At 60.8% G+C, this 57,671-nt stretch carries 53 protein-coding genes (1 of these 53 running past the window's edge); 32 read left to right on the top strand and 21 right to left on the bottom strand.

All coding sequences use genetic code 11. From position 1 onward, the window contains the following. The 9 genes from AC1DKH_RS13570 to ubiE form a co-directional block, all read right to left on the bottom strand. Positions 1-673, bottom strand: partial view of a 16S rRNA (uracil(1498)-N(3))-methyltransferase gene (locus AC1DKH_RS13570; RefSeq protein WP_477752192.1) — the 5' portion only. The gene continues 35 nt to the left of window position 1, outside the view; only the first 673 of its 708 coding nucleotides appear in the window; it begins with the start codon at positions 671-673; the stop codon falls past the left edge of the window. Further along, positions 670-1,464, bottom strand: coding sequence for a twin-arginine translocase subunit TatC (gene tatC, locus AC1DKH_RS13565; protein ID WP_477759706.1), 795 nt, complete (start codon positions 1,462-1,464; stop codon positions 670-672). Before tatC ends, AC1DKH_RS13570 begins: the two co-directional genes overlap by 4 nt. Beyond that, entirely contained in the window at positions 1,461-1,913 is a 453-nt protein-coding gene (gene tatB, locus AC1DKH_RS13560; RefSeq protein WP_477798412.1) for a Sec-independent protein translocase protein TatB, read from the bottom strand. Before tatB ends, tatC begins: the two co-directional genes overlap by 4 nt. Positions 1,914-1,923: 10 nt before the next feature. Then, positions 1,924-2,196: a twin-arginine translocase TatA/TatE family subunit gene (locus AC1DKH_RS13555; RefSeq protein WP_108216223.1), complete on the bottom strand. Its 273-nt coding sequence runs from the start codon at positions 2,194-2,196 to the stop codon at positions 1,924-1,926. Positions 2,197-2,221: 25 nt separating this feature from the next. Next, positions 2,222-2,554 (bottom strand): phosphoribosyl-ATP diphosphatase, encoded by a 333-nt coding sequence (locus tag AC1DKH_RS13550; protein WP_007975564.1) that lies wholly within the window; start codon positions 2,552-2,554, stop codon positions 2,222-2,224. Further along, positions 2,547-2,948 (bottom strand): phosphoribosyl-AMP cyclohydrolase, encoded by a 402-nt coding sequence (gene hisI / locus AC1DKH_RS13545; protein ID WP_477798411.1) that lies wholly within the window; start codon positions 2,946-2,948, stop codon positions 2,547-2,549. The genes AC1DKH_RS13550 and hisI overlap by 8 nt, the downstream gene beginning before the upstream one ends. An 81-nt stretch (positions 2,949-3,029) precedes the next feature. Continuing rightward, positions 3,030-4,634, bottom strand: a complete 1,605-nt coding sequence (gene ubiB / locus AC1DKH_RS13540) for a ubiquinone biosynthesis regulatory protein kinase UbiB (RefSeq protein ID WP_477798410.1) — start codon at positions 4,632-4,634, stop codon at positions 3,030-3,032. Further along, positions 4,631-5,254, bottom strand: coding sequence for a ubiquinone biosynthesis accessory factor UbiJ (locus AC1DKH_RS13535; protein ID WP_477798409.1), 624 nt, complete (start codon positions 5,252-5,254; stop codon positions 4,631-4,633). Before AC1DKH_RS13535 ends, ubiB begins: the two co-directional genes overlap by 4 nt. After that, on the bottom strand, positions 5,254-6,024 hold the full coding sequence (gene ubiE / locus AC1DKH_RS13530; protein ID WP_007989286.1) for a bifunctional demethylmenaquinone methyltransferase/2-methoxy-6-polyprenyl-1,4-benzoquinol methylase UbiE: 771 nt from the start codon (positions 6,022-6,024) through the stop codon (positions 5,254-5,256). Before ubiE ends, AC1DKH_RS13535 begins: the two co-directional genes overlap by 1 nt. Before the next feature lie 155 nt (positions 6,025-6,179). On the opposite strand from ubiE, the gene AC1DKH_RS13525 reads away from it, so the two are divergent. The 3 genes from AC1DKH_RS13525 (at position 6,180) to AC1DKH_RS13515 (ending at position 7,916) form a co-directional block, all read left to right on the top strand. Continuing rightward, positions 6,180-6,455: a polyhydroxyalkanoic acid system family protein gene (locus AC1DKH_RS13525; protein ID WP_477798408.1), complete on the top strand. Its 276-nt coding sequence runs from the start codon at positions 6,180-6,182 to the stop codon at positions 6,453-6,455. 206 nt (positions 6,456-6,661) lie between these two features. Further along, positions 6,662-7,084 carry a phasin family protein gene (locus AC1DKH_RS13520; RefSeq protein WP_477798407.1) on the top strand — a complete coding sequence of 141 codons (423 nt, stop codon included), beginning with the start codon at positions 6,662-6,664 and terminating at the stop codon, positions 7,082-7,084. Positions 7,085-7,094: 10 nt separating this feature from the next. Continuing rightward, positions 7,095-7,916, top strand: a complete 822-nt coding sequence (locus AC1DKH_RS13515; protein ID WP_477798406.1) for a phasin family protein — start codon at positions 7,095-7,097, stop codon at positions 7,914-7,916. A gap of 142 nt (positions 7,917-8,058) precedes the next feature. Here the strand turns inward: AC1DKH_RS13515 and AC1DKH_RS13510 are convergent, their stop codons facing one another. From AC1DKH_RS13510 to AC1DKH_RS13465, 10 genes are all read right to left on the bottom strand, one after another. Beyond that, a complete protein-coding gene (locus AC1DKH_RS13510; RefSeq protein WP_477798405.1) occupies positions 8,059-8,676 on the bottom strand; it encodes a TetR/AcrR family transcriptional regulator in 618 nt (205 codons plus the stop codon). Between the two features lie 59 nt (positions 8,677-8,735). Then, positions 8,736-10,418, bottom strand: a complete 1,683-nt coding sequence (gene phaC / locus AC1DKH_RS13505) for a class II poly(R)-hydroxyalkanoic acid synthase (RefSeq protein WP_477752183.1) — start codon at positions 10,416-10,418, stop codon at positions 8,736-8,738. 115 nt (positions 10,419-10,533) lie between these two features. Further along, positions 10,534-11,388 (bottom strand): poly(3-hydroxyalkanoate) depolymerase, encoded by an 855-nt coding sequence (gene phaZ / locus AC1DKH_RS13500; RefSeq protein ID WP_347910147.1) that lies wholly within the window; start codon positions 11,386-11,388, stop codon positions 10,534-10,536. 162 nt (positions 11,389-11,550) lie between these two features. Next, a complete protein-coding gene (phaC, locus tag AC1DKH_RS13495; protein ID WP_477752182.1) occupies positions 11,551-13,230 on the bottom strand; it encodes a class II poly(R)-hydroxyalkanoic acid synthase in 1,680 nt (559 codons plus the stop codon). 259 nt (positions 13,231-13,489) lie between these two features. Then, the gene (locus AC1DKH_RS13490; protein WP_477752181.1) at positions 13,490-13,867 is read right to left on the bottom strand and encodes a gamma-butyrobetaine hydroxylase family protein; all 378 of its coding nucleotides are present in this window, start codon (positions 13,865-13,867) and stop codon (positions 13,490-13,492) included. Between the two features lie 143 nt (positions 13,868-14,010). After that, a complete protein-coding gene (gene hslU / locus AC1DKH_RS13485; RefSeq protein WP_477752180.1) occupies positions 14,011-15,348 on the bottom strand; it encodes an HslU--HslV peptidase ATPase subunit in 1,338 nt (445 codons plus the stop codon). Between the two features lie 55 nt (positions 15,349-15,403). Next, complete coding sequence (hslV, locus tag AC1DKH_RS13480; RefSeq protein ID WP_046031180.1) at positions 15,404-15,934, bottom strand: ATP-dependent protease subunit HslV; 531 nt, start codon at positions 15,932-15,934, stop codon at positions 15,404-15,406. 222 nt (positions 15,935-16,156) lie between these two features. Continuing rightward, positions 16,157-16,870, bottom strand: coding sequence for an SPOR domain-containing protein (locus AC1DKH_RS13475; protein WP_218429685.1), 714 nt, complete (start codon positions 16,868-16,870; stop codon positions 16,157-16,159). Position 16,871: 1 nt separating this feature from the next. Continuing rightward, positions 16,872-18,608: an arginine--tRNA ligase gene (argS, locus tag AC1DKH_RS13470; RefSeq protein WP_477798404.1), complete on the bottom strand. Its 1,737-nt coding sequence runs from the start codon at positions 18,606-18,608 to the stop codon at positions 16,872-16,874. Between the two features lie 211 nt (positions 18,609-18,819). Further along, positions 18,820-21,039 (bottom strand): primosomal protein N', encoded by a 2,220-nt coding sequence (locus AC1DKH_RS13465; RefSeq protein WP_477798403.1) that lies wholly within the window; start codon positions 21,037-21,039, stop codon positions 18,820-18,822. A 292-nt stretch (positions 21,040-21,331) separates the two neighbouring features. Between AC1DKH_RS13465 and rpmE the strand changes: the two genes are divergently transcribed. The 3 genes from rpmE (at position 21,332) to AC1DKH_RS13450 (ending at position 23,825) form a co-directional block, all read left to right on the top strand. Continuing rightward, complete coding sequence (rpmE, locus tag AC1DKH_RS13460; RefSeq protein WP_007975586.1) at positions 21,332-21,550, top strand: 50S ribosomal protein L31; 219 nt, start codon at positions 21,332-21,334, stop codon at positions 21,548-21,550. Positions 21,551-21,585: 35 nt separating this feature from the next. Beyond that, positions 21,586-22,374 (top strand): thermonuclease family protein, encoded by a 789-nt coding sequence (locus AC1DKH_RS13455; protein WP_477798402.1) that lies wholly within the window; start codon positions 21,586-21,588, stop codon positions 22,372-22,374. 182 nt (positions 22,375-22,556) lie between these two features. Beyond that, on the top strand, positions 22,557-23,825 hold the full coding sequence (locus AC1DKH_RS13450) for a malic enzyme-like NAD(P)-binding protein (protein WP_053153375.1): 1,269 nt from the start codon (positions 22,557-22,559) through the stop codon (positions 23,823-23,825). A 234-nt stretch (positions 23,826-24,059) separates the two neighbouring features. Here AC1DKH_RS13450 and AC1DKH_RS13445 read toward each other — a convergent pair whose 3' ends face one another. Then, on the bottom strand, positions 24,060-26,501 hold the full coding sequence (locus tag AC1DKH_RS13445; protein WP_477798455.1) for a penicillin-binding protein 1A: 2,442 nt from the start codon (positions 26,499-26,501) through the stop codon (positions 24,060-24,062). A 217-nt stretch (positions 26,502-26,718) separates the two neighbouring features. Between AC1DKH_RS13445 and AC1DKH_RS13440 the strand changes: the two genes are divergently transcribed. From AC1DKH_RS13440 to gspM, 23 genes are all read left to right on the top strand, one after another. Next, the gene (locus AC1DKH_RS13440; RefSeq protein WP_477752176.1) at positions 26,719-27,783 is read left to right on the top strand and encodes a pilus assembly protein PilM; all 1,065 of its coding nucleotides are present in this window, start codon (positions 26,719-26,721) and stop codon (positions 27,781-27,783) included. After that, a complete protein-coding gene (locus tag AC1DKH_RS13435) occupies positions 27,783-28,349 on the top strand; it encodes a PilN domain-containing protein (RefSeq protein WP_477752175.1) in 567 nt (188 codons plus the stop codon). Before AC1DKH_RS13440 ends, AC1DKH_RS13435 begins: the two co-directional genes overlap by 1 nt. Then, positions 28,346-28,969: a type IV pilus inner membrane component PilO gene (locus AC1DKH_RS13430; RefSeq protein ID WP_477798401.1), complete on the top strand. Its 624-nt coding sequence runs from the start codon at positions 28,346-28,348 to the stop codon at positions 28,967-28,969. Before AC1DKH_RS13435 ends, AC1DKH_RS13430 begins: the two co-directional genes overlap by 4 nt. Next, positions 28,966-29,493, top strand: coding sequence for a pilus assembly protein PilP (locus AC1DKH_RS13425; protein ID WP_477798400.1), 528 nt, complete (start codon positions 28,966-28,968; stop codon positions 29,491-29,493). Before AC1DKH_RS13430 ends, AC1DKH_RS13425 begins: the two co-directional genes overlap by 4 nt. A gap of 13 nt (positions 29,494-29,506) precedes the next feature. Then, on the top strand, positions 29,507-31,579 hold the full coding sequence (locus AC1DKH_RS13420) for a type IV pilus secretin PilQ (RefSeq protein ID WP_477798399.1): 2,073 nt from the start codon (positions 29,507-29,509) through the stop codon (positions 31,577-31,579). A 4-nt stretch (positions 31,580-31,583) separates the two neighbouring features. Beyond that, the gene (aroK, locus tag AC1DKH_RS13415) at positions 31,584-32,102 is read left to right on the top strand and encodes a shikimate kinase AroK (RefSeq protein ID WP_015093141.1); all 519 of its coding nucleotides are present in this window, start codon (positions 31,584-31,586) and stop codon (positions 32,100-32,102) included. 150 nt (positions 32,103-32,252) lie between these two features. After that, a complete protein-coding gene (aroB, locus tag AC1DKH_RS13410; protein WP_218429696.1) occupies positions 32,253-33,353 on the top strand; it encodes a 3-dehydroquinate synthase in 1,101 nt (366 codons plus the stop codon). Between the two features lie 10 nt (positions 33,354-33,363). Then, a complete protein-coding gene (locus AC1DKH_RS13405; RefSeq protein WP_477752171.1) occupies positions 33,364-34,956 on the top strand; it encodes an ExeA family protein in 1,593 nt (530 codons plus the stop codon). Positions 34,957-35,306: 350 nt separating this feature from the next. Further along, positions 35,307-39,752: a glutamate synthase large subunit gene (gene gltB, locus AC1DKH_RS13400; protein ID WP_477798398.1), complete on the top strand. Its 4,446-nt coding sequence runs from the start codon at positions 35,307-35,309 to the stop codon at positions 39,750-39,752. Positions 39,753-39,784: 32 nt separating this feature from the next. After that, positions 39,785-41,203: an FAD-dependent oxidoreductase gene (locus AC1DKH_RS13395; protein ID WP_477752169.1), complete on the top strand. Its 1,419-nt coding sequence runs from the start codon at positions 39,785-39,787 to the stop codon at positions 41,201-41,203. 253 nt (positions 41,204-41,456) lie between these two features. Next, positions 41,457-42,524 carry a uroporphyrinogen decarboxylase gene (gene hemE, locus AC1DKH_RS13390; RefSeq protein ID WP_477798397.1) on the top strand — a complete coding sequence of 356 codons (1,068 nt, stop codon included), beginning with the start codon at positions 41,457-41,459 and terminating at the stop codon, positions 42,522-42,524. Positions 42,525-42,814: 290 nt separating this feature from the next. Beyond that, on the top strand, positions 42,815-44,281 hold the full coding sequence (gbpA, locus tag AC1DKH_RS13385) for an N-acetylglucosamine-binding protein GbpA (RefSeq protein WP_477798396.1): 1,467 nt from the start codon (positions 42,815-42,817) through the stop codon (positions 44,279-44,281). 75 nt (positions 44,282-44,356) lie between these two features. Further along, positions 44,357-44,908 carry a type II secretion system protein N gene (locus AC1DKH_RS13380; protein WP_477798395.1) on the top strand — a complete coding sequence of 184 codons (552 nt, stop codon included), beginning with the start codon at positions 44,357-44,359 and terminating at the stop codon, positions 44,906-44,908. An 8-nt stretch (positions 44,909-44,916) separates the two neighbouring features. Continuing rightward, positions 44,917-46,833: a type II secretion system secretin GspD gene (gene gspD, locus AC1DKH_RS13375; protein ID WP_477798394.1), complete on the top strand. Its 1,917-nt coding sequence runs from the start codon at positions 44,917-44,919 to the stop codon at positions 46,831-46,833. 3 nt (positions 46,834-46,836) lie between these two features. Beyond that, the gene (gspE, locus tag AC1DKH_RS13370; RefSeq protein ID WP_477798393.1) at positions 46,837-48,309 is read left to right on the top strand and encodes a type II secretion system ATPase GspE; all 1,473 of its coding nucleotides are present in this window, start codon (positions 46,837-46,839) and stop codon (positions 48,307-48,309) included. A 3-nt stretch (positions 48,310-48,312) separates the two neighbouring features. Continuing rightward, positions 48,313-49,521 carry a type II secretion system inner membrane protein GspF gene (gspF, locus tag AC1DKH_RS13365; RefSeq protein WP_477798392.1) on the top strand — a complete coding sequence of 403 codons (1,209 nt, stop codon included), beginning with the start codon at positions 48,313-48,315 and terminating at the stop codon, positions 49,519-49,521. 3 nt (positions 49,522-49,524) lie between these two features. Beyond that, entirely contained in the window at positions 49,525-49,980 is a 456-nt protein-coding gene (gene gspG / locus AC1DKH_RS13360; protein WP_477798391.1) for a type II secretion system major pseudopilin GspG, read from the top strand. A 3-nt stretch (positions 49,981-49,983) separates the two neighbouring features. Beyond that, positions 49,984-50,451 (top strand): type II secretion system minor pseudopilin GspH, encoded by a 468-nt coding sequence (gene gspH, locus AC1DKH_RS13355; RefSeq protein WP_477798390.1) that lies wholly within the window; start codon positions 49,984-49,986, stop codon positions 50,449-50,451. Beyond that, positions 50,444-50,827 (top strand): type II secretion system minor pseudopilin GspI, encoded by a 384-nt coding sequence (gene gspI / locus AC1DKH_RS13350; protein ID WP_477798389.1) that lies wholly within the window; start codon positions 50,444-50,446, stop codon positions 50,825-50,827. The genes gspH and gspI overlap by 8 nt, the downstream gene beginning before the upstream one ends. Further along, on the top strand, positions 50,820-51,362 hold the full coding sequence (locus AC1DKH_RS13345) for a type II secretion system protein GspJ (protein ID WP_477798388.1): 543 nt from the start codon (positions 50,820-50,822) through the stop codon (positions 51,360-51,362). The genes gspI and AC1DKH_RS13345 overlap by 8 nt, the downstream gene beginning before the upstream one ends. Continuing rightward, entirely contained in the window at positions 51,359-52,210 is an 852-nt protein-coding gene (locus tag AC1DKH_RS13340; protein WP_477798387.1) for a type II secretion system protein GspK, read from the top strand. The genes AC1DKH_RS13345 and AC1DKH_RS13340 overlap by 4 nt, the downstream gene beginning before the upstream one ends. Beyond that, positions 52,207-53,313, top strand: coding sequence for a type II secretion system protein GspL (gspL, locus tag AC1DKH_RS13335; protein WP_477798386.1), 1,107 nt, complete (start codon positions 52,207-52,209; stop codon positions 53,311-53,313). Before AC1DKH_RS13340 ends, gspL begins: the two co-directional genes overlap by 4 nt. Continuing rightward, positions 53,310-53,741: a type II secretion system protein GspM gene (gene gspM / locus AC1DKH_RS13330; RefSeq protein ID WP_477798385.1), complete on the top strand. Its 432-nt coding sequence runs from the start codon at positions 53,310-53,312 to the stop codon at positions 53,739-53,741. Before gspL ends, gspM begins: the two co-directional genes overlap by 4 nt. Here gspM and AC1DKH_RS13325 read toward each other — a convergent pair. Next, positions 53,734-55,014, bottom strand: coding sequence for an MFS transporter (locus tag AC1DKH_RS13325; protein WP_477798384.1), 1,281 nt, complete (start codon positions 55,012-55,014; stop codon positions 53,734-53,736). The genes gspM and AC1DKH_RS13325 overlap by 8 nt on opposite strands. Positions 55,015-55,132: 118 nt before the next feature. Between AC1DKH_RS13325 and AC1DKH_RS13320 the strand changes: the two genes are divergently transcribed. From AC1DKH_RS13320 to AC1DKH_RS13310, 3 genes are all read left to right on the top strand, one after another. Continuing rightward, positions 55,133-56,035: a LysR family transcriptional regulator gene (locus AC1DKH_RS13320; protein WP_477798383.1), complete on the top strand. Its 903-nt coding sequence runs from the start codon at positions 55,133-55,135 to the stop codon at positions 56,033-56,035. A gap of 544 nt (positions 56,036-56,579) precedes the next feature. Beyond that, complete coding sequence (locus AC1DKH_RS13315; RefSeq protein WP_108216253.1) at positions 56,580-56,843, top strand: DUF6124 family protein; 264 nt, start codon at positions 56,580-56,582, stop codon at positions 56,841-56,843. Between the two features lie 98 nt (positions 56,844-56,941). Further along, positions 56,942-57,325, top strand: a complete 384-nt coding sequence (locus tag AC1DKH_RS13310; protein ID WP_218429703.1) for a type II toxin-antitoxin system PemK/MazF family toxin — start codon at positions 56,942-56,944, stop codon at positions 57,323-57,325. Positions 57,326-57,671 lie beyond the last annotated feature (346 nt).

The following is a 57,671-nucleotide window of genomic DNA, read 5'->3' as shown; positions in this document are numbered from 1 at the left end:
TTTCGACGCGCAGGATGCGCTCGCCAAGTTGCACTGGTTGCAGGCCGGACTTGCCCAACAGGTCGATCTCGTAGGGAATCCAGCCACCCTCGGGGCCGATGGCCAGGGTCACCGGTTCGCTGAGTGCGCGAGGGCAGGGCGGGTAATTGCCCGGATGCCCCACCAGGCCGAGGGTGCCCTCGGTAATCGCCGGCAAACGGTCTTCGACGAACGGCTTGAAGCGCTTCTCGATGACGACTTGCGGCAGCACGCTGTCCCGGGCCTGTTCGAGGCCGAGGATCAACTGCTCGCGAATCGCCTCGGGCTCCAGGAACGGGGTCTGCCAGAAGCTCTTCTCGACGCGATAGCTGTTGACCAGCACGATCCGCGGCACACCCATGGCCGCCACGGTCTGGAACACCCTGCGCAGCATCTTGGGGCGTGGCAGGGCCAATACCAGGGTCAATGGCAGCTTGGCTGGTGGTGGCTGGTCGAGGGTGACGCGCAATTCCGCTTCGCCGGTGTCCAGGCGCAGCACTTCGGCCGAGCCCATCAGCCCGCCGATCCGCCCGACACGCATGCTGTCGCCCACTTCGCAGCGGTGGACTTCCTGCATGTGGGTCAACCGGCGATCACGCAGGATCACCCGGTCGGCCGCAATGAAATCGGCTTCTTCGAGCAGCAGCAGGTTCACGGTTGAGTCGCTGGCGGCTGGTCGTTGTTGTCGTCAGCCGGCTGGTCGTCCGGGTGCTCGCCACGCTTGCTGATCAGGCTGCCAAACAGGATGCCGATTTCGAACAGCAACCACATCGGCACGGCTAGCAGGGTCTGCGAGAAGATGTCTGGCGGCGTCAGGATCATGCCGACCACGAAGCAGCCGATGACCACGTACGGGCGGATTTTCTTCAGGTATTTGACGTCGACTACGCCGATCCACACCAGCAGCACCACGGCCACCGGGATTTCGAACGCCACGCCAAAAGCGAAGAACAGCGTCATGACGAAATCGAGGTAGCTGGTGATGTCGGTCATCATTTCCACGCCGGCCGGGGTGGCAGCGGCGAAGAACTTGAAGATCAGCGGGAACACCAGGTAGTAGGCGAACGCCATGCCGGCATAGAACAACACGATGCTGGACATCAGCAACGGCACAGCAATGCGTTTTTCATGCTTGTACAGGCCCGGGGCGATGAAACCCCAGATCTGGTGCAGGATCACCGGGATGGCCAGGAACAGCGAGACCATCATGGTCAGCTTCAGTGGCGTCAGGAACGGCGACGACACGTCGGTGGCAATCATCGTCGCGCCGGCGGGCAGGTACGCGCGCAGCGGAGTGGAGACGAAGGTGTAGATCTGCTGGGTGAAGGCGAACAGCCCGGCAAAGATGATGAAGATCGCCGCTACGCAGCGCAGCAGACGGGTACGCAACTCGGTGAGGTGCGAAACCAGCGGCATGTGCTGGTCGTTTTCAGGGAGATCGCTCATGGGGCTCGCGGCGGCAAAGTGGTGTCGTTAGGCGCCGTCGTTGTCGGCGCAGCGGCTGGAGCAACGGGTTCAACCGGAGTCGCTGCCACAACGGGCGCGGGTTGCGCGGCCGAAACAGCAGGTGCAGGTGTTGTCGCGGCGGCAGCGGCAGGCGCATGAATCGTCTGCTCTCCCACATGCTCCACCGGCGTCGGCTCCTGCTGGGTCGGGGTGAAGATTTTCCGCGCCTCCTGCTCAAGCGACAGGATGTGCTCGTTGTGCAGTTGCCGACGAATCTCGTCGGCACCGATTTCACGTTCAACTTCCTGTTTGATCGCGTTGAAGCTGCGCTTCAGACGCCCGACCCACAGGCCAGCGGTGCGCGCAGCGCCCGGCAAACGCTCGGGACCCAGCACCAGCAGGGCGACGAGGCCGACGAGCAGCAGTTCAGAGAAGCTGATACCAAACATTAGTCAGTGCTCACACGTCTTTGCGGATCGGCTCTTCGACTTTCTGTGCCTGCACGTCGATGGTGTGCGGCTGGTTCACCGAGGCCTGTGGCTGTACCGGTGGCACCGGTTGGGCCGGGTTCGCATTCGGGTCAGCCGGTTTTTCGTCGTCGTTCATGGCTTTCTTGAAGCCCTTGATCGATTCGCCGACGTCAGTGCCGAGGTTTTTCAGTTTCTTGGTGCCGAACACCAGTACCACGACAACCAGGATGACGATCCAGTGTTTCCAGTCAAAAATGCCCATGCTGCTGCTCCTCTCTAATAGTTATTCAGGCGGACGGGCGCGAGGCTTTCTCGGCGTGTCCGGAGAGACCGAAGCGACGGTCCAGTTCATCGAGTACAGCCTGTGGATGCTGCCCCAATTGGGCGAGCATGACCATGCTGTGGAACCACAAATCGGCGGTTTCGTAGATCACATCGCTGCAGTCGCCGCTGACGGCGGCATCCTTGGCGGCAATGATGGTTTCGACCGACTCTTCGCCGACTTTTTCCAGAATCTTGTTCAAACCCTTGTGATACAGGCTGGCGACATACGAGCTGTCGGCGGCGGCGCCTTTGCGCTCTTCCAGTACTTCGGCCAGACGGGTCAGTGTGTCACTCATGTGTGTGCCCTGCGCAGTAGATAGCGTGCGGATCTTTGAGCACCGGGTCGACCGTTGTCCAGTCGCCGTTTTCAAAGACGCGGTAGAAGCAGCTCTGGCGGCCGGTATGGCAGGCGATGTCGCCGACCTGCTCGACCATCAGGATGATGACGTCGGCGTCGCAGTCCAGACGCATCTCGTGCAGGGTTTGCACATGGCCAGACTCTTCGCCCTTGCGCCACAGCTTGCCACGGGAGCGCGACCAGTAGATTGCGCGGTTCTCGGCAGCGGTCAGTTCCAGTGCTTCGCGGTTCATCCAGGCCATCATCAGGACGCGCCCGGTCTTGTGATCCTGGGCAATCGCCGGCACCAGGCCGTTGGCGTCCCACTTGATCTCGTCCAGCCAGTTTTTCATCTTCGACTCCGACAGCGGGCTCGACACTTCAATAGTCGAGCTCAGGCGTTGAAACAGTGTGCCAGTCGTTCAGCCAACTGGCTATCGGCGCACGACCAGATACAAGCCGACCGCCATCATGATGCCGGCCGGCCAGTAAGCCAACTGGTTCAGCGGGCCGCCAGCGGCAAGGATGGCGCCCCCGGCCAGGTGCGCCGTGCCGAGCAGGCGCAGGAACCAGTCATCGCGGCGTCGGTGCCACGCTGGCGGCGAGTCGTAGGCGTGGGGTTGGGACATGCGTTCGAGCAGGTCGCGGGCCATGTTGGCCAGGTGCGGGATCTGTTCGAACTGGCTGTGCACGTTGCCGAGCAGGGCTTTGGGGCTGACGCGCTCGCGCATCCAGCGTTCGAGGAACGGCTGTGCGGTGTTCCACAGGTCGAGGTCCGGGTACAGCTGGCGGCCCAGGCCTTCGATGTTCAGCAGGGTTTTTTGCAGCAGGACCAACTGCGGCTGCACTTCCATGTTGAAGCGGCGCGCAGTCTGGAACAGGCGCATCAGCACCTGGCCGAAGGAGATATCCTTCAGCGGTTTTTCGAAGATCGGCTCGCACACGGTACGGATCGCTGCTTCGAATTCGTTGAGTTTGGTTTCCGCCGGCACCCAGCCCGAATCGATGTGCAACTGCGCCACGCGACGGTAATCGCGCTTGAAGAAGGCGAACAGGTTGCGCGCCAGGTAATCCTGGTCCTCCGGGGTCAGGCTGCCGACGATGCCGCAGTCGATCGCAATGTACTGCGGGCTCCACGGATTCACGGTGCTGACGAAAATGTTGCCTGGGTGCATGTCGGCGTGGAAGAAGCTGTCACGGAACACCTGGGTGAAGAAAATCTCCACACCACGCTCGGCGAGCATTTTCATGTCCGTGCGCTGGTCGGCCAGGGTCGCCAGATCGGTAACCTGAATACCATAGATGCGCTCCATCACCAGCACTTTCGGCCGGCACCAGTCCCAATAGACTTGCGGCACGTACAGCAGCGGCGAACCGTCGAAGTTGCGCTTCAACTGGCTGGCGTTGGCCGCCTCGCGCAGCAGGTCGAGTTCGTCGTAGATGGTTTTTTCGTAATCGCTGACCACGTCCACCGGGTGCAGCAGGCGCGCATCGGCCGAGAGTTTTTCGGCGGCGCGAGCGAGGATGAACAGCCACGCCAGGTCTTGGGCGATCACCGGTTTAAGGCCAGGGCGGATCACCTTGACCACCACTTCTTCACCGGTTTTCAGTTGCGCGGCATGCACCTGCGCCACTGAGGCCGAGGCCAGCGGTTCGACGTCGAAACGGCTGAACACGTCGCTGATTTTCTTGCCGAGCTGTTCTTCGATCAGCTTGATCGACACTTGCGAGTCGAACGGCGGAACGCGGTCCTGCAGCTTCATCAGTTCGTCGGCGATGTCTTCGGGCAACAGATCGCGGCGGGTGGACAGGATCTGCCCGAACTTGATGAAAATCGGCCCCAGGTCCTGCAACGCCAGGCGCAAGCGCGCGCCACGGCTGAGGTCCAGGGTCTTGCGCGGGAACCAGCGCCACGGCAGGACATAACGCAGCGCCCGCAGGAACCAGGGCAGCGGCAGGGCGAACAGCAGGTCATCGAGGCGGTAGCGGATCACGACGCGCTGGATGCGCAACAAACGGCGGACGGCAAGCAGCTTCATGCGTTATCGCTTGGGTCGAGGGATCGGGAAAGGCGCTCGAAACGCGCCTCGAGACGTTCCAGATCGAGCTTGATCTGGTCCAGCTCACTGAATCGGGCTTCGGCTTCGCGCTGACCGACCAGGGTGCGCGATTCTTCTGCCAGGTATTCGCCCAGGTTCTGGCCCAGGCTGGCAAAGCCTTGCTGATACCAGCGGGCGCGGCTGCGCAGGTGACCGCCGAGCAGTTGCGTGGCCACCGGCCCCAGCCAGCGCGAGAGTTCGTACTCCCAGTCCAGCTCCAGGTCCTGGAGGATCGCCGCCAGTTCCAGCAGCACGCCGCTGTCGCCGTCGAGTTCGACTTCAGGAGCGTGCAGAACAGAAGTCTTGTCCTTGCTCATGGCCAGTTTCAACAGGCTCGAGGCCGGTGCACGCAAGGTGCAGTCGGCGTCGGTTTCCCACTGGGAAGCGAGCATCAGGCCTTCGTCGCTGGGCAGGATGAACAGTTGCAGCGCCGGGCTGCGACAGTCGACGGCAATCACTCTACCGCTCAAATGCGCCAGCCGCGGCAGCGCCGTGCTGTCGAGACGCAGCACCCGGTTCAGGCCGAGTTCAACGCTGGCGAGCAGGCCGGCGAGCAGCATCAGGGCTTGATGCCGCGGTGCAGGGCAACGATGCCTGCGGTCATGTTGTGATAGGTCACGCGGTCGAAACCGGCCTCGACCATCATCGACTTCAGGGTTTCCTGGTTCGGGTGCATGCGGATCGATTCGGCCAGGTAGCGATAGCTTTCCGAGTCGTTGGTGATCAGCTTGCCCATCAGCGGCATGAAGGCGAACGAGTAGGCGTCGTAGGCCTTGGACATCAGCGCGTTGGTCGGCTTGGAGAATTCCAGCACCAGCAAACGGCCGCCGGGCTTGAGCACGCGCAGCATCGAGCGCAGGGCATCTTCCTTGTGGGTCACGTTGCGCAGGCCGAAGGCGATGGTCACGCAGTCGAAATGGTTGTCCGGGAACGGCAGTTTTTCCGCATCGGCCTGGACGAATTCGACGTTGCCGGCCACACCGAGGTCCAGCAGGCGGTCACGACCGACCTTGAGCATGGATTCGTTGATATCGGCCAACACGACCTGGCCGGTCGGGCCTACCAGATGCGAGAACTTGCGGGTCAGGTCGCCAGTACCGCCAGCGATATCCAGCACGCGGTTGCCGGTGCGCACGCCCGACAGTTCGATCGCGAAACGCTTCCACAGACGGTGCATTCCGCCCGACAGAAGGTCGTTCATCAGGTCATATTTGGCGGCTACCGAGTGGAAAACCTCAGCGACTTTTTCCGCTTTCTGGCTTTCCGGAACGTTTTTGAAGCCGAAGTGAGTGGTGGGTTCGGCATCGCTGCCTTTGCGCTGATCAGTCATATCGCTGTCACCAAAAGAGAATGCGCGACATTCTAATCCCCAAGGCATGCTTTGTCTTGGCAAGGCTGAAGGTAAGATGGGTAACCATCGGGACGTTTTGACACAGCAGGGGTCAAGATGCCTCGGGAAAGCATCCATAAAGCAGGAGTTATTTGATGGCCCGTATTAGTGTTGAACGTGCCCATGGCCTGGGTAAGGAAGCGGCTCGCGAGAAGGCCGACAAGCTGGCGCAGAAACTTTCCGATCAGTATGGCCTGGAGCCGCAGTGGTCCGGCGATACCCTGAACCTCACGCGCTCGGGTGTGAAGGGCGCGGTGCATGTCGCCGAGGATTCGATTCGCGTCGAAGTGGAACTGGGCCTGATGATGTCGGCCATGAGCGGCATGATCAAAGCGGAAATCGAAAAGGCGCTGGATAAGGTCCTGGTCTGACTCTTAAAAGATCGCAGCCTTCGGCAGCTCCTGCATTGGATTGCGTTCATCCTGTAGGAGCTGCCGAAGGCTGCGATCTTTTCCGAACGGCACCACCGATTCATGTCAGTTGTTAGGGTGCCGTTTCTAATTTTTCTCCCTACTTTGTGCCAGAGCCCGACACTTATCCGGGCAGTTCCTCAAACCTTCTGCGCGTGAGGTGCACCATGGCCAAAGTTATTTTGAAGAAAAAAACCGACCCGTCGACCGGCACGCTGAGCGACGTCAAATCCTATGCCCGCAAGATCTGGCTGGCAGGCCTGGGCGCCTACGCCAAGGTCGGTCAAGAGGGCAGCGAATACTTTCAAGAGTTGATCAAGGCTGGTCAGGTTGTTGAAAAGAAAGGCAAAAAAGTAGTCGCCGAGAAACTGGAAGCGGCCAATGCCGAAATCGATGAAGCCAAGAGTGAAGTCAGCACTTTCAAAGGCCGCGTCGAAGTTCAACTCGACAAGGTCGAGAAGGCGTTCGACACGCGTGTCGCAAGTGCCTTGAATCGTATCGGCATTCCGTCTAAACATGACGTTGAGACACTCTCTGCTAAGCTCGATGGGCTGACGGCATTGCTCGAACGTGTCGCGCGTAAATCTTAAGGAGAACGGGATGGCTGTTAAAAAGAAAACCGAAAAAGAAGGCAGCTCGTGGATCGGGAAAGTTGAAGAATATTCCCGAAAAATCTGGCTGGCTGGTTTAGGCGTGTACTCGAAGATCGACACTGACGGCAGCAAGCTCTTCGATACATTGGTTAAGGACGGCGAGAAAGCCGAGAAGCTCACCAAGAGCGCTGTTGGCAAGACAGTCGACGCCGCCAAGGACTCTGCTTCCTCGGCCAAGTCGCGCATCAGCGGCGTGAAAGATCGCGCACTGGGCAAGTGGGATGAGCTGGAAGGCGCCTTTGACAAGCGTCTGAACAGCGCCATTTCGCGTCTGGGCGTACCGAGCCGCAACGAAGTCAAGGCACTGCACAGCAAGGTCGAAACACTGACCAAGCAAATCGAAAAACTGACCGGTGCCAAGGTTGCGCCTGTTGCGGCGAAAACCGCGGCGGCCAAACCTGCTGCCAAGCCGGCCGCCAAAACCGCAGCCAAGCCACTGGCAAAAGCAGCGGCTAAACCTGCTGCCAAGCCTGCGGCTAAAACTGCAGCCGCCAAACCGGCCGCCGCAAAAGCCGCTGCCAAACCAGCGGCTAAACCGGCCGCCAAGCCTGCAGCGAAAACTGCAGCGGCCAAACCCGCTGCGGCAAAAAAACCAGCGGTGAAAAAGCCGGCAGCTCCAAAAGCCGCCGCGCCAAAACCAGCAGTGGCAGCTGCCAAACCGGCAACGCCGGCAGCTCTGGTCAGCGCATCGAACTCCGCTGCCGCGCCAACCCCTGCTGTCACCCCGACTACCGCGCCAGCTCCATCGACGCCAACCAGTCAGTCCTGATTCTCAGGGCTCTAGAAAACGCCCGGCCTGTGAAGGTCGGGCGTTTTTGTTTGTGTATAGAAAAAAGATCGCAGCCTGCGGCAGCTCCTACATGGGATCGCGGTTACCTGTAGGAGCTGCCGCAGGCTGCGATCTTTTGATCTTAATGCTCTTCCAGGTACTCCATCGCCATCTGCTCAGTCGCGACCTTGATCGGTGGCAGCAAGTGTGGCGCCACCAGCATCATGATCTGGTAAACCACCAGCCGCACCTCGCCTTCGCGATCGAGAATCCGCTGGTAATCCAGTGAGAACAGCAGCGTCAGGGTGATCTGCTCCACCAATTGCCCCAGTGCCTGGGTATCGCTGACCAGCAGTCCTTGTGCCTTCAGTCGCGCCAGCAACGACGCCAGTGTGCGCTTGAGTGCATTGAGCAGGTTGCGAATGCCCTTGGCCAGTTTCGGCAGGCGTCCGGCGAGGTTCGACAGGTCCTGGAAGAGAAACCGGTAGTGGGACAGGCGTTCGACGATCAGGTGCAGGAACAGCCAGTAGTCTTCCGGTGCCAGTTCGACATCGGCCGGTGGGTCGAGCAAGGGGGTCAATTCGCCCTGAAAGCGCTCGAACAGCCCGAGAATCAACGGTTCCTTGCCGTGGAAGTGGTAGTAGAGGTTGCCCGGGCTGATGCCCATTTCATTGGCAACTTCCATGGTGGAGACATTCGGTTCGCCCTTTTGATTGAACAACTGCAGGGCACATTCGAGGATCCGGTCGCGGGTTTTCATCCAGTCTTCTTAATGATCGGGTCTTGCCACGGCCGGCAGAGGCCGTGGCGCGTTGAACGTCAGCGCACGCGCACATAAGTACCGGGTGCTGCCTCCATCGGTGGATAGTTCTGGTTGCCGAGCGCCATGTGGGTTTCCTTCTGCGCGCCGGAACGTTCCTGAATCCAGCTCAGCCATTGGGTCCACCAACTGCCGTCGACATGCTTGGCGTCGTAGTACCAGGCGCGGGGATCGCTGCTCAGTTTGCCGTTCTCGACGTAGTTGGCTTTCGGGTTGCTCGGCGGGTTGAGGATGCTCTGCACATGTCCGCTGTTGGACAGCACGAAGCGCCGCTCGCCACCCAGCAACAGCGTTGAGCGATACACCGCATCCCACGGTGTGATGTGATCGTTGATGCCAGCGACGCTGAAGCTGTCGACGGTGACCTTCTGCAAATCGATCGGCGTGCCACACACTTCCAGCCCGCCCGGGTGGGTCAGCGGGTTGTGCTTGAAGAAGTCCAGCAGGTCGCCATGCAGGGCGGCCGGCAAACGCGTGTTGTCGTTGTTCCAGTAGAGGATGTCGAACGCCGGTGGCTCCTTGCCCAGCAGGTAGTTGTTGACGAAGTAGCTCCAGATCAAATCATTGGGGCGCATCCAGGCGAAGACCTTGGCCATGTCGCGGCCGTCCAGCACACCTTTCTGATAGGAGCGGCGCTTGGCTGCCTCCAGAGTCTGTTCGTCGGCGAACAGCGAAACGGGGCTGTCCAGCTGGCTGTCGAGCAGGCTCACCAGATAGGTCGCGCTGGACACCCTGCGCAGCTGCCGCTTGGCCTGCAAGTGACCTTGCAACGCGGCAATGGTCAGCCCGCCGGCGCAGGCGCCCATCAGGTTGACCTCGCGTGCGCCGGTGATCGCCCGGCAGACATTCAAGGCCTCTTCCACGGCTTCCACGTAGGTCGAGAGCCCCCATTCGCGGTGACGCACATCCGGATTGCGCCAACTGATCATGAAGGTTTGCAGGCCGTTTTTGAGGGCGTACTGGACGAAGCTGTTGTGCGGGCTCAGGTCGAAAATGTAGTACTTGTTGATTTGCGGCGGTACTACCAGCAGGGGCTTGGAATACTGCTTTTCGCTCATCGGCTTGTACTGGATCAACTCCAGCAGCTCGTTGCGAAACACCACTGCACCGGTGGTGGTGGCGACCGTCTTGCCAACCTCGAACGCTTGCTTGGTGACTTGCCGTGGCAGGCCATCGTTGTGCAGCAGATCGTCCACCAAATGACTGATGCCACGCACCAGGCTGTTACCGCCGGAATTGAAGAGCTCCTTGACCGCCAGTGGATTGAGCAGGGTGTTGGAGGGCGATACGGCGTCGTTGAGCAGGGCGAAAGCGAAGTGGGCGCGGGCGCGGTCGTCCGGGCTCATGTTGCTCTCGTCGATCCAGCTCTTGACCTGTTTCTGCCAGCTCAAATAGGCCTGCAGGCTGCGGCGATAAAATGGGTTGAGGCTCCACGCCGGGTCGGCGAAGCGAGCGTCCTGCGGGTTGGTCGGGTGCAGGGTTTCACCCAGCAGCACACGGCCAAGCTGACCACCGAGCTTGAGGGCATGTCGGGCGCTGTGCACCGGATTGCGCAAGCCATGGGCGGCCACCCTGCGCAGGGTCGACAACAGATCCCGGCCGCGCAGGCCGGTAATCGCACTCTGTGCATTGATGAACGCGGCGGGAGTCGGTAGGGAATCCCTCGCTGGTTTCTCGCGCATGAGTCAACACTCCTTCGTCTTCAGGCCAAAAACAAATACACCGAACCAGAACACCATAGACGCTGTAACGGGTTGTTGCGCGGTGTGGCGTCCTGCCGACCGCTGAGGCAGTGGTTTAGCCGCCCAATGGCGCCGGACGCGGATGCATCACCGCGCGCTGGCGCTCCTCTTCCAGGAATTTCATGATGATCGGGGCCACCGCTTCGGCCCGGGTAATCAGGAACAAATGCCCGTCATCGATGATGTGCAGCTGGGCGTTGGGAATCCGCCAGGCCAGCAAGCGCATGTTGACCAACGGGATCAGTGGGTCATCGTCGCCGGCCAGTACCAGGGTCGGTTGGCGGATCTTGTGCAACCAGTGAATGCTGGTCCAGCCGAGGCCGGCGAACAGCTGCCAGTAGTAACCGAGCTTGCCCGCCGAACGCACCTTGGCCGCATGGCTCGCGGCCAACGTCGGGTCGCGACGGAACGCGCCGCCGTAGATCATCGGCGCAATGCGGATCACGTGGGATGGCTGGATGTAACGTCGAGGGCTGGCCATCATCCACAGCACTTTCGGCTTGCCCGGCACCATCACCGCACCCGCCGCCGTCGCCGCCAGTACGAGTTTCTTGCAGCGCTCCGGATAGTCGTAGGCGAATTGTTGGGCCAGGGCGCCACCCCAGGACACGCCGATGACGTTGACCTGCCCGTAGTCGAGATAGTCGAGCATCCGCGCCGTGAGTTTCGCCAGCCCCGGAAAACGATACGGCCGGTTCGGCGTCGACGAACCACCGACACCGGGTACGTCGAAGGCGATGACTTCCAGGTCCGGATCCAGCGCCGCGATGAACGGGAACACCAGCTCCAGGTTGGCGCCGATACCGTTGAAAATCAGCAGGGGCGTCAAGTGAGGCTTGCCGGGGCGTACCGCCGTGCGGAGCGTCTGGCCATCCAGATCGACGGTACGGAATATGAAGGGTTGCGGCATGCTTCTGGCCCTGTGGGTCGCTTTCTTGAATTCTTCCCTGATCCCCTGTAGGAGCGAGCTTGCTCGCGAAAAACGTGAGGGCAACGCGTTATCCAAGCAGCACGCGTTATCGTTAACGTCCATCGCGAGCAAGCTCGCTCCTACAGGGGCGGGGTGTATCAGTTACCGCTCATGCACATAGGTGCCTGGCGCCGCTTCACCCGCTGGATAGGCCTTGTTGCCCAGTTTCAGCGGAGCCTTTTTCAGGTTGCCCGAACGCTGCGCCTGCCATGCCTGCCAGTGCAGCCACCAGGAGTCGGCATGCTTGGTCGACTCTTCCTGCCAGTCATCGGCATTGGTGGGCATTTCGGTGCTGGTCATGTAGCGCGATTTCGGATTGCCCGGCGGGTTCAGAATGCTCTGGATGTGCCCGCTGCTGGACAGCACGAATTCAACGTTGCCGCCGAACAGTTGCGCCGATTTGTAGCAGGAACGCCACGGGGTGATGTGGTCGTTGGTGCCAGCCAGCGAGAAGATGTCGGCGGTGACTTTCTTCAGGTCGATCGGCGTGCCGCACACTTCCAGTGCATCGGCACGGGTCAACGGGTTACTTTTGAACATCTCGATCAGGTCGCCGTGGAACGCGGCGGGTAATCGGGTGGTGTCGTTGTTCCAGAACAGAATGTCGAACACCGGCGGTTCATTGCCCAACAGGTAGTTGTTGACCCAGTAGTTCCAGATCAGGTCGTTGGGGCGCATCCAGGCGAAGATTTTCGCCATGTCGCGGCCTTCGAGGACGCCGGCCTGGTAGGAGTGGCGCTTGGCAGCTTCGAGGGTTTTCTCGTCGACGAACAGGGCCACGTCGCTGTCCAGGGTGGTGTCGAGCACGCTGACCAGCAGGGTCAGGGCATTGACCTTGTTCTCGCCGATTGCCGCGTAGTGGCCCAGCAGTGCGGTGCAGGTGATGCCACCAGAGCAGGCGCCGAGCATGTTCACGTCTTTGCTGCCGGTAATGGCGGTGACCACATCGACCGCTTCCTTGAGCGCTTCGATATAGGTCGACAGGCCCCACTCACGCTGCTCCTTGGTCGGGTTGCGCCAGCTGACGATGAAGGTCTGCACGTTGTTGCGCAGGCAGAACCGCGCCAGGCTCTTGTCCGGGCTCAGGTCGAACACGTAGAACTTGTTGATCTGCGGCGGTACCACCAGCAGTGGGCGTTCATGCACCTGCTCGGTGATCGGCTTGTACTGGATCAGCTCCAGCACGTCGTTGCGAAAGACCACCGCACCCTCGGTCACGCCAAGGGTCTTGCCGACCTCGAAGGCGCCCATGTTGACCTGGCTCGGCATGCCGCCGTTGTGCACCAGGTCCTTGGCCAGGTGCGAGAGACCATCGAGCAGGCTTTTACCGCCGGTTTCGAAGAAACGCTTGACCGCCGCGGGGTTGGCCGCCGTGTTGGTCGGCGCGAAAGCTTCGGTCATGAGGTTGATCACGAAGTGCCCGCGACTGACATCCTTGGCTGGCAGGTTACTGTCGTCGATCCAGTCGTGGAGTTCCTTGCGCCACGCCAGGTAGGTTTGCAGATAACGTTTGTAGAGCGGGTTCTGGCTCCAGGCCGGATCCGCGAAGCGACGGTCATCGCTGGTCGGTTGCAGCTCGGATTTGCCGAACAGTACGTTCTTGAGTTCAAGGCCGAAATGCGCAACATGCTTCGCGCTGTGCACTGGTTGCCTGATGGCCTGCCTGAGTACCATGCGAGCAGATGCCAGTAGATCCTTTCCACGCAGCCCAACGACAGGATTCAGCCCCAAGGTGTTTTCCGAGGCCTGATACTTCAAGTCATCGTTATTCTGTTTACTCATCTACGACGCTCCATTGTCCTGAGACGAGTACCGGGTCCTGCTGTGTAGTCACACAGCCAATGCCAGGTACTACTGCTCGGGGTGACCGTTAATACTGCATTGCTGCTTTTTTAATGCAGAGAGCACTGCAGGGAACTTGCCAGTTCCATTGGTTACCCGAGTTTAATTTTTTTCGCAAGCAGGCCAGTCGGTGGCCCTGAAGCGGAGCATTCAAACAGATGAAATTAGAAAATGCCCTCTAAAGAGCAAGAGGCTCGGATTAGAGCATCAGCTTGACGACGGATTCGTTCGGGTCGCGGGTTTTTCCGGCGGCTTTGAGCTCGGCCAGATAATCTTCCCAGAGTGCGTCATAACGTCGCCCCAGCTCGTAGAGGTATTCCCAGGTGAACAGGCCACTGTCGTGACCGTCATCGAAGGTCAGTTTCAGTGCGTACTGACCGGCCGGTTCTACCTTGGTCAGGCCGACGTTGATCTTGCCAAATTGCAGGATGGGTTTGCCGTGGCCCTGGACCTCGGCGGAAGGCGAGTGCACGCGCAGGAACTCGGCGGGCAGGGTGTATTCCTCGCCGGACGCGTATTTGAGCGTCAGGGTTTTCGAGGCTTTGTGCAGCTTGATGTCGGTGGGGAGTTGGGTCATGGCGGGTCGTCCGTCTATGTGGAACGTTCTGTAGGAGCTGCCGCAGGCTGCGATCTTTTGATCTGGTTTTTGAAGCAAGATCAAAAGATCGCAGCCTGCGGCAGCTCCTACAAGTGTTTCGTTCTCACAGGAGAGTAGGTGACCTACAGGATATAACGGGACAGGTCTTCGTTCTGCGCCAATTCGCCCAAGTGGCTGTTGACGTAGTCGGCGTCGATCTGGATCACCTTGCCGTCATGGACGCTGGCCAGGTCGCCGGCGCTGAACGACACCTCTTCGAGCAGGCGCTCGAGCAGGGTGTGCAGTCGACGGGCACCGATGTTTTCGGTTTTCTCGTTGACCTGCCAGGCGATCTCCGCGATGCGCTTGATGCCGCTCGGCTGGAACTCGATGTCCAGGCCTTCGGTTTTCAGCAGTGCGCAATATTGCTCGGTGAGCGAGGCGTGCGGTTCGCTGAGGATGCGCTCGAAATCTTCCGGGCTCAGGGCCTTGAGTTCAACACGAATCGGCAGACGACCTTGCAGTTCTGGCACCAGGTCGCTTGGCTTGCTCAGGTGGAACGCACCGGAAGCAATGAACAGGATGTGGTCGGTCTTGACCATGCCCAGCTTGGTGTTGACGGTGCAGCCTTCGATCAGCGGCAGCAAGTCACGCTGCACGCCTTCGCGGGACACATCGACGCCGCCGGAATTGCCACGCTTGGCGACCTTGTCGATTTCGTCGATGAACACGATGCCGTGCTGCTCGACCGCTTCCAGGGCCTTGGCCTTCAACTCTTCATCGTTGACCAGGCGGCTGGCTTCTTCGTCGCGAACCAGCTTGAGCGCTTCCTTGACCTTGAGCTTGCGGCTCTTGCGCTTGCCCTTGCCCATGTTGGCGAACAGGCTTTGCAGCTGGTTGGTCATTTCTTCCATGCCCGGTGGCGCGGAGATATCGACGCCGGCCATTTCGGCGACTTCGATTTCGATCTCCTTGTCGTCCAGCTGACCTTCGCGCAGGCGCTTGCGGAACAGCTGGCGGGTGTTGGAGTCGGCAGTCGGGGCGTCGTCGCTGCTGAAACCCATGCGTGCCGGTGGCAGCAGTGCGTCGAGGATGCGCTCTTCTGCAGCGTCTTCGGCGCGGTGGCGAACCTTGACGATTTCCTGCTCGCGCAGCAGCTTGATCGCGGCATCGGCCAGGTCACGAATGATCGATTCGACGTCGCGGCCGACATAGCCGACTTCGGTGAACTTGGTCGCTTCGACCTTGATGAACGGTGCGTTGGCCAGTTTCGCCAGCCGACGGGCGATCTCGGTTTTACCGACACCGGTCGGGCCGATCATCAGGATGTTCTTTGGCGTGACTTCAACGCGCAGCTCTTCTGGCAGCTGCATGCGGCGCCAGCGGTTGCGCAGGGCAATGGCGACGGCGCGCTTGGCATCGTCCTGGCCGATGATGTGGCGGTTGAGTTCGTGGACGATTTCACGGGGAGTCATGGACATAGTATTTAGCGGACCTCAAGCAAGAATGAGCCGTGGCGCGAAGGCCAACACGGGCTTACTCGGCGCAGTCCTGCTCCTCAATGGTCTGGGTGTGATTGGTGAATACGCAGATGTCGGCGGCGATGCCGAGGGCGGTTTCGACGATTTCCCGGGCCGACAGATCGGTTTTCTTCAGCAGCGCGCTGGCAGCGGCCTGGGCGTAACCGCCGCCGGAACCCATGGCGATCAGGCCTTCTTCGGGTTCAACCACATCGCCGTTGCCGGTGATGATCAGGGAGGCGTCTTTGTTGGCGACCGCGAGCATGGCTTCGAGGCGGCTCAGGGAGCGGTCGGTGCGCCATTCTTTGGCGAGTTCGACGGCGGCGCGCACCAGGTGACCCTGGTGTTTTTCAAGCTGGCCTTCGAAGCGTTCGAAGAGGGTAAAGGCGTCAGCGGTGGCACCGGCAAAACCGGCGATGACCTGGCCGTGGTACAGGCGGCGAACTTTTTTCGCGTTGCCTTTCATCACGGTATTACCAAGGGAAACCTGGCCGTCGCCGCCCATGACGACTTTGCCGTGGCGGCGAACTGAAACGATGGTGGTCAAGGGAAGAGTCTCCACGCTGCGGGGCGAAAATGCCTTATGCCCATTCATATGGGGGTGCTGGAGTGGATTTCAACTGTAGGAAGGGAGAGGGGACGAGCGGTGCGAGGCGCGTAGGAGCTGCCGAAGGCTGCGATCTTTTGATCTTCGGCGTCAGTTGAATCGCTAAAGATCAAAAGATCGCAGCCTTCGGCAGCTCCTACAGGGAGCTGCGATGGCAGGTGATCAGCGGCTCTGGCGTTGTTGTAACAAAAGATTGCTAAAGCCGGCACCGGCCAATTGTTTCTGCGCCGTGGTCAGTTGTTCCCGGTTGCTGAACGGACCGACCAGCACCCGATACCAGGTTTCATCCTTCACCGTGCCCGATTCAACCGCTACAGCCTGACCCAGCAGAATGATCTGCGCCCGCACCTTGTCCGCATCAGTCTCTTTGCGGAACGAGCCAGCCTGCAGGAAAAACTTCGTCACAGGCGCAGCCTTGACCGGTGGCGCAGGTGGCGGAGTAATCCCGGCCAAAGCTGCCTGGGCGCGGGCCGTATCGATCTTCGCCGCTTCGGCCGGGGTGACCGGCGTTGTCGGGATGACCGGCACTTGCGGCGTCGGCAGGGTTTTTTCCGGCACGGCATCCGGCGGCACGATGACTTCCGATTCCGGCAGCAAGGTGTAGAAGTCGTACTTCGGCTTCACCGGCTGCGTCGGGCTCGGCGGGGTCTTGTTGGCCTCGGCGATCTTGCTGGCTTTCTGCTGTTGCTGTTGCTCGACCTTTTCACGCTTGACCGTGTCGCTGCCCTTGCCCGGTTCCAGCTTCATCAGAAATACGATGAAGGCGCCGACCGTCAGGCCGATGGCCATCCACAACCAACCCGGGATCGGTTGCTTTGCAGGAGCCTGGTAACGGCTGGCACCACGCTTGGGTGCAGGTTTTTTCTTGGCAGCCAACTTACATACGCTCCAGAGTTTCCAGGCCCAAGAGTTCCAGGCCTTGCTTGAGGGTGCGTCCGGTCAGCGCGGCGAGGCGCAGGCGGCTCTGCATTTTTGCCGGGGTATCGGCGGCGAGGATCGGGCAGTTCTCGTAGAAGCTGGAGAACAGGCCGGCGACGTCGTACAGATAGGTGCAGAGGATGTGCGGGGTGCCTTTTTCGGACACGTTGTTCAGAATTTCACCGAATTGCGCGAGTTTCGCCGCCAGTTCGTGTTCGTGCGCCGCTTCCAGAACGATCTGGCCGTCGACTTCGCTGAAGTCCTTGCCGAGTTTGCGGAACACGCCGGCCACACGGGTGTAGGCGTACAGCAGGTACGGCGCGGTGTTGCCTTCGAAGTTGAGCATCAGGTCGAAGTTGAAGCTGTAGTCACTGGTGCGGTGCTTGGACAGGTCGGCGTATTTCACTGCGCCGATGCCCACGACCTTGGCGATGTTGCGCAACTCGGCTTCGGCAAGTGTAGGGTTCTTGTCCTTGACCAGGGTGTAGGCGCGTTCCTGGGCTTCGGTCAGCAGGTCGATCAGCTTCACGGTGCCGCCATCACGGGTCTTGAACGGACGGCCGTCAGCGCCGTTCATGGTGCCGAAGCCCATGTGTTCCATTTCCATCGGATGGGTCACGAAACCGGCCTTGTGCGCCACGGCGAACACTTGCTGGAAGTGCAGGGCCTGACGCTGGTCGACGAAGTACAGCGCACGATCGGCCTTGAGCTTGCCGCTGCGGTAGCGCACGGCCGCCAGGTCGGTGGTGGCGTAGAGGTAGCCGCCGTCAGCCTTGACGATGATCACCGGCAGCGGGTCGCCATCGGCGTTCTTGAACTCGTCGAGGAACACGCACTGGGCGCCGTTGCTCTCGACCAGCATGCCTGCCGCCTTCAAATCATTGACCACGTTGATCAGGTCGTCGTTGTAGGCGCTTTCGCCCATTACGTCGGCCATGGTCAGTTTGACGTTAAGCAGTTCGTAGATCTTCTGGCAGTGGGACAGCGAGATGTCCTTGAACTTGGTCCACAACGCCAGGCAGTCAGCATCGCCGGCCTGCAACTTGACCACCAGGCCACGGGCGCGGTCGGCGAACTCTGCGGATTCGTCGAAGCGTTGCTTGGCGGCGCGGTAGAAGTTTTCCAGGTCCGACAGTTCGTCGCTGGTGATCGGGTTTTCCTGCAGATACGCCATCAGCATGCCGAACTGGGTGCCCCAGTCGCCGACGTGGTTCTGACGGATCACGGTGTCGCCGAGGAATTCCAGCACGCGGGCCACGCCGTCGCCGATGATGGTCGAGCGCAGGTGGCCGACGTGCATCTCTTTGGCCAGGTTCGGTGCCGACAGGTCGACCACGGTGCGCTGCACCGGGCCGGCCTTGCGCACGCCGATGTGGGCGTCGGCCAGGGCAGCGTCCAGGCGGGTCGCCAGGGCGTCGGTGTTCTGGAAGAAGTTCAGGAAGCCTGGACCTGCGATTTCGGTCTTGGCGACATTTTCGTCAGCCGGCAGCGCGGCGATGATTTTCTCGGCCAGATCGCGGGGCTTCATACCGGCCGGCTTGGCCAGCATCATGGCGATGTTGCTGGCGAAGTCGCCGTTCTTCTTGTCGCGGGAGTTTTCCACCTGGATCGCCGGCGACAGGCCTTCAGGCAACACACCTTCGTTGACGAGTTGGGTGATGGCTTGTTGGATCAGCTGGCGAATGGTGTCTTTCATGGTCTTCTCTTTCGACCGCAGGCGCGGCGGCGCATCATGCGCTGGTGGAAAAACTGGGCATTATCCGTTGCGAAGACGGGCTTGCCAACCTTAGCAGGCAGGATGTGGATGTGTGGTGACAATTTGGCCGTCTTCGTTGGCAAGCCAGCTCCTACAAGGACCCGATGTGACTACTGTAGGAGCTGGCTTGCCAGCGAAAGCGATCTTCGGATCAATACAAGTCGACGGGATCAACATCAAGCGACCAGCGCACCGCTCGCCCGCTCGGCATCTGCTCCAGCACCAGCAACCAATTGGCCAGCAACCGATGCAACGGTGCCCGCGCCGTAGCCTGCAACAACAGTTGCGCACGATAACGCCCGGCCCGACGCTCCATCGGTGCCGGGACCGGTCCCAGTAACTCGATCCCCGTCAGATTCTGCTCGGCCAGCAAACGCTCCGCCTCGCTGCAAGCCTCATCAAGAAAACCCTCGGCCTGACCCGGTTTATGCGCCTCGGCCCGCAGCAGCGCCAAGTGCGCAAACGGCGGCAATCCGGCCGCACGGCGTTCGCTCAAGGCCTGTTCGGCAAAGGCGAAATAGCCTTGCTCGGTCAATTGCACCAGCAGCGGATGGTCGGCCAGGTGCGTCTGGATAATCACTTTGCCCGGCTCTTCGGCGCGACCTGCGCGGCCGGCGACCTGGACGATCAGCTGAGCCATGCGCTCGCTGGCGCGGAAGTCGCCGGAGAACAGGCCACCGTCGGCGTCAAGGATCGACACCAGTGTCACCCGTGGAAAGTGGTGGCCTTTGGCAAGCATTTGCGTGCCGATCAAAATGCACGGCTGACCTTTTTGAATGGTTGCGAACAACTGGTTCATCGCGTCCTTGCGCGATGTGCTGTCGCGGTCGACCCGCAGCACCGGATAGTCCGGGAACAGAATCGCCAGGCGCTCCTCGGCCCGTTCGGTGCCGGCGCCCACGGGGCGCAGATCGACCTTGTTGCACTTCGGGCACTGGCGCGGCACGCGTTCGACGTAGCCGCAATGGTGGCAGCGCAACTCGCCGTGACGCTGATGCACGGTCATCCGCGCATCGCAACGCTGGCATTCGGACATCCAGCCGCAGTCATGGCACAGCAGGGTCGGGGCGAAGCCGCGGCGGTTGAGGAACACCAGTACCTGCTGCCCGGCGGCCAGGGTCTGGCCGATGGCTTGTTGCATCGGCCCGGAAATACCGCTGTCCAGCGGGCGGCTTTTGACATCCAGACGCAGGAAGCGCGGCTGTTTGGCGCCGCCGGCTCGCTCGTTCAAGCGCAGCAGCCCGTAGCGGCCGGTGTAGGCATTGTGCAGGCTTTCCAGCGAAGGGGTGGCGGAGCCGAGGACAATCGGGATGTTTTCCTGGCGAGCCCGCACCAATGCCAGATCACGGGCGTGGTAGCGCAAGCCTTCCTGCTGTTTATAGGAACCGTCGTGTTCTTCGTCGATGATGATCAGGCCGGGGTTCTTCATCGGCGTGAACAGGGCCGAGCGGGTGCCGATAATAATGTCGGCCTCACCGTCCCGGGCGGCCAGCCAGGCCTCGAGGCGTTCACGGTCATTGACCGCCGAATGGATCAGCGCGATACGGGCATTGAAACGCTGTTCGAAGCGCGCCAGGGTCTGCGGGCCCAGGTTGATTTCCGGGATCAGCACCAGTGCTTGCTTGCCGGCCTCCAGGGTTTCGCGAATCAACTGTAAATAGACTTCGGTCTTGCCGCTGCCGGTGACGCCGGCCAGCAGGAACGCGTGATAACTGTCGAAGCCGGCGCGAATCGCCTCATAGGCGGCGCGTTGCTCCGGGTTCAGCGGCAGTTCCGGTTGCGCCAGCCAGTGTTCGTGGCGTACGCCCGGGGCGTGGCGGCGGATCTCGACCTGCACCAGCTCCTTGGCCAGCAGCAAATCCAGGCTGTCCTTGCTCAGCATCAGCTTGCTCAGCAACTGATGAGCGACGCCGTGGGGATGCTGGGCCAGCGTGGCCAGGGCTTCGCGCTGGCGCGGGGCGCGGGCGATGCGCGGATCATCGAGGCTGGCGCCCGGCGCGGCGGACCAGAAACGTTCCTGGCGCGTTTCGGCCAGCTCACCCTGGCGCAGCAACACCGGCAGCGCCCAGCTCAAGGTGTCGCCGAGGCTGTGCTGGTAATACTGGGAGGTCCACAAGCACAGCTTGAACAACGCGGGCGGTAGTGGTGGCGTAGCGTCGAGCAGTGCCAGGGCCGGCTTGAGTTTCTCGGCCGGCACTTCGCTGGTGTCGGTGACTTCCACCAGAATCCCGATCATCTCGCGCCGGCCGAACGGTACCCGCAGGCGCATGCCAGGGTGCAACTGGGCGCGCAGGACGCCGGCCGGAGCGCGGTAGTCGAACAGGCGGCGCAGCGGCGAAGGCAGGGCGAGGCGCAGAATGGCGTTGGGCACGCGGGGGGGTCTCGGTCGGCGGAAGATAAAAGCGGGGGGTTGCATGTCCCCCTGTAGGAGCGAGCTTGCTCGCGATAGCGCCGTGTCAGGCAACACATATGCTGACTGACACGCCCTCATCGCGAGCAAGCTCGCTCCTACAGGGATCGCGTATTGGGCCGGGAGCCTAGCAGACGGTCGGTCTCAGGGACAGCTTGCGTGATCAGGATTGTCTGGTAGAATCCGCGGCCTAATTACGTGCGGTATTCAACAATAGTGTTGGGTGGCGGCACGCTAGCCTGAGGAAGACACCATGAAAGCTGATATCCATCCAGAATACCCGGCAGTTGCTGTTACCTGCAGCTGCGGCAACAAGTTCGAAACCCGTTCGACCTTCGGCAAAGCCCTGGCGATCGACGTTTGCAACGAATGCCACCCGTTCTACACCGGTAAGCAGAAGACTCTGGACACCGGTGGTCGCGTACAGAAGTTCGCCGACCGTTTCGGTGCTTTCGGCGCGAAAAAGGCCTAAGGCCGATCAACTTGGGAAGCCGCTACGGTTTTTCCATGCTGATGAAGAAGGCGTCCCTGGCGGGCGCCTTTTTTATGTCCGCGATTTGGCTGTCTGGCGCCCAGGCCTTTTGCCCGGCGCCAAGCGGCCTGACGCCCGTCGCGGTGCAGCGGGTAGTGGACGGCGACACCCTGCGCCTGAGCGATGGCCGCAGCGTGCGCATGATCGGCTTGAACACGCCGGAGCTGGGCAAGAAAGGCCGTTCCGACGAACCGTTCGCCGTGGCCGCGCGCAAACGCCTCGAAGCCCTGGTGGCGGCGAGTGACGGGCGGGTTGGGTTGGTGCCTGGCAAAGAAAGCAAGGACCATTACGGCCGCACCCTGGCCCATGTCTACGGTGCCGATGGCGCCAACCTCGAAGCGCAGATGCTCGCCGAGGGCCTGGGTTTTCTGGTGGCCGTGGCACCGAATGTCGATCTGGTCGCCTGTCAGCAAGCCGCAGAGCGCAACGCTCGACAGGCCGGGCTCGGTGTGTGGCGCCAGTCGCCTGTACTGAAAGCGGAGCAGATCAGCGCTTCCGGTTTTGCCGTGCTCAGCGGTCGTGTGAGCAAGGTGCAGCGCAATCGCGGCGGGGTTTGGATCGAGTTACAGGATTCTGTTGTATTACGCGTTGCACCCAATCTGTTGGCGCGTTTCGATGTGATTTCGCTGGAAAGCCTCAAGGGCAAGCAGGTCGAGGCGCGCGGCTGGGTGCTGGATCGCTCGCGTAAAGGCGGTCTCAAGGATGGCCAGGCGCGCTGGATGTTGCCCTTGACCGATCCGGCGATGCTTCAAGCGGCACAGTGATAAAAAATTGTAGACATTTTTTCTGTCGATTGTGAACAGTCTATCCCTTGTGTTCCGTGGCTCTTGGTCCAAAGTCGTAGGGCCGGGCGCTTGACAGGGGTGACCGGTCAGTCTTGTGGGGACTTTGCGAGGCGCGTATCCTCGCTGACCAGTCTGTCCAACAGTAAAAGCGGAATGCCAAAATGTCTGATCTGAAAACTGCCGCTCTCGAATATCACGCCAATCCTCGTCCAGGGAAGCTGAGTGTCGAGCTCACCAAGGCCACTGCTACCGCTCGCGACCTGTCGCTGGCCTACAGCCCGGGCGTAGCCGAACCAGTCCGTGAGATCGCCCGCGATCCTGAACTGGCCTACAAGTACACCGGCAAAGGCAACCTGGTTGCAGTCATTTCCGATGGCACCGCGATTCTCGGCCTGGGTAACCTCGGCCCATTGGCTTCCAAGCCAGTGATGGAAGGTAAAGGCGTACTGTTCAAGCGCTTCGCCGGCATCGACGTTTTCGACATCGAAGTCGACTCCGAAAGCCCGCAAGCCTTCATCGACACCGTCAAGCGCATCTCCATCACCTTCGGTGGCATCAACCTGGAAGACATCAAGGCACCAGAGTGCTTTGAAATCGAACGCGCTCTGATCGAGCAGTGCGATATTCCGGTATTCCACGATGACCAGCACGGCACCGCTATCGTGACCGCCGCTGGCATGATCAACGCCCTGGAAATCGCTGGCAAAACCCTGGCTGATGCCAAGATCGTCTGCCTGGGCGCCGGCGCTGCCGCCATCTCCTGCATGAAATTGCTGGTGAGCATGGGCGCCAACATCGAAAACATCTACATGGTCGACCGTACCGGCGTGATCCACTCTGGCCGTGACGACCTGAACCAGTACAAGGCTGTGTTCGCTCACGCGACCGACAAGCGCACCCTGGCTGACGCCCTGCAAGGCGCTGACGTGTTTGTAGGCCTGTCCGGTCCGAACCTGCTGAGCGCTGAAGGCCTGCTGTCGATGGCGCCTAACCCGATCGTGTTCGCCTGCTCCAACCCTGATCCGGAAATCTCCCCGGAACTGGCGCACGCCACTCGTAACGACGTGATCATGGCTACCGGTCGTTCCGACTACCCGAACCAGGTCAACAACGTACTGGGCTTCCCGTTCATCTTCCGTGGTGCCCTGGACGTTCGCGCCAAGCGCATCAACGAAGAAATGAAAGTGGCTGCGGCCAACGCCCTGCGCGAACTGGCCAAGTTGCCGGTGCCTCAGGAAGTGTGCGACGCCTACGGCGGCATCAAGCTGGAATTCGGTCGTGAGTACATCATTCCGAAGCCAATGGATGCCCGCCTGATCACCCTGATCTCCGATGCCGTGGCCAAAGCCGCGATCGAGACCGGTGTGGCGACCCTGCCGTATCCGAAGAACTACCCGCTGAAAAGCGTGGATGACGTGTTCAACGGCTAAGCCGTTGTAGCGCTTCAACGAAAAGCCCCGGCTTGTGAGAGTCGGGGCTTTTTTGTGCCTGAGGGTTTTGGGTTGGCTTTCAGGTTGCTATCGCGAGCAGGCTCGCTCCTACCTTGGAATGCGTACTCCCTGTAGGAGCGAGCCTGCTCGCGATGGCGGTGTTACAAGAAACCCGGATATCAAAAAGCCCCGCCTTCCAAAGAAGAGCGGGGCTTTTTGCCTTGCGTCATCCAATCAGAACAAATCGATCGGCGCCGCTTCATCCGCTGGCAGCGGGCTGCCAGGTGCCAGGCCGTTGCCCAGTTCGTTCCCCGACGGTGGCGTATCTTCGACCTTGAACAGCTCGAAGTAGGCCCCCGGGGTGCCCGGGCTGGCCGCGCGGCCGCTGATCGGATCGACTCGCAGGCTGAGTATGCCTTCCGGCTCCGGCTGCGTATGTGGCGGTTTGCCTTTGAGCGCGGGGCCCATGTAGTTCATCCAGATCGGCAGCGCGACGGTGCCGCCGAACTCCTTGCGGCCCAGGCTTTCCGGTTGATCGAAACCGGTCCACACGGTCGTCACGTAATCGGCGTTGTAACCGGAGAACCAGGCGTCCTTGGATTCGTTGGTCGTGCCGGTCTTGCCGGCAATGTCCGGGCGGCCCAGGGCCAGTGCGCGGCGACCGGTGCCGAGCTTGATCACGTCCTCAAGCATGCTGTTGAGGATGTACGTGGTGCGCCCGTCAATGATGCGTTCAGCCACGGCGGGTGCTTGTGGCGTCGACGTAGTGCCTGGGGCTTCGCCCACCGTTGCGTTGACTGTGAAGGCTTGAGGGGCGGTTGGCGCGGCAATGCCATCGCTGGCAGCACCGCCCTGAGGCACGCTTGGTGGGTTGGCGACGAACAGTGTGTCGCCGTTGCGGCTTTCGATCTTGTCGATGATGTACGGGGTGATCTTGTAGCCGCCGTTGGCGAAGGCGCTCCAGCCGGTGGCGATTTCCATAGGCGTCAGGGTCGCGGTGCCCAGCGCCAGGGACAGGTTGGGTGGCAGGTCCTGTTTGTTGAAGCCGAAGCGAGTGATGTAGTCGATGGTCTTGCCTACGCCCATCGCTTGCAGCAAGCGGATCGACACCAGGTTGCGCGACTTGTACAGCGCTTCACGCAGGCGAATCGGGCCGAGGAAGGTATTGGTGTCGTTCTTCGGACGCCAGACCTTGTCCAGGTACTCGTCGACGAACACGATCGGTGCGTCGTTCACCAGGCTGGAGGCGGTGTAGCCGCTATCCAGTGCGGCGGCGTAGACGAACGGCTTGAAGCTCGAACCCGGCTGGCGCTTGGCCTGCAATGCGCGATTGTAGTTGCTCTGTTCGAAGGCGAAACCGCCGACCAGCGAACGAATGGCGCCGTTCTGCGGGTCCAGGGACACCAGCGCGCCCTGGGCCTGCGGGATCTGGCTGAATTTCAGCGAATTGTCCGGCTGACGCTGCACGCGAATCAGATCGCCCACTTGAGCCACGTCCGAAGGTTGCTTCGGATTGGCGCCCATGCTGTTGGTATTGAGGAACGGGCGGGCCCATTTCATGGTGTCCCAGCTCACGTGTTCCTGGCCGGTGCGGGTCAGCACTTGCAGGCCGTTCTTGTCGACCAGGGTCACGATGGCCGGTTCCAGGCCGCTGATGGTGCGTTGTTTGGTCAGCTCGGTGGCCCAGGCTTCGCGAGTCTTGCCCGGCAGCCGCGACTCTGGCCCGCGATAGCCGTGGCGCTGATCGTAGGTCATCAGGCCTTCATGGACCGCGGTGTTGGCCAGCTCCTGGAGGTCGCTCGGCACCGTGGTGGTGACGCGGAAGCCTTCGGTATACGCGTCGCTGCCATAACGCCCAACCATTTCGGCACGGGCCATTTCGGCGATGTACGGGGCATTCACTTCTGGAGTCGGCACGTGATAGCTGGCGTTCAGCGGCTCGTTGACCGCAGTGGTGTAGTCGGCCTCGCTGATTTTTCCGAGCTTGTACATGCGCCCCAGGATCCAGTCGCGACGCTCCTTGCTGCGCGCCGGGTTGGCCAGCGGGTTGAAGCGCGACGGCGCCTTGGGCAGACCGGCGATCATCGCCATCTGCGCCAGGCTGACATCGCGGATCGATTTGCCGTAATAGACCTGCGCCGCCGCCTCGATGCCATAGGCACGGTTACCCAGATAGATTTTGTTGACGTACAGCTCGAGGATCTCGTCCTTGGTCAGCTGCCGTTCGATCTGCAGGGCCAGCAGGATCTCGGTGGTCTTGCGCGAAAAGCTGCGTTCGCTGCTCAGGAAGAAGTTCTTCGCCACCTGCATGGTGATCGTGCTGCCGCCGGACTGGATGTGTCCGCTTTTGACCAACTGGGTCGCGGCACGCATCAGGCTGCTCGGATCGACGCCGTAGTGGTTGGCGAAATTGTCGTCTTCAGCACTTAGTAACGCATTGATGAAATTGGGGGGAATGTCGGCGAAACGGATCGGCGTGCGGCGCATTTCGCCAAATTCTGCGATCAACTTGTTATCGCTGCTGTAGACCCGCAAAGGGATCTGCAACTGGATGCTTCTCAGCGCCTCCACGGACGGCAGCCCGGGACTAAGGTAGAGGTACGCCCCGCTCAGACCCAGAAGGAGTCCGCAGAAAACCGCGACGATGGACCAACCGAAAAACTTCAGCAGACGAATCAAGGCTTTTGGATATCCAGGGCAAAAATGAATTGGGCAACAGGGTTCAGGCTAAATGAGAACGACCCGCGCTTGAGCAAATGCGGAAAAAAAACGCTGGGCATTATAAGCATTTTTCTGACCGGGAGCGTGGTTGGCGCTGCTGTCAAGACGGGCGGATTGAACGCAATGGATATTGCAGAGTCCGTAACTCACGGAAAGTCATAGGGAATTGGTAGTGCCAGGACTCTTCAACAAAAAATCCAATACGCTCTTGGGAATCGACATCAGCTCCACCGCGGTGAAACTTCTGGAGTTGAGCCGTCAGGGCGAGCGCTACCGGGTCGAAGCCTATGCGGTCGAGCCATTGCCGGTCGGCGCGGTGATCGAAAAGAACATCGCTGAACTCGAAAGCGTGGGGTTGGCCCTCACGCGCGTGCTGATCAGGGCCAGAACCGGCCTCAAGAACGTGGCCGTGGCCGTGGCAGGCTCGGCGGTGATCACCAAGACCATCGAGATGGATGCAGGTCTTTCCGAGGACGAGATGGAAAGCCAGCTGAAGATCGAGGCTGATCAGTACATTCCTTATCCGCTGGACGAAGTCGCGATCGACTTTGAAGTCCAGGGCACCTCCGTGCGCAATCCGGATCGCGTCAACGTGTTGCTAGCCGCTTGCCGCAAGGAAAACGTCGAAGTCCGCGAGGCAGCCCTGACCCTGGCGGGGCTGACCGCCCGCGTGGTCGAGGTCGAGGCCTACGCGCTGGAGCGTTCATTCGAATTGCTGGCCAGCCGTCTCGCGGTTTCCGGGGAGTCTTCGACGGTCGCAGTGGTGGACATCGGCGCCACCATGACCACCCTGAGCGTGCTGCGCAACGGGCGGATTATCTACACCCGCGAACAACTGTTCGGCGGTCGGCAACTGACCGAGGAAATCCAGCGTCGCTATGGCTTGACGCTGGAGCAGGCGGGGCTGGCGCAAAAGAAGGGCGGTCTGCCGGATGACTATGCCGGTGAGGTCTTGCAACCATTTCGAGAGGCGCTGGTGCAGCAGGTGTCGCGCTCGTTGCAATTCTTCTTCGCCTCAGGCCAGTACAGCGTCGTCGACCATGTCCTGTTGGTCGGCGGTACCGCGTCGATCCCGGGGCTGGACCGTTTGATCGAGCAGCAATTGGGCACGCCGACCCAGGTTGCGAATCCTTTTTGCGAAATGACTCTGGGCAGCAAGGTCAATGGTGCTGCTCTGGCGAGTGATGCCCCGGCGTTGATGATCGCCTGTGGTCTGGCCCTCAGGAGCTTCGACTGATGGCACGGATCAACCTTTTACCTTGGCGCGAGGAGCGGCGTGAAGCCCGCCGCAAGCGCTTCCTGCTGGTCCTGGTGGCCGTGATGGTGGGCACGATGGGCGCGGTACTGGTCGCGAACCAGGCCATCAGCGGTGCCATCGACCGGCAAGTCGCCCGTAACGACTACATCGGCAAGCAAGTCGCCGTGGTCGATGAGCGGATCAAACAGATCAATGATCTCAAGGCGCGCCGTCAGCAACTGGTCGAGCGCATGCGCATCATCCAGGACCTGCAGGGCAATCGCCAAATCAGCGGGCGAATATTTGACCAGTTGGCGCGAGCACTGCCTGACGGCGTGTATTTCACCGAAGTGAAAATGACCGCAAAGACCTTGTCCATCACCGGCGCTGCGCAATCCAACAACCGTGTTTCAGAATTGATGCGCAACCTTGAGGCATCAGACTGGTTCGATGCGCCGAGCCTGACCGAAGTCAAGGCCACAGCTGCCGGCCAGGTGGAGCCGGCCAACGTCTTCCAGTTGACCGTTCGCCAGACTCAACCCGCAGCACCGGAGGGGGGCAAATGAGTCCATCCGAATGGTTCGAAGGGCTGCGCAAGATCGACATCAATGAGCTGGATACCAGCAACATGGGTTCCTGGCCGCCGCCGATCAAGTTTCTGGTGGCTGGTTTGCTCGTGCTTCTGGTGCTGGCCTTTGGCTATAACTTTTCCACCCGCGACCTTGTGAGCCAGCTCGATCTCAAGCGCGAGGAAGAGTCGACACTCAAGGAGCAGTTCGCCGACAAAGCCCGCATGGCGGCGAATCTGGATCTCTACACCCGGCAGTTGAAGGAGATGGAGAACGCCTTCGGCGTGCTGTTGCGGCAACTGCCCGGCGACACCGAAGTGCCCGGCTTGCTGGAAGACATCACGCGTACGGGCCTCGGCAGTGGCCTGGAGTTCGAAGAGATCAAGCTGCTGCCGGAGGTCGCCCAGCCGTTCTACATCGAACTGCCGATCCAGATCACGGTCACCGGGGATTACCACGACCTGGCCACCTTCGTCAGTGGTGTGGCCGGATTGCCGCGAATCGTCACCTTGCACGATTTCGACCTTGCCCCCCTCAGCCCCCAGGGTGGTCCGAAACTGCGCTTGAGCATCCTCGCCAAGACCTACCGCTACAACGACAAGGGACAGCATCGATGAGACCGGCGCAGTGTTTTTCGGTAGTGGTGGTGCTGTCTGCCCTGTCCGGTTGTGGCGCAGGCGATGACTACAACGATCTGGACGCGTACATGAACGAAATGCGCCTGCGTGGGCCGGGCAGGATTGAGCCAGCGCCGGTATTCCGGTCTTACCCGACATTCACCTACAACGCGGCGAATCTGCGCAGCCCGTTTTCGCCGCAGATCAGCACTGATCTGGCGGCCCGGCGGCGGGGTTCACCTAACGTCAAACCCGACCCCGGTCGGGTCAAGCAATACCTCGAAGGTTTCAACATCGAGCAGTTTGAGATGGTCGGCACCCTTTCCAATGTAACGGGCTCTTATGCCTTGCTGCGAGGGGCGGGTGGGGTCCATCGGATGAAAGTCGGCGATTACCTGGGGCGTAACGACGGACGGATCGTTGCAATCAATGGCTCGCAAGTCGAAGTGGTTGAAATTGTCCCTGATGGTCAGGGCGCGTGGCTGGAGCGTCCCCGGACCATCCCTTTGAAAGAGCACTCATAGTGGAACTCGAATAATGAACCGGATTTTCTCAACCTTCGGCCTTTCGCTATGGATAGCGCTGTTGTCGCCGATGGTACAAGCGGCCAATCTCAAGACGCTGGATGTCGCTACGCTGCCGGGAGACCGTGTCGAGTTGAAGTTGACGTTCGATGAGCCGCCCCCGGTGCCCCGCGGCTACACAACGGAGTCGCCGGCCCGGATTGCCCTGGATTTGCCGGGTGTCGCCAGTCAGCTGGCCAGCAAGACTCGCGATCTCGGCAGTGGAAATGCCCGTAGTGCAACGGTAGTGGAAGCCCGTGACCGTACACGATTGATCATCAACCTGACCCAGCCGGCCCCGTACGACTCGCGAATTGAAGGCAACAATTTGCTGGTAGTTGTCGGGCAGGGTGTCAAGCCGTCGACATCCAGGCCGGCGGCTACAGCAGCAATGCCAGTTCCGGCACGAGCCGCTGCGCCGGCAGGCAAGGCCATCCGCGGTGTGGATTTCCAACGGGGAACCCAGGGTGAAGGCAACGTGGTGATCGACTTGTCGGATCCATCGATGGCGCCCGACATACAAGAGCGCGAGGGCAAGATCATCGTCGGATTTGCCAAAACCCGATTGCCCGAGCCGTTGCGCGTGCGTCTGGATGTGAAGGATTTCGCCACGCCAGTGCAGTTCGTCAATGCCAGCACCAGCGGCGATCGAGCCACCATCAGCATTGAGCCCGGTGGCAGGTTCGATTACTCGACCTATCAGACCGACAGCAAGCTCACGGTCAGCGTTCGCCCGGCGACGGTCGACGACCCGCAAAAGCGCAATGCCGGGCAACACGCCTACAGCGGCGAGAAGCTTTCGCTGAATTTCCAGGACATCGATGTACGTTCGGTGCTGCAACTGATCGCTGATTTCACCAACCTCAATCTGGTGGCCAGCGACACGGTGCAGGGTGGCATCACTTTGCGCTTGCAGAACGTGCCGTGGGACCAGGCGCTGGATCTGGTGCTGAAAACCAAGGGGCTGGATAAGCGCAAGGTCGGCAATGTCCTGCTTGTTGCGCCGGCCGATGAAATTGCTGCTCGTGAGCGCCAGGAGCTGGAATCACAGAAGCAGATTGCCGATCTGGCGCCATTGCGTCGGGAGCTGTTGCAGGTCAACTACGCCAAGGCGGCGGACATCGCCAAGCTCTTCCAGTCGGTGACCAGTGCCGAAGCGAAATCCGACGAACGGGGGTCTATCACCGTCGATGAGCGCACCAACAACATCATTGCCTATCAGACCCAGGACCGGCTTGATGAGTTGCGCAGGATTGTCACGCAACTGGATATCCCTGTGCGTCAAGTCATGATCGAGGCGCGCATTGTCGAAGCCAACGTTGACTATGACAAAAGTCTCGGGGTGCGCTGGGGCGGTTCGATACAGAACAAGGGCAACTGGAACACCTCCGGTGTCAGTAACGGGGTCAATGGGTCGTCGACCATTGGCACGCCCGGCAGTACCAGCACCAATTCACCGTTCGTCGACATGGGCGCGGTCAATAACACCTCGGGAATCGGCATCGCGTTCATCACCGATAACGTCCTGCTGGACCTGGAACTGACAGCCATGGAGAAAACCGGCAACGGGGAAATCGTCTCGCAACCCAAGGTGGTCACGTCAGACAAGGAAACCGCCAAAATCCTCAAAGGCACCGAGATTCCCTATCAGGAAGCCAGTTCCAGTGGCGCGACTTCGGTGTCGTTCAAGGAGGCTTCGCTGTCGCTGGAGGTGACGCCGCAGATCACGCCCGACAACCGGATCATCATGGAGGTCAAGGTGACCAAGGACGAGCCGGACTTCCTGAACAAGGTCCAGGATGTGCCGCCCATCAAGAAAAACGAAGTCAACGCCAAGGTCCTGGTCAACGATGGCGAGACCATCGTCATTGGCGGCGTTTTCTCAAATACTCAGAGCAAGGTCGTAGATAAGGTGCCATTTCTTGGCGATGTGCCGTATCTTGGCCGCCTTTTCCGGCGTGATGTGGTTTCGGAGAAAAAATCCGAGCTGTTGGTATTCCTCACTCCGCGTATCATGAATAACCAGGCGATTGCTGTGAGTCATTGATTCTGTGCGAAATTTGATTCTTGTTGGACCGATGGGTGCTGGAAAAAGCACCATCGGCCGGTTGCTGGCCAAAGAGCTGCGCCTGCCATTCAAAGATTCCGATAAGGAAATTGAATTGCGCACGGGCGCCAATATCCCTTGGATCTTCGATAAAGAAGGCGAACCGGGCTTTCGCGATCGCGAGCAGGCAATGATTGCCGAGCTGTGCGATTACGACGGTGTGGTGCTGGCGACAGGCGGGGGCGCGGTCATGCGGGAAGCCAATCGCCGGGCACTGCATGCCGGTGGGCGGGTGGTTTATCTGCATGCGTCTGTCGAACAGCAGGTCGGCCGCACGGCCCGCGACCGCAATCGGCCATTATTGCGTACTGCCGATCCGGCCAAGACCCTTCGGGATCTGTTGGCGATCCGCGATCCGCTTTATCGGGAAATTGCCGACCTGGTGGTCGAAACCGATGAGCGACCGCCACGAATGGTCGTACTCGACATTCTAGAGCGCTTGCAGCAGTTGCCACCCCGTTAAAGCGCCGCGCGAAATGCGCTATCCTCGACGTCGCGCCATGACCGCTCAAGGTTGTGGCGGATGGCTACCGAGCGGCGTCACACCAGCAGAGGCCGTGGATATTCGTAAACTCAGGGCAGGATGCCTGATTCATCTTCACTGTGGGGACACATGCAGACACTCAAGGTCGATCTAGGCGAGCGCAGCTACCCGATTCATATTGGCGAAGGTTTGTTGGATCAGCCTGAGCTGCTGGCCCCGCACATTCGCGGACGGCAAGTAGCGATCATCACCAACGAGACTGTTGCGCCGCTCTATCTCGAGCGTCTGACCCGCAGCCTGGCGCAGTTCTCGGTGATTTCCGTGGTGCTGCCCGACGGCGAGGCCTTCAAGACCTGGGAAACCCTGCAACTGATTTTCGACGGCCTGCTGACCGCCCGGCATGACCGCCGCACCACAGTGATCGCCCTCGGTGGCGGTGTGATCGGTGACATGGCCGGCTTTGCCGCCGCCTGCTACCAGCGCGGCGTCGATTTCATTCAGGTTCCGACCACACTGTTGTCGCAAGTCGACTCTTCGGTGGGCGGCAAGACCGGGATCAACCATCCGCTGGGCAAGAACATGGTCGGCGCCTTCTATCAGCCGAACGTGGTGCTGATCGATACCGCCAGCCTCAATACCCTGCCGGCGCGCGAGCTGTCCGCCGGGTTGGCCGAAGTCATCAAGTACGGGCTGATCTGCGATGAGCCGTTCCTGACCTGGCTCGAAGACAACGTCGACCGTCTGCGCAATCTGGATCAACAAGCCCTGACTTATGCCATCGAGCGCTCCTGCGCGGCCAAGGCAGCGGTGGTCGGTGCCGATGAGAAGGAGACGGGCGTTCGTGCCACGTTGAACCTGGGCCACACTTTTGGCCACGCCATCGAAACCCACATGGGCTATGGTGTATGGCTTCATGGTGAAGCAGTGGCTGCTGGCACCGTAATGGCGCTGGAAATGTCCGCGCGACTGGGCTGGATCAGCGAGCAAGAGCGCGATCGCGGCATTCGCCTTTTCCAGCGTGCGGGGCTGCCGGTCATACCGCCAGAAGAGATGACAGAAGCCGATTTCCTCGAACACATGTCCATTGATAAAAAAGTGATCGACGGTCGTTTGCGCCTGGTGCTACTGCGCCACATGGGTGAAGCGGTGGTGACCGACGATTATCCGAAAGAGGTTCTACAGGCCACGCTGGGGGCAGACTACCGCGCCCTGGCCCAGCTTAAAGGTTAATAAGAACACAATGACTAGTTTGCATGCCGACGAGGCTTTCCTCGGCCATTACCAGTTGAGTCATGACCCTTTTGCTCCGCGGGTGCCTGGCTTCAAGTTTTTCCCGGCCCAGCGCAAACCCGTGCTGGGACAACTGCATCACCTGGCGCGTTACAGCCAGTTACTGCTGGTGGTCACCGGTCCTGAGGGCAGTGGCAAGACCCTGTTGCGCCAGGCCCTGGTCGCCAGTACCAACAAGCAATCGGTACAAAGTCTGGTGGTGTCCGCCCGTGGCGCCGGCGATGCGGCCGGAGTGTTGCGTCAGGTGGCCCAGGCGCTGAACGTTGCCCAGGCTGATGCCGACGCTATTCTGGCCCAGGTGGTGCAGCTTGCACTGACCGGGCAGGAAGTCTATCTGCTGGTCGATGACGCCGAACAACTGGACGAGTCCGCCCTTGAGGCGCTGATGATCCTCGCTGCCGGCGCGCCTGAAGGCCGCCCGCATGTGTTCCTGTTCGGTGAAACCTCGCTGATTGCTCAGCTTGAGGCTTTGCATCTCGAGGAAGAGCGTTTCCACGTCATCGAACTACAGCCCTACACCGAAGAAGAAACTCGCGAATATCTGGAGCAGCGGCTTGAAGGCGCTGGTCGCGGTATCGAACTTTTCACCGCAGATCAGATCTCTGATATTCACGAAAGCTCCGAAGGTTGGCCTGGCAGCATCAATCAGGTCGCCCGCGATGCAATGATCGAAGCCATGATCGCCAGCCGCTCAGCGGTCAAGCGTCCAAAAATGGGGTTCAATATGCCGAAGAAACACGTATTGGCGATTTCCGCCGTGGTCGTGGTCGCGGTAGCTGCCGCCTGGTTGATGCCGGGTCGCAACAAGGCACCGACCACGGGTACACCGGCCAACGAACAGGCGCAACTGCCGCTTGGTCAGGGCCAGCCAACAGCGAATAGTGGCGGTGCTCCAGCCGTCGAATTCGCCGGCAACACGCAGCCGATGCCATTGCCGTTGGTCGGCAATTCGCAGCCGGTCATGCGAGGTCCGCTGGCTGAAGCCGCAGGCGGCATCACCGAAGGCGACGATGGCGTGCCGGTCGAAGGTTCCAGCGCTACGCCGCCGACCGTCACCACAACCGCGCCGCCTGTGGGTGTTCCTGCCGGTCCTGCGCCGACGCCAGCCGCCAAGCCTACCCCTGCGCCGACTCAGGTCGCCAGTGCCAAGCCAGCGCCTGCTCCAGTGGCTAAACCTGCTCCAGCACCGGCCAAGCCAGCCGTTGCTGCTGCGGCCAAGCCTGCAGAGAAACCAGCCCCGGTGGCCAAGGCGGCTGGCGGCACCTGGTACGCAGGGCAAGCACCGGGCAACTACGTGGTGCAGATCCTCGGCACCAGCTCCGAAGCGTCCGCACAAAACTTCGTCAAGGAGCAGGGTGGCGAGTACCGTTACTTCAAGAAAGTCCTCAACGGCAAGCCGCTTTACGTGATCACCTACGGCAACTTCGCCAATCGTGATGCAGCCGTTTCCGCCATCAAGGCCTTGCCAGCGAAGGTTCAGGCTGGTAAACCTTGGCCTCGCACTGTCGCCAGCGTCCAACAGGAACTGGCAACAACTCGCTGAAGATTCGGCGGCCTTACCCAGGCCGCCTCTCCAAGCACCTCAAAATTTCTACAAGTGCGCGCCGTCTCTACAGACTGCGTGCCTTGTGGTGTCTGCGTCACAGTAGTCTTTGAGTCGTTGCGGTCAAAATTAAAAAAGTTTTGACTAGCACAGCAGATCGCTTTAAACCTTTCACAAATGCGACATAGATTTGCGACATTTCGTCGTCAAATTTGTGAGGCTAAGTGTCGGTGTGTACAATGACCTCCCTTTTGCCCCCGCAAAGCTGGCGTGCGTTCGGCGTGGATGGCAAGTGGTTGAATTGAAAAGAAATTTGCCTCGATCAGAGGCAGCCTGGTGAGAAAGTGTCTATGAAAGCAGGTCTGTACCAACCAGATGAATTCAAGGATAACTGCGGTTTCGGCCTGATAGCCCATATGCAGGGCGAGCCCAGTCATACCCTTTTGCAAACGGCCATCGAGGCCCTGACCTGCATGACCCACCGCGGTGGGATTAATGCCGACGGCAAGACCGGTGACGGTTGCGGTCTGCTGATTCAAAAGCCGGACGTGTTCCTGCGAGCCATCGCCCAGGAAACCTTCGGCGTCGAAATGCCCAAGCAATACGCCGTGGGCATGGTCTTCTTCAACCAGGACCCGGTCAAAGCCGAAGCCGCTCGCGAGAACATGAACCGCGAGATCCTGGCCGCTGGCCTGCAACTGGTCGGCTGGCGCAAAGTGCCGATCGACACCAGCGTTCTCGGCCGCCTGGCCCTTGAGCGCCTGCCGCAGATCGAGCAAGTGTTCATCGGCGGTGAAGGCCTGAGCGATCAGGACATGGCCGTCAAGCTGTTCACCTCCCGTCGTCGCTCGTCCGTGGCCAACGCCGCTGACACCGACCACTACGTCTGCAGCTTTTCGCACAAGACCATCATTTACAAAGGCCTGATGATGCCGGCGGACTTGACCGCCTTCTATCCAGACCTGAGCGATGAGCGCCTGCAAACTTCGATTTGCGTGTTCCACCAGCGCTTCTCCACCAACACCCTGCCGAAATGGCCGCTGGCCCAACCGTTCCGCTTCCTGGCGCACAACGGCGAGATCAACACCATCACCGGCAACCGCAACTGGGCCGTGGCCCGTCGCACCAAGTTCACCAACGATCTGATGGACCTGGAAGAACTCGGCCCGCTGGTCAACCGCGTCGGTTCCGACTCCTCGAGCATGGACAACATGCTCGAGCTGATGGTCACCGGTGGCATCGACCTGTTCCGTGGCGTGCGGATGATCATTCCGCCTGCGTGGCAGAACGTCGAGACCATGGACCCGGACCTGCGTGCGTTCTACGAATACAACTCGATGCACATGGAACCGTGGGACGGCCCGGCCGGCGTGGTAATGACCGACGGTCGCTACGCGGTGTGCCTGCTCGACCGTAACGGTCTGCGTCCGGCGCGTTGGGTCACCACCAAGAACGGTTTCATCACCCTGGCCTCGGAAATCGGTGTCTGGAACTACCAGCCTGAAGACGTGATCGCCAAGGGCCGTGTGGGCCCGGGCCAGATCTTTGCCGTGGACACCGAAACCGGTCAGATCCTCGACACCGATGCGATCGACAACCGCCTGAAGTCCCGTCATCCGTACAAGCAATGGCTGCGCAAGAATGCCCTGCGCATTCAGGCGACCATGGAAGACAACGACCACGGTTCGGCGTTCTACGACGTCGATCAGCTCAAGCAATACATGAAGATGTACCAGGTCACATTCGAAGAGCGCGACCAGGTGCTGCGTCCACTGGGCGAACAGGGCTACGAAGCCGTGGGCTCGATGGGCGACGATACGCCGATGGCCGTGCTGTCCCAGCGTGTGCGCACGCCGTACGACTATTTCCGCCAGCAGTTCGCCCAGGTGACCAACCCGCCGATCGACCCGCTGCGTGAAGCCATCGTCATGTCGCTGGAAATCTGCCTCGGTGCCGAGCGCAACATTTTCCAGGAGTCGCCGGAACACGCTTCGCGCGTGATCCTCAGCTCGCCGGTCATTTCCCCGGCCAAGTGGCGCTCGCTGATGAACCTCGATCGTCCGGGCTTCGAGCGCGCGATCATCGACCTCAACTACGACGAAAGCGTCGGCCTGGAAGCTGCGATCCGCAACGTTGCCGATCAGGCTGAAGAAGCCGTACGCTCGGGCCGTACTCAGGTCGTGCTGAGTGACCGTCACATTGCCCCGGGCAAGCTGCCGATCCACGCGTCCCTGGCTACTGGCGCGGTGCACCACCGCCTGACCGAAAAAGGCCTGCGTTGCGACTCCAACATCCTGGTGGAAACCGCGACCGCTCGCGATCCGCATCACTTCGCCGTGTTGATCGGTTTCGGCGCCTCTGCCGTTTACCCGTTCCTGGCCTATGAAGTGCTGGGTGACCTGATCCGTACCGGTGAAGTCCTGGGCGACCTCTACGAGGTGTTCAAGAACTACCGTAAAGGCATCACCAAAGGCTTGCTCAAGATCCTGTCGAAGATGGGCATCTCGACCATCACTTCGTACCGTGGTGCGCAGTTGTTCGAAGCCATCGGCCTGTCCGAGGAAGTCTGCAACCTGAGCTTCCGTGGCGTGCCGAGCCGTATCAAGGGTGCGCGTTTCGTCGACATCGAAGCCGAGCAGAAAGCCTTGGCCACTGAAGCCTGGAGTCCGCGCAAGCCGATCCAGCAAGGTGGCCTGCTGAAGTTCGTCCACGGTGGCGAATATCATGCGTACAACCCGGACGTGGTCAACACACTGCAGGCCGCTGTGCAGCAGGGCGACTACAGCAAGTTCAAGGAATACACGTCGCTGGTGGACAACCGCCCTGTGTCGATGATCCGCGACCTGCTGAAAGTCAAAACACTCGATACTCCATTGGATATGAGCGAAATCGAGCCGCTGGAATCGGTGCTCAAGCGCTTCGACTCCGCCGGCATCTCGCTGGGCGCCCTGTCGCCGGAAGCTCACGAAGCCCTGGCCGAAGCCATGAACCGCCTCGGTGCGCGTTCCAACTCCGGCGAAGGCGGCGAAGACCCGGCGCGCTACGGCACCATCAAGAGCTCGAAAATCAAGCAAGTGGCGACCGGCCGTTTCGGTGTAACCCCGGAATACCTGGTCAACGCTGAAGTGCTACAGATCAAGGTCGCCCAAGGCGCCAAGCCTGGCGAAGGTGGTCAGCTGCCGGGCGGCAAGGTCAACGGTCTGATCGCCAAGCTGCGTTACGCAGTGCCGGGCGTGACCCTGATTTCGCCACCGCCGCACCACGACATCTACTCGATCGAAGACTTGTCGCAGCTGATTTTCGACCTGAAACAAGTCAACCCGAAGGCGCTGGTCTCGGTGAAGCTGGTAGCGGAAGCGGGCGTCGGCACCATCGCTGCCGGTGTGGCCAAGGCCTACGCGGACTTGATCACCATCTCCGGCTACGACGGCGGCACCGGTGCATCGCCGCTGACCTCGATCAAATACGCGGGCGCTCCGTGGGAGCTGGGCCTGGCCGAAACCCACCAGACCCTGCGCGGCAACGACCTGCGCGGCAAGGTCCGGGTACAGACCGACGGCGGCCTGAAAACCGGCCTCGACGTAATCAAGGCGGCGATCCTCGGCGCTGAAAGCTTCGGCTTCGGCACCGCGCCAATGATTGCCCTGGGCTGCAAATACCTGCGCATCTGCCACCTGAACAACTGCGCCACCGGCGTCGCGACCCAGAACGAGAAGCTGCGCAAGGATCACTACATCGGTACCGTCGACATGGTGGTGAATTTCTTCACCTACGTCGCCACCGAGACCCGTGAGTGGCTGGCCAAGCTGGGCGTGCGCTCCCTCGAAGAGCTGATCGGCCGTACCGATCTGCTGGAAGTCCTCGAAGGCCAGACCGCCAAGCAACATCACCTGGACCTGACCCCGTTGCTGGGCAGCGACCACGTGCCGGCGGACAAACCGCAGTTCTGTGGCGTGGAGCGCAACCCGCCGTTCGACAAGGGCCTGCTGGCCGAGAAAATGGTCACTATGGCCACCTCGGCGATCAATGACCTGAGCGGCGCCGAGTTCGCCCTGGAAATCTGCAACTGCGACCGTTCCATCGGTGCACGGATCTCCGGCGAAATCGCGCGCAAGCACGGCAACCAGGGCATGGCCAACGCACCGATCACGTTCCGTTTCAAAGGCACGGCCGGGCAGAGTTTCGGCGTGTGGAACGCCGGCGGCCTGAACATGTACCTGGAAGGTGACGCCAACGACTACGTCGGCAAGGGCATGACCGGCGGCAAGCTGGTGATCGTTCCTCCGAAGGGCAGCGTCTACCGGACACAGGACAGTGCCATCATCGGCAACACCTGCCTGTACGGCGCCACCGGCGGCAAGCTGTTCGCCGCCGGCACCGCGGGCGAGCGTTTCGCCGTGCGTAACTCCGGTGCCCACACCGTCGTGGAAGGCACTGGCGATCACTGCTGCGAGTACATGACCGGTGGTTTTGTCTGCGTATTGGGCAAGACCGGTTACAACTTCGGCTCTGGCATGACCGGCGGTTTCGCCTACGTGCTCGACCAGGACAACTCCTTTGTTGACCGGGTCAACCACGAACTGGTGGAAATCCAGCGGATCAGCGGCGAGGCGATGGAAGCCTATCGCAGCCACCTGCAGAACGTGCTGAACGAGTACGTCGCGGAAACCGACAGCGAGTGGGGTCGTGAACTCGCCGAAAACCTCGATGACTACTTGCGCCGTTTCTGGCTGGTCAAGCCCAAGGCTGCCAACCTGAAATCGTTGCTTTCCAGCACCCGTGCCAACCCGCAGTGATATGCGCCTGAAGAGTTTGATGAGGTTTTAAAATGGCTGAACGTCTGAATAATGACTTCCAGTTCATCGAGGTCGGGCGCAAGGATCCGAAGAAGAAACTGTTGCGTCAACGCAAGAAAGAGTTCGTGGAAATCTACGAACCGTTCAAACCCCAGCAGTCGGCCGACCAGGCCCACCGCTGCCTGGGTTGCGGTAACCCGTATTGCGAATGGAAGTGCCCGGTGCACAACTTCATTCCCAACTGGCTGAAGCTGGTGGCCGAGGGCAACATCCTCCAGGCCGCCGAGCTGTCGCACCAGACCAACACCCTGCCGGAAGTCTGCGGCCGGGTGTGCCCGCAGGACCGTCTGTGCGAGGGTGCCTGCACCCTTAACGACGGCTTCGGCGCGGTGACCATCGGTTCGGTGGAGAAGTACATCACCGACACCGCGTTCGCGATGGGCTGGCGCCCGGACATGTCCAAGGTCAAGCCGACCGGCAAGCGTGTCGCGATCATCGGTGCCGGACCTGCTGGCCTGGGCTGTGCCGACGTGCTGGTGCGCGGTGGCGTGACCCCGGTGGTGTTCGACAAGAACCCGGAAATCGGTGGCCTGCTGACCTTCGGCATCCCCGAGTTCAAGCTGGAAAAGACCGTGCTGAGCAATCGTCGCGAAGTCTTCAGCGGCATGGGCATCGAATTCCGCCTCAACACCGAGGTGGGCAAGGACGTGACCATGGAGCAACTGCTCGAAGAATACGATGCGGTATTCATGGGCATGGGCACCTACACCTACATGAAGGGCGGTTTTGCCGGTGAAGACCTGCCGGGCGTGTATGACGCGCTGGACTTCCTGATCGCCAACGTCAACCGTAACCTGGGCTTTGAAAAGTCGCCGGAAGATTTCGTCGACATGAAAGGCAAGAAGGTCGTGGTACTCGGCGGTGGCGACACGGCGATGGACTGCAACCGGACCTCGATCCGCCAAGGCGCCAAGTCAGTGACCTGCGCTTATCGTCGTGACGAAGCGAACATGCCAGGCTCGCGCAAAGAGGTGAAGAACGCTAAGGAAGAAGGCGTGAAATTCCTCTACAACCGCCAGCCGATCGCCATTGTCGGTGAAGACAAGGTCGAAGGCGTGAAGGTGGTCGAGACCCGTCTCGGCGAACCGGACGCCCGTGGCCGTCGCAGCCCCGAACCGATCCCGGGTTCCGAAGAGATCATCCCGGCCGACGCCGTGGTCATCGCCTTCGGTTTCCGCCCGAGCCCGGCGCCATGGTTCGAGCAGTTCAGCATCCAGACCGACAGCCAGGGCCGCGTAGTGGCGCCGGAACAAGGTCAGTACAAACACCAGACCAGCAACCCGAAAATCTTCGCCGGTGGCGACATGGTGCGCGGTTCCGACCTGGTGGTGACGGCGATCTTCGAAGGCCGTAATGCCGCCGAAGGGATCCTGGATTACCTGGGCGTGTAACCCCCGATCCAGAGCCAAATGCAATACCCCTGTGGGAGCGAGCTTGCTCGCGATAGCGGTGGATCAGTCGACAGAAATGTCGAATGTGACGCCGCCATCGCGAGCAAGCTCGCTCCCACAGTTGTTTCGCGGTGTTGCTAAACTCTGTATTTCATTGCGACAAATTGACCCGATAGACAAAAGCCTCCGCTCTTGCCGTGCCTTTTGCGCCCGGCTCTGAGAAAATGCCCGCACTTTTTTTCCGGATGCCGACATGACTGCCCTGAAGAACGACCGTTTCCTGCGCGCCCTGCTCAAGCAACCCGTAGACGTCACCCCAGTGTGGATGATGCGTCAGGCCGGTCGCTACCTGCCTGAATACCGCGCCAGCCGTGCCAAGGCCGGCGACTTCATGAGCCTGTGCATGAACCCGGCGTTCGCTTGCGAAGTCACGATGCAGCCGCTCGACCGTTATCCACAGCTGGATGCGGCAATCCTCTTTTCCGACATCCTGACCATCCCCGATGCCATGGGCCAGGGCCTGTACTTCGAAACCGGTGAAGGTCCGCGCTTCAGGAAAGTCGTCAGCACCCTGGCCGACATCGAAGCCCTGCCGATTCCTGACCCACAGAAAGACCTGGGCTACGTGATGGACGCGGTCAGCACCATCCGCCGCGAACTGAACGGCCGTGTGCCGTTGATCGGTTTCTCCGGCAGCCCGTGGACCCTGGCGACCTACATGGTCGAAGGCGGCTCGTCGAAAGACTTCCGCAAGACCAAGGCCATGCTCTACGACAACCCGCAAGCCATGCACCTGCTGCTCGATAAACTCGCGCAGTCGGTCACCAGCTACCTCAACGGCCAGATCATGGCCGGTGCACAGGCCGTGCAGATCTTCGACACCTGGGGCGGCAACCTGTCGGCGGCGGCGTACCAGGAATTCTCCCTGGCCTACATGCGCAAAATCGTCAGCGGCCTGATCCGCGAGCACGAAGGTCGCAAGGTGCCGGTGATCCTGTTCACCAAGAATGGCGGCCTGTGGCTGGAGAGCATTGCCGAGGCTGGCGCCGATGCGTTGGGTCTGGATTGGACCTGCGACATCGGCAATGCCCGCGCCCGTGTTGGCGACAAGGTCGCACTGCAAGGCAACATGGACCCGACCGTGCTCTACGCCAAGCCGGAAGCGATTCGCGCTGAAGTCGGGCGCATCCTGGCCAGCTACGGCAAGGGCAGCGGCCACGTGTTCAACCTCGGCCATGGCATCACGCCGGAGGTCGATCCGGAACATGCTGGTGCGTTCCTGCGTGCGGTACATGAGCTGTCAGCGCAGTACCACGAATAGCGATTGCCAGTTTCGACAAAACCTGTCCCGCCTCGTGCCGGACAGGTTTTTTTGTGCCGTTTAAAAGCTCAATCGATAAAGCATCACTTGCTGTAAGAATGTTTTCTTTCTTTGTCGGATCGAGGAATGGAGAGACTGTTCCTGCCTCGCACGGTGATTACTCCTACATAGAATTTTCTTCCATCCCCGTAAGGTTCCAGACCCTTGTCCGGCGTATCGCCGAACAGTCACGAAGCGAACATGGGCGCCCACCAAGCGCCCTGTTTTCGATAAGCAGTCTGGAATACATCATGAAAATTACATTTGATAAAAGAAGTGCTTTAACGGCCTGCACTTCATCGATGATCCTGTTATCGGCAATGCTGGCCTCTCAAACCGTTTCCGCCCATGGCTATCTGGAAGTGCCGCCTTCGCGTGCATTGGCGTGTCAGACAGGCTTGAACACCAATTGCGGTGGCGCGCAGTACGAGCCGCAGAGTGTCGGTGAAACCTTCAAGGGCTTTCCGGCAGGCGTCGGCGGTGCACCGTTGCAGGGGCCGGTCGATGGCAAGATCGCCAGCGGCGGTCTCGCGCTGTTCTCCGCCATGGACGCACAGTCCGCCGCCCGCTGGCACCTGACGGAAATCAAGGATCGCAATATCGATTTCCAATGGCGTTACACCGCGGCCCACCCGGCTACCAAGCACGAGTATTTCATTACCCGCAATGGCTGGAATCCGAACGAAATTCTGAAACGAGCCACTTTCGAAAGTACTTCGTTCTGCACCGTCGACGGCGGTAACAAGTTGCCGTCCAACAGCGACAAACACAACTGCACTATTCCCGCGGACAAATCCGGTCACCACGTCATCCTGGCCATCTGGACCGTCGGTGATACCGATGCAGCGTTCTACAACGCGGCAGACGTGAACATCCTGGCCGAACCGGAGCTGCCGGGCGGCTGGTCCTCCGTAGGTAACATTGCTCCTTCGACTGCGTTGCTGGTGGGCGACAAGGTCAAGGCCCGCGCGTTTACCGCCAATGGCGAGAGCCCGGACTACAGCGTGGAAATCAGCATCGATAACGCTGAAGACGGGACGCCGCAAAACTGGTCGTTCAAGCTGGCGGAAAAAATCAACGCGACCCACACCCTCGTTCGCGCCGGCATCCGCGACGAGAGCGGCAATGTCGAACCGGTCAAAGGCACCAACAGCCTCTACGCACAAAAAGAAAGCGGGGTAGTCCGCTACGAAGTGCAGCTGGACATGAAGGAAGACACCGCTGCGCGCATGTCGGTGTCCTCGCAACAAGCCGAATACGTTCTGGATAAAGGCCGGGCGAAGGTCGACTTCAGCATGCTAGCGAACCGCCCGATGAACGTCGAAGCCACCTTGCTCGACCAGAACAACAAACCGGTAGGCACCACCTCGGCACAAGTGGCCAGTGGCTCCACCTCGCTGTCCATGGATGTGCGCAGCAACCCGGGCGCGCACACCCTGACCCTGGTCGGCACCACCCTGGATGGCCGCACCACCCGTCAGGACACCCAGACCTCCCAACTGACCGGTGAAGGCGCAGGCATCGAATACGATTTCGTCTTCCCTGAAGGCCTCAGCGGCTATACCGCCGGTACCAAGGTGCTGCAACCGAAGACCAACGAAGTCTTTGAGTGCAAGCCATTCCCCGAGTCGGGTTACTGCAAGCAGTACAGCCCGACTGCCAACGGTTTTGAACCGGGTGTCGGTGCTCACTGGCACATGGCGTGGGACAAGTTGTAAGCCCTCGCAACTGGCTTCAGGCGGCCTCGAAAAGGTCGCCTGAAGCCAGGCGCCTCTGTTGAGTATCGAGCTGAAATGAAGGTTTCGAAGTTCTCCGGACAACGCTTTCGGACATGCCTGAGCAGCGTTTGTTGGCTCGCGTTGCCAGTGGGTTACGCGGTGTTTCTGGTGTGGCAGGAAAGGGAATTTCGCGAGCATCTGGTTTCGCAGTCGTCCGACATTGCAACCCTGGTGACGGTGCCTGTACGTGAACCGCTCGAACGTGAGCCGCTCGAGACAGCATCGATTGCCATCGTGTTCGGCCTGACGACAGAGGCCACACCGCCGCCCAGCGCCGAACCGCTGACTTTGCAGGCGAGCTTTGTCAGCAACGGATTATCCAAGGCACTGCTGGCCAATGCACAAGGCTCTCGTCTCTATCAGGTGGGTGAGCGCTTGCCTGGCGGCAGCGTCCTGCGTCGTATCGAGACCCACCAGGTAGCACTGTGGAACAAGGGGCGAGAAGAGCTGCTGACGTTCGCACCCTCTGGCGCACGTTTTCTGAAGGGACTCGAATCATCCGTCGATTCTCAACCGGTTACCACGACCACGCGTTTTTTACGCCCGCTCAGCGGGCAACCAGAGTGATGAATTTCATGAACAGCTTCGTCGGCGCGTATTGGTTGCGCTCCATGCTTGTGCTTGCCGTTTTGGCGGCTGCAGCCTTTTCGGGCACGCTTCGCGCCGAAGAAAAATGGCAGCTGGCGATGAACAACGCAGAGCTGCGCGATATCGTCGAAGAGATCTCCAACATTCTCGGGACCACCGTGGTGCTGGACCCCAAAGTCTCCGGTCGAGTCACGGTCATGTCCCGGCAGGCCCTCGATCGTGAAGGGGTGCGCCGGTTGTTCTATTCGGTGCTCGACGCCCACAACTTCACGGTGATCGATGAGGGCGACCGGATCCTCATCACCCCGGTTGCCGAGGCCAGGACCCGAGCCGGCCAGGGCACGGTTAAAACCACCACGGCGTCGCAGTTCGTGACCGAAGTCATTGGCTTGAACACCAGCAGTGCCTCCGATATTGCCGGGCTGGTGCGGCCGCTGGTGTCTGCCAATGGTTATGTCGGCCCTTCGGTGTCGGCCAACGCCTTGGTGTTGACTGATACAGCCGCCAATGTGAAACGTATCGCCAGGGTGATCCGCGAACTGGACTCTGGTCAAAACAATCTGCACGCGGTGGTTCAGCTCAACCACGCCCAGGCGGGCGACGTCGCACCGGTGATCGAGGCGTCCATGGGCAAGCGCAATGCCGAGTCAGCGATTCAGGTACTGGCTGACACCAGGACCAATCGCCTCATTTTCATTGGCCCGCCGGTCGTTCGCCAGCGCTTGATCGAATTGGCCCGAGGTCTCGATACGCCGGCCACCACGACGCTCGACAATGCCCGGGTGATTCGCCTGCGTCACAGCGATGCCAAGCAATTGGCCGAGATTCTGGAGTCGATGGGGCAGGGCAGAAAACAGGCGTCCACCATCGGCAGCGCCAAGGACACGTCTGGCGGTGCAGCCTTCATGATCAAGGCCGACGAAAGCCAGAACGCGCTGGTGCTGATTGCTGAACCGGCGCAGGTGCGGACCATCGAAAACATCGTGCGTCAGCTGGACCAGCCACGGGCCCAGGTGTTGATCCATGCCGCCATCGTCGAAATCTCCGGCGATATCGCCGAGGCCGTCGGTGTGCAGTGGAACCTCAACACGGGTGACGCCAAGGGCTTCATCAACTTTCCAGGCACCGACATTCCGATCGTCGGTGGGCTGAAGTTCGACGAGAAAAGATCGGCGCCGGAAGGGGCGATCCTGCAATTGGGCGGTGACCGCTTCGGCGCGCTGGTTTCAGCCCTGGCCAGCAACACCCACAGCAACCTGCTGTCCACACCGAGCCTGTTGACCCTGGACAATCAGGAAGCCGAAATCATCGTCGGCCAGAACGTGCCGTTCAAGACCGGTTCCTACGCCACCAACAGCAACGGTGCGGAGAATCCGTTCACCACCGTCGAGCGCAAGGACGTCGGCATCAGCCTGAAAATCAAGCCTTACATCAACGAAGGCTCGACGTTGCGCCTGGAGGTCGAGCAGGAAGTGTCGGACATCGCACCCTCGGTGTCGGGCATTGATTCCTCGGACCTGATCACCAACAAGCGAGCGCTCAAAAGCACCATCCTCGCCGACGATGGCGAAATCATCGTGATCGGCGGCCTGATCAGGGACAGCGTGCGTACCCAGAAAAGCGGCGTGCCGCTGCTGCGTGACATTCCCTACCTCGGCGCGTTGTTCCGCTGGAACCGCGACACCCAGACCAAAAGCAATCTGATGGTGTTCTTGCGCCCGACCATTGTGCGCAGCAAGGAGGACCTGTCTCAGGTCAGCCAGCAGCGATACAACGCGCTGCGTGACTTGAGCAAATCAGGGGCGGGGGAAAACAACTCGTTGTTGCTGCCATCCGAAGCGCGCGGGTTGTTCGAACCGGCCGCCGATGCGCCAGTGTTCGATTTGCGCGGCAAGGCGCAGTAATTCATGAGCGAACTTTGCGAGCAATTGCCCTTCAGCTTCGCCCGGCGTTTTGGTGTGTTGCTGGAGCATGACGGCGACGACCTGCGCCTTGTCCTGCGCAACGACGCGCCGCTCACCGCCTTGGCTGAAGCGCGCCGGGTGTGCGGGCCGACGCTGCCGTTTGTCATCGTCGATGTCGAAGATTACGCCTCACGCCTGGCGGCAGCCTATCGCGAGGGGCAAAGCGCGGTGGAGCAGGTAGCCCAGGGGCTGGACGAAGAACTGGACTTGCTCGGCCTGGTCGATCAGGTCCCGCAAACCGCCGACCTGCTGGAGCAACAGGGCGATGCGCCGATCATTCGCCTGATCAACGCGCTGCTCGGTGAAGCGGTGCGCGAGCACGCCTCGGACGTGCATCTGGAAACCTTCGAGCAGTACCTGTCGGTGCGCATGCGGGTGGATGGCCAACTGCGTGAAATGCTCAGGCCCAAGCGCGAACTGGCGACGCTGCTGGTGTCGCGGATCAAGGTCATGGCGCGCCTGGACATCGCGGAAAAACGCGTGCCCCAGGATGGGCGAATGGCCTTGCGCCTGGCCGGGCATGAAGTCGATGTGCGGGTCTCGATGCTGCCTTCGGCCCATGGCGAACGGGTGGTGCTGCGCCTGCTCGACAAGCAGGCCGGGCGCCTGGACCTGCATCGGCTGGGCATGCCGGACGATACCCTCGCGGCCTTGCGCCAGTTGTTGCACAAGCCCCACGGCATCCTGTTGGTGACTGGGCCGACCGGCTCCGGCAAGACCACCAGCCTGTACGCCGCGCTGAGCAGTCTGAATGACCAGACCCGCAACATTCTCACGGTCGAAGATCCGATTGAGTATCACCTGCCGGGTGTCGGCCAGATGCCGGTCAATCCGAAAGTCGACATGACCTTTGCCCGGGGCCTGCGGGCGATTTTGCGTCAGGACCCGGACGTGGTGATGGTCGGTGAAATCCGCGACCGCGAAACCGCCGAGATCGCAGTGCAGGCGTCCTTGACCGGGCATCTGGTGTTGTCGACCCTGCACACCAACAGTGCGGTTGGCGCCGTCACGCGGTTGGTCGACATGGGCGTCGATGCCTACCTGTTGGCGTCCTCGCTGGTGGGCATCCTGGCCCAGCGCCTGCTGCGCACCTTGTGCCCTCATTGCAAGGTTTCGTACATCGCCGATGCGGCGGCCTGTCGGCGCCTGGGGCTCGACACCGCCACGCCGCACACCCTGTTCAAGGCCTCGGGCTGTGAGCACTGCCAGCACGGCTATCGCGGGCGCATCGGCATTTACGAACTGATCAGCGTGACACCCGGCGTCTCGGCGCTGATCCATCAGGGCGCCAGTGAACAATTGCTGATTGAAGAGGCGCGCAAAGCTTCGCGCAGTCTGTTTCGCGACGGGCGTCAACGGGTGCTGGGCGGTATGACCAGCCTCGACGAATTGCTCCGTGTGACGCAGGAGGACTGATCAGTGCCGACCTTCGATTATCGCGCCCACGATGCCCAAGGCAGTTCCTGCAAGGGGCGGCTGGAAGCCGATGGCCCCCGCCATGCGCGGCAACTGTTGCGTGAACGTGGCCTGTGGCCGCGAGCATTGAGCGAAGTGAAAGTCAGCAACAGCTCGGGCAAACAACCCCGTGCCGGGCGTCTGAGTGCGGCTGATCTGGCACTACTGACCTTGCAACTGTCAACGCTGGTTCAGGCCGGGTTGCCGCTGGAAGAAGCACTCGAAGCGGTGGCAAAACAGAGCTCAAAACGCAAGGTCGCAGGCCTGCTCTCGGCAGTCAGGAGCCGGGTGATGGAAGGCCAGGCCCTGGCCTCGGCACTGGGGCAATTTCCCAGGGCCTTCCCCGAGTTGTTCCGCGCCACCGTTGCCGCCGGAGAACGCTCGGGGCATCTGGGCCATGTGCTTGAGCAACTGGCGGCCTACACACAGGCCCGCCAGGCCTCTCGGCAAAAGATCCAGATGGCCCTGGTTTACCCGTTGATCCTGATGTTGGCCAGCGCAGCAATCGTCGGTTTTCTGCTCGGTTATGTGGTGCCGGATGTGGTGAAGATTTTCGTCGACAGCGGCCAGCCGTTGCCCTGGCTGACCCGGGCGCTGATCGGCGTGAGCAACGGCCTGCGCAACCATTTCCTGTTGTTGATGAGCGTGCTGGCGACGCTGTTCGGCCTGTGGCGCTGGAGCTGGCAGCAGCCGCGGCGGCGCCTGCGCTGGCATCGTTGGGTGCTCAACGCGCCAGTCATCGGTGAAGTGCTGCGTGCCATGGAGGCTGCGCGGTTTGCCAGTACCCTGGCGATCCTCGGCAAAAGTGCCGTGCCGTTGGTCGACGCACTGGAAATTGCCGCCGCGGTCATCGGCAACCTGACCATCCGCGCGCGGATGGTCGATGTCGCTCGCTCTGTCCGCGAAGGCGGAACGCTGACCCGTGGCCTGGAACTGAGCGGGGACATCCCGCCGATGATGCTGCACATGATCGCCAGCGGCGAACGTGCCGGCGAACTCGACCGCATGCTGGCCCGGGCCGCCGAACAACAGGAAAACAGCCTCGCCGCGCGCATTGCGCTGGTGGTGAGCCTCTTCGAGCCGGCCATGCTGGTGCTGATGGGCGGCGTCGTGCTGCTGATCGTCATGGCCATCCTGCTGCCGATTCTCAGCCTCAACCAATTGGTGAATTGACCCATGCAAACTGTCCGCAGAAACCTTTCCCGCGCACAACGCGGTTTTACCCTGATCGAAATCATGGTGGTGGTGGTCATTATCGGCGTGCTGGGGGCCATTGTGGTGCCGCAGTTCATGAGTCGCCCCGATCAAGCCAAGGTTACCGCCGCCAGAATCGATATCCAGGCCATCGCCACCGCCCTGGAAATGTATCGCCTCGACAACGCTCATTACCCTTCGACCCAGCAAGGCCTGGAAGCGTTGGTCAAACGTCCCTCCGGACTGCCCACGGCACGGGGCTGGAACCCTCAGGGTTACCTCAAGAGCATGCCCGTCGACCCGTGGAGCACGCCTTATCAGTACCTCAATCCGGGTGTGCGATCGGTAGACGGCACTTATGACCTGTATTCCCTGGGCGCCGATGGCGTAGCGGGCGGCGAAGGGTTTGCAGCCGAAATCGGCAATTGGGGCCATTGATCCGTGGGCTACCGCTGCCGGGGGTTTACCTTGCTGGAATTGATGATCGTGATTGTGCTGGTCGGCATTTTGCTGGGCATGGTGAGCCTTGCCGGTGGGGGCAGTCCGGCGCGGGAGGCGAAGCAGGAAGCCGAGGCGATGATGCAGGTGATCCATCAGTTGCGTCAGCGCGCCGTGTTCGAAGGTCAAGAGTACGGCCTGAGGCTGAGTACCGATGGCTACCGGGCGATGCGCCTGGAAGTGCGCGGGTGGGAGCCGGTGGCGGCGCTTTCTCGCTGGCCCCTGAGCGTGCGAGTACGTTTTCAGCAGGACGGCTATGGGGTAGCGCTGGACGCTGATGAAGGACCGCCGCAGTTGCTGATACTCAGCAACGATGAAACCAGTGCCTTCACCCTGACATTCGAGTCCAGCAACAGGACTTGGTTGAGCCTGTCCGGCGATGGCCTCGGCGAGGTGACGATCGATGGCTAGCCCGCGATCCCGATCCGCCATGGGCGGTTTCACGCTGCTGGAAATCATGGTGGCGTTGGCGGTCTTCGCGACATTGGCGGCAGCCGTTCTGTCGGCCAGTCAATACGCGGTGAAGCAGCGCGGCGCCGTTGAGGTGCGACTGTTCGCGGCGTGGCTGGCGGACAACCGGTTGAACGAGTTGCGCCTGCAACCCGGCTTGGCTACCGGTCAGCAACAACAGGTCGTGTCTATGGATCAGCGCGACTGGGTGCTGCAACAGCGCATTAGCGCCACCCGCGATCCGCGTTTGCTCCAGGTCGACATTCTGGTCAGCCCGGCGAACAGTGCTCACGGTTTGTATCGTGCCAGCGGCTGGATACTCGCGGTTCATGAATAAGCAGCGCGGGTTCACCCTGCTGGAGCTGGTTATCGCCATGGCCATCTTCGCCGTGCTGGGGCTGGCCAGCTGGGGCTTGTTCGATAGCGTGCTGCGAGTGCAACAGGGCGCGACGGCTCACGAGCGAGAACTGAGGAGCCTGCAACGGGCCGTGGCGGTGATCGAGCGGGATCTGCTGCACATCACCGTACAGCCGATGGTGCTCGCACCGGCGCTTTTGCAGTTCCAGCGCAGTCACTGGCGCAATCCTCTGGACCAACCGCGCAGTGAGCGTCAGGCGCTGACCTATCGACTCGATGGCGGCGTGCTGTGGCGCGAAAGCCAGGGCGAAGGTACGGAGTTCGTGCAGCGGCAAAAACTGCTGGAAGGTGTGCGCGAGTTGAGCTGGCGTCTGTTCGACAACCCGTCCGGCTGGGTCGCCCTTTGGCCGGCCGGGCAGGATGCAAAGGCGCCCTTGGCGCTGGAGTTGCAAGTCTCTGTCGGGCGCTTCGAATCGATCCGTCGAGTGTTGCCAATGCCGGGTGCATTGCCATGAACGGGCACCAACGCGGCATTGCGTTGATCAGTGTATTGCTGGTCATGAGCCTGGCACTGCTGATCACCGGTGGCTTGTTGCGCAGCCATCACCTGTCGCTGCAAAGCAGTGGGCAACAGTTGCAGCAGATACAGCTACGGCAACTTGCATCGGGCGGGGAAACCTGGGCGTTGTTGCTGTTGCGCGACGCGTTACAGGACACGAAAAAACCCGTCGAGCGGATTCAAGGCTGGATGGCCATGGCGCCGGGTTTCGAGGTTGAAGATGCGCAGATCCGCATCGATATCGATGACCTCTCCGGGCGCTTCAATCTCAATGCGTTGTTACGCCAGGGGCAGGTGGATCAGGTCACCCTCAACCGTTGGACGCGCCTGCTCGAGCTGCTCGATCTTCCTCCTGTGCAACTGAGCCAGGTCGGGCCGCTGCGGGAACTCAGCCAGCTGCGCTTGCTGCCCGGCATTGACGCTCGCTTGCTGCAGCGGCTGGAGCCCTGGGTGGCGCTGCTGCCCACCGACACCGCCTTGAACATCAACACCGCGCCGGCGCTGCTGTTGAGAACGCTCGGCGAAGTGGACGCCGCGACCGCCGATGCGCTGGCGATTCAGGCCGCAAAAACGCCTTGGGCGAGTGTCCAGGCGTTTACCCAGGACCCATTGCTCTCCGGGCAGGGCTTGAGCAGTCACGGACTTGGCACCCATAGCCGCTGGTATCGGATCAGCGTGCAGGTGAGCCGCGACGGGCGCGAACTGCACCTGGCTACGGATGTCGGACACGACCCCAAGACTCGACAACTGACGGTGCTGCAACGACGTTTTCTTCCCATGAGTAGCCACGAGAGGCCGCGATGAACACTTGGCTTTACCTGACCGCCGAAGGGCAGGACGCGCCATCGAGCCTTTGGCCTTGCGTCCTGTGGTCACAAACCGGTCAACGCCAGCCGATGCCACTGAATCAGGTGGCCTCGGCATTGAAGGGGCAGGCGGTCGATGTGCTGCTGCCCATGGAAATGTGCAGTTGGGTTCGCAGCGAGCCATGGCCGTCGCGACGCAGGCCCGAAGCCCAGGCCATGGCCTACGCCGTGGAAGATCAACTGAGTGAAGCGCTGGAAGTTGTGCATCTGAGCGTTGGCGCTCGTGATCGTGACGGCTGCTACCCGGTCATGGTCATTGGCCGTGAACGGTTGGCCGCCGTACTCGACTTGCTGCGCGAGGCGGGTATTGAAGTGCGCGGGGTGTTCGTCGATGCCGATCTGTTGTCCGGCGATCAGCCGTGCGGCGCATGGTGGTTCGGCCGCTGGTTGTTGGGGGCAGGCCTGTCGGCGCGCCTGGCGATGTCGCAAGACCACCTGGCGCTGCTCACTCCGTTATTGCCCAAGGACATGCAATGGCTGGATGAGCGTGAGGCCCCCGCCATCATCGACCAATGCCTGACCCGCCGTCCAACCCAGGCCATCAACCTGCTGCAAGGCGCATTCGCCCCACGGGGCAAGCGCCTGCCCTGGCGTGCCGGCGGGTGGGCGCTGTTGATGCTGGCGCTGTTGACCTGGGGTGCCAGCGAGACGCGGATCCGCTTCCTAGACAGCGAAACCCGCCGCCTTGCCACCCAGAATGAACAGCGATTCAAGGCGCTTTACCCGGAACAAAGCCGCATCGTCGATATGGCAGCGCAACTCAAGGCCCTGCAAAGCCAGCCTGTGGATTCGCAAAACACCCGCATTGCCGGGCTGGTCCAGTTGATTGATCAGGTGATCGGCGCCAGTCCGGTCGAGGTCCAACGCATCGAGTTTCGAGCAGGCGAAGGCTGGAAAATCCAGCTGACCGCCAGCGGCTTTACCGAGCTGGAGCAATTGCGTGAACGCGGACGACAACAAGGCATGCCCGTCCGTCTCGATAGCGCGAACAAAGCCGCTGACCGGGTGCTTGCCACCCTCACCGTGGAGGACGAGGCATGAAGCAGGCATGGCGGCGCATTTCTGTGCGCGAACAACGGCTGTTGCAGGTGTTGGGGGCTTTTTTGCTGGCGGTTGTGGCTTTCAGCCTGATCTGGCAACCGACCCGGCAGAGGCTGGAAACAGTCGAGCGACAATACCAACAGCAGGCGGGGCTGGCCGCGCAACTGCAGCGGGCGTTACCGCGCAGCCATGTCCCCGTCGACACCGGTCAGCCGCTATCGCTGCGCATCAGCGAAAGCGCCGCGGCGGCGGGGCTGGAAATCCATCAGATGGAGAACGATAGCGATCTGCTGCGCCTGACCGTTAATGGCAATGCGCAGCCCTTGATGCAGTGGCTCGATGGGATCGAGCGCGATGGAGTCGCGCTGCAATCCCTGACGCTGGAGAAGCGTGACGATGCCCTGGAGGCGCGGCTGGTGCTCAGATAGGCGAGGTGTTCTGCGGCAACAACGGCAACTTCGCCAGCTTCAACGCGATCAGCAGCGCAATCACCAGCAGCGAACCGATGAACAACCCGATCCCGTTCCACCCGCCCATATGCCAGAACACGCCGCCTGCCGTTCCGGCGATGCTCCCACCGGCGTAATAGCTGAACAGGTACAAGGACGATGCTTGCCCCTTGGCCCTGGTGGCGCGGCGGCCGATCCAACTGCTGGCCACCGAGTGGGCGCCAAAGAAGCCGAAGGTAAACACCAGCATGCCGATGATCACCAGCGGCAGCGGCGTGAACATCGTCAAAGCGAGGCCAGCGATCATCAGCGCGATGGTGCTCCAGAGCACTTTGCGGCGACCGAGTCTGTCGGCCAGCGAGCCGATTTTCGCTGAGCTGTAGATGCCCGACAGGTACACCACCGACAGCAACCCGACGAAGGTCTGTTCCATGTGGTACGGCGCGGCCAGCAGGCGATAGCCGATGTAGTTGAACAGCGTGACGAACGCGCCCATCAACACAAAGGCTTCAAGAAACAGCAGCGGCAGGCCGGCGTCGCGAAAGTGCATGGTGAAACCGTCGAGCAGGCTGCGCGGGTGCAGCGAGCGGGCGCGGAAGTTGCGTGATTCCGGGAGGATTTTCCAGAACACCGCCGCGGCAATCAGCGCCAGGCCACCGATCACCAGCATCGCCGTGTGCCAACTGACGAAGTCGATCAATACCCCGGTAATCAAGCGTCCACTCATCCCGCCAATCGCGTTGCCACCGATGTACAAACCCATGGCGAGGCCGATGTGCTGTGGGTGGATCTCTTCGCTCAGGTAAGTCATCGCAACCGCCGCCAGACCGCTCAACGACAATCCAATCAGCGCACGCATCAGCAGCACACCGTGCCAGCTCGGCATCATTGCACTGGCCATGGTGCACAGCGCAGCGGCGAACAGTGCGGCCACCATCACCGGTTTACGCCCGATACGGTCGGAAATCGGGCCGGTGATCAGCAGGCCGATGGCAAGCATGCCGGTGGCGATCGACAGGATCAGGCTGCTCTGCGCCGCGTTGATGGAATATTCGTGGGACAGCAGCGGCATCATCGGCTGCACGCAGTAGAGCAGGGCGAAAGTCGCGAAGCCGCCGCAGAACAGCGCCAGCACCGTGCGCATGAACGCCGGGGTGCCTTTTTCGATGTAGATCTCCGCCAGCTCAGCGGCGATAGCGTCCGACGCTGCGGGAGGAACTTCATGGGCGAGTGGGGCGACAGCAGTTTTCACGTTGGACCTCGGAGGACGCAGCCGGTCAGGCAATGAAAAAAGCATATAGCTGGCTAATGATTCAATCCAATATATTGTTCGACCTGTTTGATAGCTTTAACGACCTAATGGGGTTTCCATGGAATTGCGTCATCTGCGCTACTTCATCGCCGTCGCCGAAGAACTGCACTTCGGCCGCGCCGCACAGGTACTGGGCATCTCCCAGCCACCGCTGAGCCAGCAAATTCAGACGCTGGAACAGGAAGTCGGCGCACGGCTGTTCGAACGTACCAATCGTCGGGTCGAGCTGAGCGAGGCCGGTCGGCTGTTTCTGCAAGAGGCGCGGCTGGTGCTGGCGCAGGTCGACAAAGCGGCGGATGTCGCGCGACGGGCGCAACTGGGCGAGTTGGGTGAGCTGAAAATCGGCTTCACCTCGTCGGCACCCTTCAACTCGACCATTCCCCAGGCGATTTTCTCTTTCCGCCAGCGCTTCCCGGCGGTGCACCTGAACCTGCGGGAAATGAGCAGCACCCAGGTGGCCGATGCGCTGGTGGACGAGTCGATTGAAGTCGGCATCATGCGCCCGCTCGGGCTGCCTGACTGTCTCAGCGTGGTCGAGTTGATGCGCGAGCCGCTGGTCGCGGTGCTCAGCTCCAAGCACCCGTTGGTGGAGGGCAGCGAGGAGGGCTTGTTCCTGTCAGCCCTGGCGCTGGAGCCCTTTGTGTTTTTTCCGCGCAGCTACGGCAGCGGACTCTACGCGCAGCTGCTCAGCCTGGCCCGGGACTCCGGTTTCAGCCCACACTTCGCCCAAGAGGCCGGAGAGGCGATGACCATCATCGGGCTGGTGGCGGCGGGGCTCGGCGTTTCGGTGCTGCCGGCGTCTTATCAGCGGATGCGTATTGATGGTGTGGTCTACCGACCGTTGCTGGATCCGGCAGCGGTGTCGGCGGTGTGGCTGGTGCAGCGCAAGGACCAGAAATCGGCGATGGCGAGGGCGTTTGTGGAGTTGTTGACAAGGAAGGTCGAGCCGTTAGAGGCGTGACTGCTGCGCAGTCAATCGCGAGCAAGCTCGCTCCTACAGTGGATTGGTGGCGTGGCAAGCATTGTGTTCACACCGCTGAACCCTGTAGGAGCGAGCCTGCTCGCGATGGACTAAAGAACGCCACGTTCACCCAGGAAACACGCGCCATCGTTAGCGACCATCGCGAGCAAGCTCGCTCCTACAGATCAGAGTTTTCGCCGCTGCCCGTGGGACATTTCTGAACTACCCAGGACAGGCTACAGCGCCTTGCGGCGTTGCCTACAACTACTCCAGAATCCGCCGGCTTGTGCGCTTTGAGGGCCGCCGGTAGCTTGATCGGGTCACTGATTGTCAGTGATCGGGTTTAGTAGCCCGTAGCAAATCGAAGCGCACATGCGCTCCTGATAGGCAGGTATGTCCATACCTGCCCTTGACGGTAGCTGTGCGCAGGGCGCCTTCGGGCGCGCCGGTTTTCGCTTTGCCCGGTCTACTAACCTGCGTACAGCTGCCACCCCTTTGATCAGTAGCGATTCGGTGTGGCCCCCCACTGTCAGGACGCTGAATCATGACGCATACACCAAACCCACCGGATACCGATCCGGACACTCCACACCAAGCCAGCAATATCTTCTTCATCGCCCCCGAAATCGACAACCACACCCTGTTGGAATACGCCTGCGTGTCACTGGCATCAGCCAATGTCATGGCGAGCGACTTCGCGAGGAATCTGAACGGAGCGCAGAGCCACACACTGCTGGGGATTCAGCAATCGATAATGCTGGGGGAACTGGCGGTGAATCGGGTGTTGGATAACCTCGATCCACCCTGAATCACCCAAGGAGCGTTGGGACACTTCGCGTAACGGATCCGGTTTCGCGATTTACCCGATTATTGAGCAGAATCGATTTCTTTAGTTGAGTGCCATGGATGCCACTTCTATATCAACCCAAGGAAGGCAGCGTACTGATTTGTGATTTCAGGGGGTATGAAGTTCCCGAGATGATCAAGATCAGACCTGTTGTCGTGATTCGCAAACACAGAACCAACAACTTGTTGGTGACGGTTGTGCCGCTTAGTACAACCGCTCCAGATCATATGCTTGAACATCATCTGGAGCTGCCGAATCATCTGCAGGGAGCAAGTCCGACGTGTTGGGCTAAATGCGATATGGTTGCCACCGTCAGTCTTTCCAGGCTCGACCGGATCAAGAGCCGAGATCGTCGAGGGAAGCGCACTTACGTCATTTTACAACTTGAAACAGACGAGTTTTTTGCGATCAAAGTCGCGGTGCGCAAGGCCTTGGGCCTGTAATCACAGCAAGTTTGATTGAGGCAGGCCAGTTGCCAGCTGTTGTTCGCAGGATGATTTCGGACAATACTGACGGCGTTCCCGAAAGGGGCTTGTGAGACTCTGAGGATCCTGGGCAACCAGCAATCACAGAGCCAGGCAGGTGAAGGGCGATGACAAGCCGACCTGTCTGTGAAGGGGCGCCGAAAGGCGCCCTTTGTCGTTGTGCGCCAGGCATGGCGCGTTGCGCATAAGCGCAACCAGTTTGGCTGTGGTGGCCACGCTGGTGACTTGGAGGTGAAAGTCCTCTACACACCCGGCAAGGGGAAGTGTTAGCCAGAGGCAAGGGTGTCGCGGGTGACTGCGAATC

It is taken from the genome of Pseudomonas sp. 05L36 (assembly GCF_056398125.1).
This window is presented reverse-complemented; position numbering and strand designations above follow the sequence as displayed.

Bases quoted from the DNA above. Each gene is read 5' to 3' on its own strand.
- tatC (WP_477759706.1), bottom strand. From the start codon at position 1,464: ATGAGCGATCTCCCTGAAAACGACCAGCACATGCCGCTGGTTTCGCAC.
- tatB (WP_477798412.1), bottom strand. From the start codon at position 1,913: ATGTTTGGTATCAGCTTCTCTGAACTGCTGCTCGTCGGCCTCGTCGCC.
- AC1DKH_RS13555 (WP_108216223.1), bottom strand. From the start codon at position 2,196: ATGGGCATTTTTGACTGGAAACACTGGATCGTCATCCTGGTTGTCGTG.
- AC1DKH_RS13550 (WP_007975564.1), bottom strand. From the start codon at position 2,554: ATGAGTGACACACTGACCCGTCTGGCCGAAGTACTGGAAGAGCGCAAA.
- hisI (WP_477798411.1), bottom strand. From the start codon at position 2,948: ATGAAAAACTGGCTGGACGAGATCAAGTGGGACGCCAACGGCCTGGTG.
- ubiB (WP_477798410.1), bottom strand. From the start codon at position 4,634: ATGAAGCTGCTTGCCGTCCGCCGTTTGTTGCGCATCCAGCGCGTCGTG.
- AC1DKH_RS13535 (WP_477798409.1), bottom strand. From the start codon at position 5,254: ATGCTGCTCGCCGGCCTGCTCGCCAGCGTTGAACTCGGCCTGAACCGG.
- ubiE (WP_007989286.1), bottom strand. From the start codon at position 6,024: ATGACTGATCAGCGCAAAGGCAGCGATGCCGAACCCACCACTCACTTC.
- AC1DKH_RS13525 (WP_477798408.1), top strand. From the start codon at position 6,180: ATGGCCCGTATTAGTGTTGAACGTGCCCATGGCCTGGGTAAGGAAGCG.
- AC1DKH_RS13520 (WP_477798407.1), top strand. From the start codon at position 6,662: ATGGCCAAAGTTATTTTGAAGAAAAAAACCGACCCGTCGACCGGCACG.
- AC1DKH_RS13515 (WP_477798406.1), top strand. From the start codon at position 7,095: ATGGCTGTTAAAAAGAAAACCGAAAAAGAAGGCAGCTCGTGGATCGGG.
- AC1DKH_RS13510 (WP_477798405.1), bottom strand. From the start codon at position 8,676: ATGAAAACCCGCGACCGGATCCTCGAATGTGCCCTGCAGTTGTTCAAT.
- phaC (WP_477752183.1), bottom strand. From the start codon at position 10,418: ATGCGCGAGAAACCAGCGAGGGATTCCCTACCGACTCCCGCCGCGTTC.
- phaZ (WP_347910147.1), bottom strand. From the start codon at position 11,388: ATGCCGCAACCCTTCATATTCCGTACCGTCGATCTGGATGGCCAGACG.
- phaC (WP_477752182.1), bottom strand. From the start codon at position 13,230: ATGAGTAAACAGAATAACGATGACTTGAAGTATCAGGCCTCGGAAAAC.
- AC1DKH_RS13490 (WP_477752181.1), bottom strand. From the start codon at position 13,867: ATGACCCAACTCCCCACCGACATCAAGCTGCACAAAGCCTCGAAAACC.
- hslU (WP_477752180.1), bottom strand. From the start codon at position 15,348: ATGTCCATGACTCCCCGTGAAATCGTCCACGAACTCAACCGCCACATC.
- argS (WP_477798404.1), bottom strand. From the start codon at position 18,608: ATGAAAGACACCATTCGCCAGCTGATCCAACAAGCCATCACCCAACTC.
- rpmE (WP_007975586.1), top strand. From the start codon at position 21,332: ATGAAAGCTGATATCCATCCAGAATACCCGGCAGTTGCTGTTACCTGC.
- AC1DKH_RS13455 (WP_477798402.1), top strand. From the start codon at position 21,586: ATGCTGATGAAGAAGGCGTCCCTGGCGGGCGCCTTTTTTATGTCCGCG.
- AC1DKH_RS13450 (WP_053153375.1), top strand. From the start codon at position 22,557: ATGTCTGATCTGAAAACTGCCGCTCTCGAATATCACGCCAATCCTCGT.
- AC1DKH_RS13435 (WP_477752175.1), top strand. From the start codon at position 27,783: ATGGCACGGATCAACCTTTTACCTTGGCGCGAGGAGCGGCGTGAAGCC.
- AC1DKH_RS13430 (WP_477798401.1), top strand. From the start codon at position 28,346: ATGAGTCCATCCGAATGGTTCGAAGGGCTGCGCAAGATCGACATCAAT.
- AC1DKH_RS13425 (WP_477798400.1), top strand. From the start codon at position 28,966: ATGAGACCGGCGCAGTGTTTTTCGGTAGTGGTGGTGCTGTCTGCCCTG.
- AC1DKH_RS13420 (WP_477798399.1), top strand. From the start codon at position 29,507: ATGAACCGGATTTTCTCAACCTTCGGCCTTTCGCTATGGATAGCGCTG.
- aroB (WP_218429696.1), top strand. From the start codon at position 32,253: ATGCAGACACTCAAGGTCGATCTAGGCGAGCGCAGCTACCCGATTCAT.
- AC1DKH_RS13405 (WP_477752171.1), top strand. From the start codon at position 33,364: ATGACTAGTTTGCATGCCGACGAGGCTTTCCTCGGCCATTACCAGTTG.
- gltB (WP_477798398.1), top strand. From the start codon at position 35,307: ATGAAAGCAGGTCTGTACCAACCAGATGAATTCAAGGATAACTGCGGT.
- AC1DKH_RS13395 (WP_477752169.1), top strand. From the start codon at position 39,785: ATGGCTGAACGTCTGAATAATGACTTCCAGTTCATCGAGGTCGGGCGC.
- hemE (WP_477798397.1), top strand. From the start codon at position 41,457: ATGACTGCCCTGAAGAACGACCGTTTCCTGCGCGCCCTGCTCAAGCAA.
- gbpA (WP_477798396.1), top strand. From the start codon at position 42,815: ATGAAAATTACATTTGATAAAAGAAGTGCTTTAACGGCCTGCACTTCA.
- AC1DKH_RS13380 (WP_477798395.1), top strand. From the start codon at position 44,357: ATGAAGGTTTCGAAGTTCTCCGGACAACGCTTTCGGACATGCCTGAGC.
- gspD (WP_477798394.1), top strand. From the start codon at position 44,917: ATGAACAGCTTCGTCGGCGCGTATTGGTTGCGCTCCATGCTTGTGCTT.
- gspE (WP_477798393.1), top strand. From the start codon at position 46,837: ATGAGCGAACTTTGCGAGCAATTGCCCTTCAGCTTCGCCCGGCGTTTT.
- gspG (WP_477798391.1), top strand. From the start codon at position 49,525: ATGCAAACTGTCCGCAGAAACCTTTCCCGCGCACAACGCGGTTTTACC.
- gspI (WP_477798389.1), top strand. From the start codon at position 50,444: ATGGCTAGCCCGCGATCCCGATCCGCCATGGGCGGTTTCACGCTGCTG.
- AC1DKH_RS13345 (WP_477798388.1), top strand. From the start codon at position 50,820: ATGAATAAGCAGCGCGGGTTCACCCTGCTGGAGCTGGTTATCGCCATG.
- AC1DKH_RS13340 (WP_477798387.1), top strand. From the start codon at position 51,359: ATGAACGGGCACCAACGCGGCATTGCGTTGATCAGTGTATTGCTGGTC.
- gspL (WP_477798386.1), top strand. From the start codon at position 52,207: ATGAACACTTGGCTTTACCTGACCGCCGAAGGGCAGGACGCGCCATCG.
- gspM (WP_477798385.1), top strand. From the start codon at position 53,310: ATGAAGCAGGCATGGCGGCGCATTTCTGTGCGCGAACAACGGCTGTTG.
- AC1DKH_RS13320 (WP_477798383.1), top strand. From the start codon at position 55,133: ATGGAATTGCGTCATCTGCGCTACTTCATCGCCGTCGCCGAAGAACTG.
- AC1DKH_RS13315 (WP_108216253.1), top strand. From the start codon at position 56,580: ATGACGCATACACCAAACCCACCGGATACCGATCCGGACACTCCACAC.
- AC1DKH_RS13310 (WP_218429703.1), top strand. From the start codon at position 56,942: ATGCCACTTCTATATCAACCCAAGGAAGGCAGCGTACTGATTTGTGAT.